The organism is Longimicrobiales bacterium, assembly GCA_029245345.1.
Classification (GTDB): domain Bacteria; phylum Gemmatimonadota; class Gemmatimonadetes; order Longimicrobiales; family Gaopeijiaceae; genus CALFPJ01.
The window spans coordinates 57006-114676 of sequence record JAQWPM010000024.1; the positions used below are offsets into that span (position 1 = coordinate 57006).

At 61.0% G+C, this 57671-nt stretch carries 48 protein-coding genes (2 of these 48 cut by a window edge); 27 read left to right on the forward strand and 21 right to left on the reverse strand.

What is annotated here, in order from left to right; genetic code table 11:
• The 3 genes in view from P8L30_15375 to P8L30_15385 are tightly spaced (each overlapping or abutting the next) and all read right to left on the reverse strand, a layout consistent with a single transcriptional unit that may run on beyond the window.
• On the reverse strand, positions 1-1686 hold the 5' portion of the coding sequence (locus tag P8L30_15375) for a transglutaminaseTgpA domain-containing protein (protein ID MDG2241586.1). It extends 327 nt beyond the left edge of the window; 1686 of the gene's 2013 nt are visible here — the first part of the coding sequence; it begins with the start codon at positions 1684-1686; the stop codon falls past the left edge of the window.
• A complete protein-coding gene (locus tag P8L30_15380) occupies positions 1683-2861 on the reverse strand; it encodes a DUF58 domain-containing protein (protein ID MDG2241587.1) in 1179 nt (392 codons plus the stop codon). Before P8L30_15380 ends, P8L30_15375 begins: the two co-directional genes overlap by 4 nt.
• Positions 2858-3841, reverse strand: coding sequence for an AAA family ATPase (locus P8L30_15385; GenBank protein ID MDG2241588.1), 984 nt, complete (start codon positions 3839-3841; stop codon positions 2858-2860). The genes P8L30_15380 and P8L30_15385 overlap by 4 nt, the downstream gene beginning before the upstream one ends.
• Before the next feature lie 268 nt (positions 3842-4109).
• Here P8L30_15385 and P8L30_15390 point away from each other — a divergent pair, with 268 nt between their 5' ends.
• The 9 genes from P8L30_15390 to P8L30_15430 all read left to right on the forward strand — a co-directional run bounded on the left by P8L30_15390 (position 4110) and on the right by P8L30_15430 (position 14136).
• Complete coding sequence (locus P8L30_15390; GenBank protein MDG2241589.1) at positions 4110-4712, forward strand: cytochrome c3 family protein; 603 nt, start codon at positions 4110-4112, stop codon at positions 4710-4712.
• Positions 4713-4726: 14 nt separating this feature from the next.
• Complete coding sequence (locus tag P8L30_15395; GenBank protein ID MDG2241590.1) at positions 4727-7759, forward strand: molybdopterin-dependent oxidoreductase; 3033 nt, start codon at positions 4727-4729, stop codon at positions 7757-7759.
• Complete coding sequence (nrfD, locus tag P8L30_15400; protein MDG2241591.1) at positions 7759-9135, forward strand: polysulfide reductase NrfD; 1377 nt, start codon at positions 7759-7761, stop codon at positions 9133-9135. Before P8L30_15395 ends, nrfD begins: the two co-directional genes overlap by 1 nt.
• Positions 9135-9650 carry a DUF3341 domain-containing protein gene (locus tag P8L30_15405; GenBank protein MDG2241592.1) on the forward strand — a complete coding sequence of 172 codons (516 nt, stop codon included), beginning with the start codon at positions 9135-9137 and terminating at the stop codon, positions 9648-9650. The genes nrfD and P8L30_15405 overlap by 1 nt, the downstream gene beginning before the upstream one ends.
• The gene (locus tag P8L30_15410) at positions 9643-10293 is read left to right on the forward strand and encodes a cytochrome c (GenBank protein ID MDG2241593.1); all 651 of its coding nucleotides are present in this window, start codon (positions 9643-9645) and stop codon (positions 10291-10293) included. The genes P8L30_15405 and P8L30_15410 overlap by 8 nt, the downstream gene beginning before the upstream one ends.
• Positions 10293-11603, forward strand: coding sequence for a hypothetical protein (locus P8L30_15415; GenBank protein ID MDG2241594.1), 1311 nt, complete (start codon positions 10293-10295; stop codon positions 11601-11603). The genes P8L30_15410 and P8L30_15415 overlap by 1 nt, the downstream gene beginning before the upstream one ends.
• 402 nt (positions 11604-12005) lie before the next feature.
• Positions 12006-12365 (forward strand): hypothetical protein, encoded by a 360-nt coding sequence (locus tag P8L30_15420; GenBank protein MDG2241595.1) that lies wholly within the window; start codon positions 12006-12008, stop codon positions 12363-12365.
• Positions 12362-12547: a hypothetical protein gene (locus P8L30_15425; GenBank protein MDG2241596.1), complete on the forward strand. Its 186-nt coding sequence runs from the start codon at positions 12362-12364 to the stop codon at positions 12545-12547. The genes P8L30_15420 and P8L30_15425 overlap by 4 nt, the downstream gene beginning before the upstream one ends.
• A gap of 5 nt (positions 12548-12552) precedes the next feature.
• Positions 12553-14136, forward strand: a complete 1584-nt coding sequence (locus tag P8L30_15430) for a M81 family metallopeptidase (GenBank protein ID MDG2241597.1) — start codon at positions 12553-12555, stop codon at positions 14134-14136.
• 11 nt (positions 14137-14147) lie between these two features.
• Here the strand turns inward: P8L30_15430 and P8L30_15435 are convergent, their stop codons facing one another.
• The 5 genes from P8L30_15435 to P8L30_15455 all read right to left on the reverse strand — a co-directional run bounded on the left by P8L30_15435 (position 14148) and on the right by P8L30_15455 (position 22160).
• Complete coding sequence (locus P8L30_15435; GenBank protein MDG2241598.1) at positions 14148-15422, reverse strand: sulfatase-like hydrolase/transferase; 1275 nt, start codon at positions 15420-15422, stop codon at positions 14148-14150.
• An 84-nt stretch (positions 15423-15506) separates the two neighbouring features.
• Positions 15507-16979, reverse strand: a complete 1473-nt coding sequence (locus P8L30_15440; GenBank protein ID MDG2241599.1) for a M20/M25/M40 family metallo-hydrolase — start codon at positions 16977-16979, stop codon at positions 15507-15509.
• Positions 16980-17055: 76 nt separating this feature from the next.
• Positions 17056-17598 (reverse strand): hypothetical protein, encoded by a 543-nt coding sequence (locus tag P8L30_15445; protein MDG2241600.1) that lies wholly within the window; start codon positions 17596-17598, stop codon positions 17056-17058.
• Between the two features lie 121 nt (positions 17599-17719).
• Positions 17720-19030, reverse strand: a complete 1311-nt coding sequence (locus P8L30_15450) for a DEAD/DEAH box helicase (protein ID MDG2241601.1) — start codon at positions 19028-19030, stop codon at positions 17720-17722.
• 334 nt (positions 19031-19364) lie between these two features.
• Positions 19365-22160, reverse strand: coding sequence for a prolyl oligopeptidase family serine peptidase (locus tag P8L30_15455; GenBank protein ID MDG2241602.1), 2796 nt, complete (start codon positions 22158-22160; stop codon positions 19365-19367).
• A gap of 99 nt (positions 22161-22259) precedes the next feature.
• Between P8L30_15455 and P8L30_15460 the strand changes: the two genes are divergently transcribed.
• The gene (locus P8L30_15460) at positions 22260-22865 is read left to right on the forward strand and encodes a hypothetical protein (GenBank protein ID MDG2241603.1); all 606 of its coding nucleotides are present in this window, start codon (positions 22260-22262) and stop codon (positions 22863-22865) included.
• Between the two features lie 134 nt (positions 22866-22999).
• Here the strand turns inward: P8L30_15460 and P8L30_15465 are convergent, their stop codons facing one another.
• The 4 genes from P8L30_15465 to P8L30_15480 all read right to left on the reverse strand — a co-directional run bounded on the left by P8L30_15465 (position 23000) and on the right by P8L30_15480 (position 27017).
• Complete coding sequence (locus P8L30_15465; protein MDG2241604.1) at positions 23000-23365, reverse strand: hypothetical protein; 366 nt, start codon at positions 23363-23365, stop codon at positions 23000-23002.
• Complete coding sequence (locus tag P8L30_15470) at positions 23362-23547, reverse strand: hypothetical protein (GenBank protein MDG2241605.1); 186 nt, start codon at positions 23545-23547, stop codon at positions 23362-23364. Before P8L30_15470 ends, P8L30_15465 begins: the two co-directional genes overlap by 4 nt.
• Positions 23548-23712: 165 nt before the next feature.
• Positions 23713-24549 (reverse strand): DUF4249 family protein, encoded by an 837-nt coding sequence (locus P8L30_15475; protein MDG2241606.1) that lies wholly within the window; start codon positions 24547-24549, stop codon positions 23713-23715.
• An 11-nt stretch (positions 24550-24560) separates the two neighbouring features.
• Positions 24561-27017 (reverse strand): TonB-dependent receptor, encoded by a 2457-nt coding sequence (locus P8L30_15480; GenBank protein ID MDG2241607.1) that lies wholly within the window; start codon positions 27015-27017, stop codon positions 24561-24563.
• 188 nt (positions 27018-27205) lie between these two features.
• Between P8L30_15480 and P8L30_15485 the strand changes: the two genes are divergently transcribed.
• Together P8L30_15485 and P8L30_15490 are read left to right on the forward strand one after the other, a co-directional pair.
• Positions 27206-27622, forward strand: a complete 417-nt coding sequence (locus P8L30_15485) for a hypothetical protein (protein MDG2241608.1) — start codon at positions 27206-27208, stop codon at positions 27620-27622.
• On the forward strand, positions 27543-27971 hold the full coding sequence (locus P8L30_15490) for a hypothetical protein (GenBank protein MDG2241609.1): 429 nt from the start codon (positions 27543-27545) through the stop codon (positions 27969-27971). Before P8L30_15485 ends, P8L30_15490 begins: the two co-directional genes overlap by 80 nt.
• Here P8L30_15490 and P8L30_15495 read toward each other — a convergent pair.
• From P8L30_15495 to P8L30_15520, 6 genes are all read right to left on the reverse strand, one after another.
• A complete protein-coding gene (locus P8L30_15495; protein ID MDG2241610.1) occupies positions 27961-29232 on the reverse strand; it encodes a serine hydrolase in 1272 nt (423 codons plus the stop codon). The two genes, P8L30_15490 and P8L30_15495, sit on opposite strands and share 11 nt — an antisense overlap.
• Before the next feature lie 19 nt (positions 29233-29251).
• Complete coding sequence (locus tag P8L30_15500) at positions 29252-30037, reverse strand: inositol monophosphatase family protein (GenBank protein ID MDG2241611.1); 786 nt, start codon at positions 30035-30037, stop codon at positions 29252-29254.
• Positions 30038-30070: 33 nt separating this feature from the next.
• Positions 30071-30430 (reverse strand): hypothetical protein, encoded by a 360-nt coding sequence (locus tag P8L30_15505; protein MDG2241612.1) that lies wholly within the window; start codon positions 30428-30430, stop codon positions 30071-30073.
• Positions 30431-30624: 194 nt separating this feature from the next.
• On the reverse strand, positions 30625-31347 hold the full coding sequence (locus P8L30_15510) for an RNA methyltransferase (GenBank protein MDG2241613.1): 723 nt from the start codon (positions 31345-31347) through the stop codon (positions 30625-30627).
• A 38-nt stretch (positions 31348-31385) separates the two neighbouring features.
• Positions 31386-31559 carry a twin-arginine translocase TatA/TatE family subunit gene (locus P8L30_15515; GenBank protein MDG2241614.1) on the reverse strand — a complete coding sequence of 58 codons (174 nt, stop codon included), beginning with the start codon at positions 31557-31559 and terminating at the stop codon, positions 31386-31388.
• A 5-nt stretch (positions 31560-31564) separates the two neighbouring features.
• On the reverse strand, positions 31565-32728 hold the full coding sequence (locus P8L30_15520; protein MDG2241615.1) for an acyl-CoA dehydrogenase: 1164 nt from the start codon (positions 32726-32728) through the stop codon (positions 31565-31567).
• Positions 32729-33017: 289 nt separating this feature from the next.
• Between P8L30_15520 and gcvH the strand changes: the two genes are divergently transcribed.
• The 13 genes from gcvH to P8L30_15585 all read left to right on the forward strand — a co-directional run bounded on the left by gcvH (position 33018) and on the right by P8L30_15585 (position 50305).
• Positions 33018-33404: a glycine cleavage system protein GcvH gene (gene gcvH, locus P8L30_15525; GenBank protein ID MDG2241616.1), complete on the forward strand. Its 387-nt coding sequence runs from the start codon at positions 33018-33020 to the stop codon at positions 33402-33404.
• A 91-nt stretch (positions 33405-33495) separates the two neighbouring features.
• Complete coding sequence (gcvP, locus tag P8L30_15530) at positions 33496-36375, forward strand: aminomethyl-transferring glycine dehydrogenase (protein ID MDG2241617.1); 2880 nt, start codon at positions 33496-33498, stop codon at positions 36373-36375.
• A 218-nt stretch (positions 36376-36593) separates the two neighbouring features.
• On the forward strand, positions 36594-37370 hold the full coding sequence (locus P8L30_15535) for a biotin/lipoate A/B protein ligase family protein (GenBank protein MDG2241618.1): 777 nt from the start codon (positions 36594-36596) through the stop codon (positions 37368-37370).
• A gap of 23 nt (positions 37371-37393) precedes the next feature.
• The gene (locus P8L30_15540; protein ID MDG2241619.1) at positions 37394-39097 is read left to right on the forward strand and encodes an ABC transporter substrate-binding protein; all 1704 of its coding nucleotides are present in this window, start codon (positions 37394-37396) and stop codon (positions 39095-39097) included.
• 32 nt (positions 39098-39129) lie between these two features.
• Complete coding sequence (locus P8L30_15545; GenBank protein MDG2241620.1) at positions 39130-40119, forward strand: ABC transporter permease; 990 nt, start codon at positions 39130-39132, stop codon at positions 40117-40119.
• Positions 40112-41242, forward strand: a complete 1131-nt coding sequence (locus P8L30_15550) for an ABC transporter permease (GenBank protein MDG2241621.1) — start codon at positions 40112-40114, stop codon at positions 41240-41242. Before P8L30_15545 ends, P8L30_15550 begins: the two co-directional genes overlap by 8 nt.
• Positions 41239-42234 carry an ABC transporter ATP-binding protein gene (locus P8L30_15555; GenBank protein MDG2241622.1) on the forward strand — a complete coding sequence of 332 codons (996 nt, stop codon included), beginning with the start codon at positions 41239-41241 and terminating at the stop codon, positions 42232-42234. Before P8L30_15550 ends, P8L30_15555 begins: the two co-directional genes overlap by 4 nt.
• Positions 42231-43241 carry a dipeptide ABC transporter ATP-binding protein gene (locus P8L30_15560; GenBank protein ID MDG2241623.1) on the forward strand — a complete coding sequence of 337 codons (1011 nt, stop codon included), beginning with the start codon at positions 42231-42233 and terminating at the stop codon, positions 43239-43241. The genes P8L30_15555 and P8L30_15560 overlap by 4 nt, the downstream gene beginning before the upstream one ends.
• Positions 43242-43364: 123 nt before the next feature.
• On the forward strand, positions 43365-44060 hold the full coding sequence (locus P8L30_15565) for a MotA/TolQ/ExbB proton channel family protein (GenBank protein ID MDG2241624.1): 696 nt from the start codon (positions 43365-43367) through the stop codon (positions 44058-44060).
• A 197-nt stretch (positions 44061-44257) separates the two neighbouring features.
• On the forward strand, positions 44258-46576 hold the full coding sequence (locus P8L30_15570) for a transglycosylase SLT domain-containing protein (GenBank protein MDG2241625.1): 2319 nt from the start codon (positions 44258-44260) through the stop codon (positions 46574-46576).
• A 130-nt stretch (positions 46577-46706) separates the two neighbouring features.
• Entirely contained in the window at positions 46707-46892 is a 186-nt protein-coding gene (locus tag P8L30_15575) for a cold shock domain-containing protein (protein MDG2241626.1), read from the forward strand.
• Between the two features lie 168 nt (positions 46893-47060).
• Positions 47061-49838, forward strand: a complete 2778-nt coding sequence (polA, locus tag P8L30_15580) for a DNA polymerase I (GenBank protein ID MDG2241627.1) — start codon at positions 47061-47063, stop codon at positions 49836-49838.
• Positions 49839-49939: 101 nt separating this feature from the next.
• The gene (locus P8L30_15585; GenBank protein MDG2241628.1) at positions 49940-50305 is read left to right on the forward strand and encodes a single-stranded DNA-binding protein; all 366 of its coding nucleotides are present in this window, start codon (positions 49940-49942) and stop codon (positions 50303-50305) included.
• A gap of 61 nt (positions 50306-50366) precedes the next feature.
• On the opposite strand, the gene P8L30_15590 is transcribed toward P8L30_15585, so the two are convergent.
• The 3 genes from P8L30_15590 to P8L30_15600 form a co-directional block, all read right to left on the reverse strand.
• Positions 50367-52415 (reverse strand): hypothetical protein, encoded by a 2049-nt coding sequence (locus tag P8L30_15590; GenBank protein ID MDG2241629.1) that lies wholly within the window; start codon positions 52413-52415, stop codon positions 50367-50369.
• A gap of 147 nt (positions 52416-52562) precedes the next feature.
• The gene (locus tag P8L30_15595) at positions 52563-53423 is read right to left on the reverse strand and encodes an RNA polymerase sigma factor RpoD/SigA (protein ID MDG2241630.1); all 861 of its coding nucleotides are present in this window, start codon (positions 53421-53423) and stop codon (positions 52563-52565) included.
• 187 nt (positions 53424-53610) lie between these two features.
• Positions 53611-53907 carry a hypothetical protein gene (locus P8L30_15600; GenBank protein ID MDG2241631.1) on the reverse strand — a complete coding sequence of 99 codons (297 nt, stop codon included), beginning with the start codon at positions 53905-53907 and terminating at the stop codon, positions 53611-53613.
• 551 nt (positions 53908-54458) lie between these two features.
• Between P8L30_15600 and P8L30_15605 the strand changes: the two genes are divergently transcribed.
• On the forward strand, positions 54459-56726 hold the full coding sequence (locus P8L30_15605) for an NADP-dependent malic enzyme (GenBank protein ID MDG2241632.1): 2268 nt from the start codon (positions 54459-54461) through the stop codon (positions 56724-56726).
• 121 nt (positions 56727-56847) lie between these two features.
• Positions 56848-57671, forward strand: partial view of a phosphoenolpyruvate carboxykinase (ATP) gene (gene pckA / locus P8L30_15610; GenBank protein MDG2241633.1) — the 5' portion only. 796 nt of this gene lie beyond the right edge of the window; 824 of the gene's 1620 nt are visible here — the first part of the coding sequence; its start codon is at positions 56848-56850; its stop codon lies beyond the right edge, outside the window.

The window sequence follows — 57671 nt, forward strand, 5'->3', positions numbered from 1 at the left end:
TAGCGGATTGGTCCTCGTGTCCTCACCTGTGCTGGCAGATGCGGGGTCTTCACGTTCGCCGAACAGATTCGCCCACTGAGCGAGAAGCTCCGACTGGTCTTCAACGCTGTAGTCCAGGACCCACTTGCTCCAGCGGTGCTGAAGGCCGTCGAAGAAGATGCGGCCTGGCCAGAACATGTTCAGGCCTTCGCTCGAGCCGGCGCCAGCGGGGGTAGGGTCAAACGTCACCCACCCGAAGTCCGGAAACCAAACCTCGACCCATGAGTGAGCAGAATTCTGCGTCACGACGAGGTAGTCTCCGAACTGACTCCAGTTGCCTCCCAGGAAGCCATTCACGTTCCGCGCCTGAATACCGAGCGTGCGGAGCATGATCGTCATGGCTGAGCTGAAGTACTCGCAGTGTCCTGCCTGCCGGTCGAAGAGGAAGTGTTCGAGCGTCGCCTCGCGGGCCGTGGCCGGAAGATCTCGTGTGTACGTGAATGTCTGCAGCCAGCGCTGAACGGCCATGGCCTTGTCATAGCGGTTGTCGATACCCGCGGTCAGCGAATCGGCCAGTGCCGCGATGCGGGGATCGATCGAGTTGGGCGTCTGCAGGAAGAAGCGACTGCTCGGCGCGTAGCCGCTCCGTTCGATGCGCAGGGAATCCGCAGGTGGGCTGCTCGTGAGCGAGAGTGCGGTGTAGACGGGTGGGCCGGAGCCCCAGTACACCCAGTCGCCGGAGTTGTCCTCCAAGGCCTGGACACCGTTGTCCGAGTCGATGTGGAGAGCGGGGGGGAGCGCGAACAGCACACGCACGTCGAGTGGTGCGCCGAAAATTCTCTGCTCGATCGTTTCGTTCGGCCACCGTCTTCGGTACCAGGTACGTGGGGCAGAGGATGGCGGTATTCGCCCTGATCGTGTCCAACGGACTCCGTCGAATCGATCGTACGAACGGCCACGCCATCTCAGGTCGGATAGCTGTTCGGGTTCGCCGTTCGGGAACTCCACGCGGAGGACAATTTCCGGATTGGCGAGAATCGTGGACCCGAACTGACCCAAGGATATCTCGTCGCTGAACCCCGCAATCGAGGTGGCGAGTGTCTCGCCGCGCCCAGCCCAGCCTTGTGATACGCGGGGGACCGAGACGAACACGACCAGCGACACGAGCAAGATGACGCCGGCCAGAACCCCAGTTGTGATGATGAGGTCTCGATCCAGGGGGACCTCTCGGACGTTGTGCTCCTCCGCTTTCCTGCGAAGGTGCCCGACCATGAGTGCGAGCGTCGAGAGGCCCACGTAGGTGATGAATGCCACCAAGAAAAGGATCCCGGGTCGATATGCCGTGGACGCGAGGATCAGCGCGAAGGACAATGCGTACAGTCGGATGTCGTTGGGTGCGTCGAGCGAGCGCAACGCCTCTGCCGTCATGAGGAGGAGCAGAAGGTCAACGACCGGGATGACGACGTCGTCCTGAATGACGAAGACATGGATGAGGGCGCGAACGACGAGGAGCGTGGCCAATGGGAGCCAGATTTTCTCCATTCGGTCCGAGAGACCTGTGTCCGGGTGCCAAAACAGTGCGGTCCCCAAGGCGATGAGCGCGAGAAATGCGGACAGGGGCTCGAAACCAGCGCCGCCGGCGAACGCTACCAGGCCGGTCAGGCTCATGAGCACTGCGAGGCGGCGGTGGAGGAGGCGGAGGCTCATGCGGCTTCGTCCTCGATCTCCGGTTCATCGAGCTGGGCCTCTCGACCCACGGCGATGACGTCACCGAACCCGGGTGCGCCATCCACTGAAACCAGGATGCAGGTTGTCGGATCTACGGGAGGAGACGGTAGGTGCTCGTCCACGCCGAAGTCGACTCGAGCTAGCGCGTCGAGTACACGTTCGAGTTGGCCGTGCCCCTCGCCGGGGTCGATCACTGCATCTGGAGTGACCAGTGCGAAGGGCCGGGCTTCCGCTACTGCGCTCGCAGCGAGCGATGCGGCGACTTCTACCGCGACTTCCGCGGCATCCCCCGGTTCCGCTCTTGTGTCCAGACAAATCCAACGCGTCTCAGCACCGTCACGCTCGTATTCACGGATCACGGGTTCAGCCGACCGTGCGAACGCCTTCCAGTTCATGTCCTTGGGGTCGTCGCCGGGCCTGTAGGGCCGCAGCGTGCGGTACTCACCCCGATGGCCTAAAGCGCCCTTCGCAGAGGCCCCCATGCGCGGCACTTTTCCACCGTCCGGGGACGGAGCCCGAACGTTCCGGTCCGACCTGGGCCATACCACGACTTCTCCGGGCAGGTCGATGTCCCGTTGCTTGAGGAACATCCCAAACGGAAAACACGTCGACAGCGTAATGGCCCGGAGAGGGTAAATGCCCCTGCGGACGAAGCTGTTGGTAGAACGCGCTTCAGCAGATCCCTTAGCGGCAACGTGGGCGAGGAAGGCACTTTCGGGCAGTCCCGCCTCATGGATTTCGACGGCGAGACTCGGCAGTCGAGTTTTGATGTTGTGGACGTGGTACTTGAGCCGCATTGGCTGACCCACCGTCACTGCGTGCGGAGTGACACGTTGAAAGCGTAGGCCGGAGATTGCCTTCTCGGACAGCCACCCGCTTACGACGATAAAGCCAAGCATGGAACCGAGCAGCAAGTAAAGAAGGTTGTTGCCGGTGTTCATGGCGGCGAAGCCGACTGCGAAGGTCCCGACCGTGAAGACGAAGCCTCCTGACGTAAAGCTGATTCGCCTCCAAGAGCGGATCCGACGCCAGACGCCGCGAGGCCACACCAAGGGCGTGACCAGCCGCGTCACGATGGAGCGCGCGCCTACGGCCTCACGCCCGGAAGCGGAGCCGGACGTGTTCGAGCGGCCGCGGAGGGCCGCTCGGCTCAAACTGGAGCCTCGATCTCGTCGAGAATCGACTCAAGGATGCGTGCGGCCTGTTCGTGCGAATTGAGGGTGGATACCGTGGAGCCCGTCGGTATGATTCGATGTGCGAGCACCGGGATCACGAGGTCACGGACGTCGTCTGGGATCAGGTAGGTACGGCCCTGAGTGAGTGCGAAGGCTCGCGCGGCCCTGAACAGGGCGATGTTGCCGCGGGGGCTGACACCCATCCGGAGCTGCGGTGAGGTTCTCGTCCGCTCGACGATGCTCATCAGGTAATCGAGGATGGCCTCGTCGACCTCCACATCTTCGACTCGCGCTTGGAGTTGCAAGACCTGCGAAGGTGACAGCACCGTCCGGAGTCGCTCGAAGACCGGCGTGGTGGCAGCCGATTCCGTCAGGATCCGTTTTTCGGCCTCGATGTCCGGATACCCGATCGTGATGCGCATCAGGAAGCGGTCGAGCTGACTTTCTGGAAGCGGATAGGTGCCGTGATGTTCGAGCGGGTTCTGTGTCGCGATCACTAAGAAGGGGCGAGGCAGCTCGTACGTGTGGTCGTCGATGGTGACGCTGCCCTCCTGCATCGCTTCCAGCAGACCGCTTTGCGTACGCGGGGGCGCACGATTGATCTCGTCGGCGAGCACCACGCTTGTGAAGATGGGGCCCCGGCGAGTGTTGAATTCTGCCGTCTTCGGGTTGAAGACCGAGACGCCGAGGACATCAGATGGCAGTAGGTCCGACGTGAACTGTATACGGCGGAAGCCCACGCCCAGCGTCTTGGCGAGCGCGTGAGCCAGCGTGGTTTTTCCCACACCGGGCACGTCCTCGAAGAGAATGTGTCCCCGGGCTAAAAGGGCAGCCAGCGCGAGCTGAATGACTTCCTTCTTTCCGTGGAACACGGTCTCGACCTCCCGAACCAAGTGGTCCAGAAGCTCTAGCGAAGGCTTCGATTCGCGGGTGGGCGCGGCCGTGGTTGTTTCAGGCATGGGAGAGTTCAGAGAGAGCTCCGGTTCCCTACCGTTTTCATGGATTGGAGTCCAGGTCGGCCGAAGTGCAAAAGTATAACACCGGCGCGGATAAAAAGGATTCTGTGGGGGGGCTGGTCGCCTTGACCCCACCATGGGCGTACAGGTAGTTTCAGGCCGAAATTTCAGGGCTTGTTCCAAGCTGTCACAGAGTGTCAGATCTAGGAAAAAGCTCCTTCCTGCGCCTCCTCACTGGCGCACTGCTTCGTGCAGGAGCAAGGCTTCGTACATGAGAAAGCATTGGCTCATCGGCGGGTTCGCGGGCGTTCTAGCGCTCTCCGGCCTCGCGTTCGTCCAAGGTGGCGGCGCAGGAGTCGATAGTCCGACCACACTCTCGGACTTCCAACCCATCGCGTTTCCGCATAACCAGCATGCCGGCAGTGAGCCGGGGCAGAACAACATGGACTGCCAGTTCTGCCATTTCTCGGCAGAGCGCTCGGTTGATGCGGGAATTCCTTCGGTCTCCAGCTGCTGGGGCTGCCATCAGGCCATCCCCGGGACTAACAACCCACAGGAAGTCGCGAAGATCAAAGACTACCTGGACGCAGGCGAGCCCATTCCGTGGGTTCGGATCTACAAGATCTCGGACCACGCACACTTCCCGCACATGAGACACGTGAATGCCGGTCTCCAGTGCCAGGAGTGCCACGGCGAAGTCCAGACGATGGAAGTGCTCGAGCCTCAGCGCACAGGCCTCCCTGCAGTCTTCTTGGGGCAGGACCGGGTTTGGGGCGGCGACAACATGGGATGGTGCATCGATTGCCACAGACAGCCGGATGAAGAAACCGGTGTCCAGCAGGCATCGACGGACTGTGCCGTCTGCCACTACTGAGGCTGAAAACAACTATGACTGACGGCATCAAACGGCGGGATTTTCTCAAGGTGCTCGGTGTTTCGAGCGCTGGTGTTGCAGCTTCTGGTTGCTCCACGAGCGAAGTCGAGAAACTCCTTCCTTACGTAGTAGCTCCTGAAGAGATCACGCCGGGCGTCTCGACGTGGTACACCACCGTGTGTGGCAGCTGCTCCGCGCAGTGCGGCATGTGGGTGCGTACACGAGAGGGCAAGGCGGTAAAGGTCGAGGGCAACCCGAACCACCCGGTATCCGCCGGTGGTCTCTGCTCCCGCGGCCACGCTTCGCTCCAGCATCTTTATAACCCGGACCGCCTTGCTGGCCCGATGATCCGCGAAGGTGAAAACCTTCGTCAGGGCACGTGGGCCGAAGCCGAACAGCTCTTGGCGGCGAAGCTCCGCGCTGCGGGCAACGCCATGTACATCGGGGGCAACACCGGCCCCAGCATGAACCGCCTGATTGACGAGTTTGTGTCCGCCGTAGGTGGTACACGTGTCGAGTACGACGCGGTTTCCGACGCGGCGCTTCAGGAAGCTGCCCGCATGGCCTACGGCTCCAGCGCGCTTCCGCGCTACGACATCGAGAACGCTCGCCTGCTCGTGTCGTTCGGCAACGACTTCATTGAGTCCGGCTCGTCCCCGGTGGCCCATAACAAGGGCCTCTCAAAGATGAGTGCGGTGGACGATCATCAGTCCAAAGGACGCTTCGTCTATCTCGGAGCGCGACTGTCCACGACCGGCCTCAACGCCGACGAGTGGATCCCGATCGTTCCGGGCACGGAGGCAGCCGTCGCGCTTGGCATGGCTTCGGTCATTGTTGGGGATGCTTCTGATGCGGGTCCGTACGCGGACGTGCTTCGCTCCTACACGCCGACCACGGCTGCTTCAGTCGCTGGAGTCAGTGAGGACGCGATTCGTGAGTTGGCCGAGCGCTTCGTGGCTGATGGCCCAACGCTCGCCATGGGCCCAGGTGCTGGTGCCAACCATCGCGGCGCTACAGCAGCGCACATCGCGGTGATGATCCTGAACCACGTCGCGGGCAACGTGGGCCGCACGGTCCATTACGATGCTGGAGTGACGGCTGCGGCGAGTTCCTACGCGGACATGGAGTCTGCGGTGAGCACGATGGCTGCCGGCCAAGTCGGAGTGGCCATCGTACATGGAGCCAACCCGGCATACACGATGCCTTCCGCGTCTGGCTTCGCAGAGGCCTTTGCACAGGTCGGCTTCAAGGTCTCCTTCGCCTCGGCGATGGACGAAACGGCCGCGATGGCCGACCTGATCATGCCGGATCGCCACTTCATGGAGGCTTGGGGGGACTCGATGCCTCGCAATGGAGTCATGGCGATTCAGCAGCCGGTCATGCAGCCTGTGCCGCACTTCGACTCCAAGCAGACTGGGGATGTGCTGCTCGCAGTCGCGAACCAGCTGGGCAACGGCCTGGGCTCTGCGACGTTCTTCGAATACCTCCGGTCTGGTCACATGGAGATGCACGACGCCTCCATGGGCGACTTCGAGACCCTGTGGGCTGACGCGCTCCGCACGGGTGCGGTCGAGCACGATATGGCGATGGGCATGGCGACGGGTAGCGACATGGCCCTGCAAGCGCCGGACGCCGCGTTGAGCTTCGATCCCCCGCCGATGGACAGCGGTGGTGACTTGATGTTGATGGTGCATCCGTCGCCGCGGTTCGGTGCGGGTGAGTTCTCGAACAGCCCGTGGATGCAGGAACTCCCTGATCCGGTCTCCAAGATCACGTGGCACTCCTGGCTCGAAATGAACCCACACACCGCGGAACAGCGCGGCATTCGTGAGGGTGACATCGTCTCGGTCGCTTCGGGCAACGGTTCGGTGGACGTGCCGGTATGGCTCTACCCGGGCATCCGGGAGGACGCCGTCGCACTCGCGATGGGTGGCGGTCATACCGATATGGGCCGCTGGGCCACCGGAAACGGCGTCAACGTGATGGACCTCCTGCCCTCCGAGTCGGAGCAGGTGTCCGGAGCTCAGGTGACACTCGTCACCTCGGTGACCGTGACTCCGACGGGCGAACGTCGCCGGATCGCAACGATTGAAGGGTCGAGCGATCAGCATGATCGCCCGATCGCGCCGGCGGTTGCACTCGCCGACCTCGGGCACGCCGAAGAGGGCGACCATGAGGATGACGGGCACGGACCGCTCATGGAGCTGCAAGGTGTTGGTGGATTTGTGCCGGTCGACGCAAACGGCGGTACGCCTGAGGCGTTCCCGCTGGCCGGTACGGATCACGGTGAATACGCGGATGCTCACGAGAAGCCGCGTTGGTCCATGGCCATCGATCTCGACAAGTGCACAGGCTGCTCCGCTTGCGTGACGGCCTGTCATGCTGAGAACAACGTGCCGTGGGTCGGTGAGGATCAGGTCCTCATGGGTCGCGATATGAACTGGGTGCGCATCGAGCGCTATTACGAGCATGTCGATGCGACGCAGGCGGGCGAACTCGACGTTCGTTTCCTGCCCATGATCTGTCAGCACTGCGGTAACGCGCCGTGTGAGCCGGTTTGTCCGGTGTTCGCGACCTACCACACGCCGGAAGGTGTGAACGCGCAGGTCTACAACCGCTGCGTGGGTACGCGCTACTGCGCCAACAACTGTCCGTACAAGGTCCGCGTCTACAACTGGTATCGGTACACGGACGAGAACGTCCCTGAGCCGATGAACTGGCAGTGGAACCCAGATGTGACCGTTCGTACGAACGGGATCATGGAAAAGTGCAGCATGTGCATTCAGCGGATCCGGGAAACCGAGAACCGCGCTGCTCTGGAGGACGGCAGGCCGATCAACGACGGCGAGATCGTCACGGCGTGTCAGCAGAGCTGCCCGGCTGAAGCCATCGTCTTCGGCAATATCCGCGACCCGAACTCCCGCGTCTCGCAGGTTGTCTCTAGCGAGCGCACGTATCGCGTCCTCGACGAACTCATCAACACACAGCCGGCTGTGAACTACCTGAAGAAGGTGACGTTCCACGAGATCACGGGAGGGCACGAATAATGTCTACCGTGGCTAAAGACCGGACCGCTCGCGGCGCGCTGACTCACCCCGACATCACTCGGCTGGACGACGTCAATCGCGATGTCTTGAAGCCTCTCACCGGACCGCCCGGTAAGGCTTGGTGGATGATGCTCGCGCTCTGCGGTGCAGGCATCGGGATGTTCTTCGGTGCTTGGGGTTGGCAGATGTACCGTGGCATCGGCGTCAGTGGCCTCAACGCACCGGTCGGTTGGGGCGTATACATCACGACCTTCGTGTTCTGGGTCGGTATCGCTCACTCCGGCACGCTGATTTCGGCCATTCTGTTTCTCTTCCGAGCGCCGTGGCGACAATCGATCTACCGAGCGGCCGAGGCGATGACCGTCTTTGCCGTGATGACGGCGGGACTCTTCCCGCTGATCCACGTGGGTCGCCTGTGGCATGCGTACTGGCTCATTCCGTATCCGAACTCCCGCTTCCTGTGGCCGAACTTCAAGTCACCATTGGTGTGGGATGTTTTTGCAGTCACGACGTACTTCACTGTGTCCGCGGTCTTCTTCTACCTCGGTACGATTCCCGATGTCGCCGCTGCGCGTGATCGGGCGGGCGGCCTGCGGAAGAAGCTTTACCAGGTGATTTCGCTCGGCTGGCAGGGCACGGACCGTCAATGGCACCACTTCGGGAAGGCGTACATCTTCCTGGCCGCGCTCGCGACTCCGCTTGTGCTCTCGGTGCACTCCGTCGTTTCCTGGGACTTCGCGATGTCGATCGTGCCCGGTTGGCATGCGACGATCTTCGCGCCCTACTTCGTGGCTGGTGCGATCTTCTCCGGCGTCGGGATGGTGATCACACTCACCGTGCCCATGCGGAAGTTCTTCGGTCTCGAAGCCTATCTCACCACGAAGCACTACGACGCGATGGCCAAGCTCTGCTTGCTCACGTCGATGATCGTGCTCTACGCCTACATGTCCGAGTTCTTCATGGCCTGGTACTCGGGTGAGGAAATCGAACGCACAGCGTTCTGGAACCGTCTCTTCGGAGACTACTGGTGGGCGACCTGGATCATGCTGGTCTGCAACGGCATGGTTCCGATCATGCTGTGGTTCAAGCGGGTCCGGCATTCGATTCCCGCGCTCTTCGTCATCTCCATCTTCATCAACATCGGGATGTGGTTCGAGCGTTTCGTGATCGTCGTGACTTCGCTGCACCACGAGTATGAGCCGTTTGCCTGGGGTATGTACCGTCCCTCGGTGATCGAAATGATGATTATGGTCGGAAGCTTCGCTTGGTTCGGCTTCTGGTTCCTGTTGTTCACGAGGCTCCTGCCGCCCATTGCGATTCAGGAGCTCAAAGAGGTCCTTCCGCCGCCCATGCGTAAGCAGAAGGAGGCTCACTGATGAGTACCGGACTCCTAGCCTCATACGAGTACTTGGACTCCACGGTCGATGCGATCGAGGGGCTTAAAAAGGCTGGCTTCAAGGTGAAGGCGTATGCGCCTTATCCTGAGCACCACATCGAAGATGCCCTGGGTTACGGCCAGAGCCCCGTTCGAGTGTGGACGTTGGTAGGTGGCCTTACGGGTGCCGCGACCGGACTAGCATTCACGACATGGACCTCGGTGGATTGGCCGTTGATCGTGGGCGGCAAGCCGATCGTCTCCATACCGGCTTTTGTCCCGATCATCTTCGAGATGACGGTGCTCTTCGGAGCACTCTCGACCGTGATCGGCCTCTTTATTCTTAGCCGCTTGCCGGATGTAAAGCCGGCGGTGGTCTACGACCCCGAGTTCACCGCGGGACGGTACGGCGTGTACGTCGAAGCCGGTTCTGACAGAGTGGACGAAGCAAGGAAGATCATGAACGCTCAGGAGCCGATCGAGCTCCGTGAGGGCGAGGGGGAAGACGATGCTTAGATCTTCTGCCTGGCGGCCGATGGTCGCAGCGCTCGCACTGATGATGCTCGCTGGCTGTAAGCCGTTGGATGATGGCTTGGTCATGATCTTCGGACGGTCGATGCGCGATTCGCGCTCTTTCGATCCGTACGAACATCCGATGGCTCCGGCTGAGGGTTCGATCTCGTTCGCTTCGGGGAATTATCCGGCGCGTCCGGGCGAGGTGAACATCGGACAGCCGGAAGGTGTGGCTGTGCCGAAGATCACTCAGCTGGACTTGGGTGTTCCAGGTGTGGGACAGCCGATCGTTGCGGGTCTGGTGAACCCCATGGATCCGAATGACGCGACGTCGCAGGCGCGGGGCGAAGAGCTCTACATGCGCTACTGCGTCGTCTGTCACGGCCCAGACGGCGTCGGTGCCAACGCGTACATCGCGGACAAGCACCCGGTGTTGCCGGCCTACAACGTTTCCGGCGCGCAGGTGGCGTCGTACAGCGACCAGTACATCTACGCGATGATCCGTGTCGGACGCGGGCTCATGCCCGAGTACGGCTCGCGGATCTCCGAGTGGGACAGGTGGAGTGTCGTGAACTACGTGAGGCAGCTCCAGAGAGAAGAAGGAAATGCCCCGGTGGGTAATACTCCGCCTGGAGGGGACGAGTAATGGCACACATTCACATCCCTTCGGAGGTACCGGTTCGGTACCTGCCGCGTTCGAAGAACGCCTCCATGATGGCTGGGGTGCTCTTCCTTGTCGGTCTGGTGTCCTTTGTGATTCGCCTCAGTCAGGATCCTGACCAGGCGTGGATCAGCTACGTCAGTAACTGGTTGTTCTTCACGAGCATCGCGATCGGCGGAGTACTCTTCGGGGTGGCGACTTGGATCGTGAAGTCCAAGTGGAACTGGTCGATGCGGCGCGTAAGTCAGTCGTTCGTGGCTTTCCTGCCGTTTTCGTTCCTGCTCGCACTACCGATGCTCCTCATGCTTCGGGAGAACTACTTCCCGTGGATCGACATGATGGGGGTAGACCCGGTCGTGTCGCAGAAGGAAGCGTACCTGAACATCCCCTTCCTGGTGACGCGAAACTTGTTCGGTATGCTGGCTCTCTTCGGCATGGCGACATACTTCGTCTACCTGGCGATTCGCCCAGACATGGGCCGGACTGAAGGCGCGGACGAGGACGATCCGGGTCGTGCGAGCTGGCGTGTACGCCTAACGCAGGGCTGGATGGGGCAAGAGGAAGAAGAGGTCAGCAGTTACAAGCGCATGACGACGATCGCTCCAGCGTTTGTTCTGATCTACGCGATCGTGATGAGCATCTTCTCATACGACTGGGCCATGTCGCTCGAGCCGCACTGGTTCAGCACGATGTTTGGTCCGTGGTTCTTCATGGGCGCATTCTGGGGCGGCATCGCTTGTACCGCACTTTGGAGCCTGTACCTACGTAACCAGCACACCGACTTCAAGAACCACATTGGCCTGCAGCAGCGCCATGACATCGGGAAGCTGGCCTTCGCGTTCACGGTCTTCTGGGCCTACCTGTTCTTCTCGCAGTACATCGTGATTTGGTACGGTAAGCTGCCGTGGGAGCAGGCTTGGATCATCACACGGTCCGATCCAGCAAGCTGGGGTCCGTACTGGCTGATGATCGTGTCGCTTTGCTTCTTCATTCCGTTCGTGGGTCTGATTGGGCGTAAGCCGAAGATGAAGCCGAAGCTTCTTGCCACGTTCACGGGGATCATTGTCGTTGGTCTCTGGACGGAGCGGTACGGCATGGTGGCTCCGTCGCTGTGGCATGAGGGTGATCCGATCTTCACGATCTGGCATCCGCTGATCGGGTGCATGTTCTTGGGTCTGTATCTTGGTTCCGTGCGGTGGTTCTTGAGCACGTTCCCGGCGATACAGATTTGGCAGCCGATGCAGGATCCGGAGACGGTCGAGGCTGAGTTGCCGCTGGAGGCCGCTGGGTACTAGCAGGGTATTGGTGCTTCGCTGATTGTTTTAGAGGCCCTTTCCGCTTTGGCGGTGAGGGCCTCTTGGTTTTATAGAGGGACGCGCGTGACATGACGCCGTGCCCCTCGCACGGTTGTGTTTGGGCGCGCGACTCTCTATGCCGTTGGCCTCATCATTTAGGTTCTAGGACGTCGCCGTTCCGTCTAGGCGGATCCGACGCGATCGCCTGGAGATGACGCCGCTTAACGCCGCGCTCCGGCTCGGGCCTCTGGCGGCGCTGGCGCGCTTCCCCGGGCCGGCACTACCGTGGACAACCAACGGCCTGGCCCCTCGGGACACTACGGTGAGAGCTGTCACTCTCACCGTCGCGTCGGGAACGCCTTGGCTCGTTATTGAACCCGAGACAAATACGTGGAGAGCCCCTTGGATCTACCGGCCACGGAAGACAGCAGAGCTGAAGAGATTGTCCGGCTTCAGGGCGAGATCGACGCCGCGCATTCCGCTCTCTCTTCGATGGGTATCAGTCGTTTCGGACTGGGGGCCTATGTAGCAGGTGCACTGACCCTCGGGAGCCTCATCGGCGTTCCGGAATCTGAGGGCGAGTTCTGGCTATTCGGGCTCCTGGTGTTTGGAAGCGCGCTGTTACTTTTGATCCTCATGCTTACGTATCGTCAATCTCGCAGTGATCGACGGGCTCTTGCTGCTCAGTTGGAAGAACTACTCCGGGTGGGTCGATCGTTAGGTGGTGCCGAGGAGGAAGAGACGCCCGTGACATTGAAATGAACGACGTGACTCGGGAACACTCGACGCGACGCCGACTCCGGAGCGGCGTGCTTGAGGTGGTGGTGATTGAGTTCGGCATCCTGCTCTTGTTCTCAGTGGTCGTCGCTGAGCTCAGCCGCATGCTCACCTCCGCGTCGGAAGCGGCCCTGGCTCGGTTCCACCCTAGATCTCTAAGCCGATGAGACACATGAAAACGATATTGACGGCGCTAGCCGTGTTGCTCTTCTCCGGCTGCGGCGATCGGACCCAGAGTCCGCGCGACAGTGGTGAGGTGGATGGCCCTCTTCGTATTGCCATCGCTGGCATCGCGATCGAATCGTCGACCTTTTCTCCGGCCCAGACCACGATCGATGGATTCCGGGTGACTCGGGGAGACGAGATCTTCGGGGCGTACCCCTTCCTCTCTGAAGATTCGCCCGCTCGGGATCGGGTGGTCTGGCTGCCGACGCTACGCGGACGAGCCATTGCCGGCGGCATTGTGACCCGGGAAGCCTATGAGGCCATGACAGAAGAGACGCTTAAGCGCCTCGAAGCCGCGATGCCTCTGGACGGACTCTTCTTCGACATCCACGGAGCCATGAGCGTCGTAGGCCTGGACGATCCGGAGGGGGACCTTATCGCCCGTATTCGGGAGGTGATCGGAACGGACGTGCTCGTTTCCACCTCCATGGATCTACACGGCAATGTCTCGGAGCGGCTGGCTCAGGAGAGTGACCTGATCACCAGTTATCGGATGGCGCCCCACGAAGACGCCATAGAGTCCAAGCAGCGAGCGACCGACAATCTCATTGATCGACTGAAACGCGGGTTGGGCAAGCCGGCCTTCAAGGCCTGGATTCCCGTACCCATTCTTCTGCCAGGCGAGAAGACGAGTACGCGGATCGAGCCGGCCCAAAGCCTATACGCCGAAGTCGGACCCATGACGCAGCGTGACGGCGTGACCGATGCGGCGATCTGGATCGGGTACGCCTGGGCGGACGAGCCGCGTAACCATGCGGTGGTCATGGCCTACGGGGATAACCAAGCCGCGGTAGCACAGGCCGCTGAAGAACTGGCGGAACACTTCTGGCGGGTTCGGCATGACTTCGACTTCGTGGCCCCAACCACCACCTTGGACACGGCGCTTGCTGCGGCCCTGGCCAGCGCGGCCAAGCCCTTCATCATCAGCGACATGGGGGACAATCCGACGGCGGGTGGAGCGGGTGATGTTACGTGGACGCTGGCTCAGTTGCTTGAACGATTGGAGTTCGAGAACCCGGATGGCCCGTCGCTGATCTATGCCTCGATTCCCGGCCCAGCACTCGTTGAGGAAGCCATTGGAGTTGGAATCGGGGGCCAGGTCGACGCAGTAGCAGGAGCGATGGTGGATGACCGCTATTCGCCGCCTGTGCGTCTACGGGGCGTTGTCGAAGCCATCGAGCACGGGGACGGGGCCGCGGAGACGGAGGTGGTTGTGCGGGTGGGGAGCATACGAGTCATCGTCACGAAGAACCGGAAGCCATACCACTACGAATCGGACTTCACGAACCTCGGTCTTGATCCGAGGGCTGCCGACATCGTCGTGGTGAAGATCGGATATCTCGTGCCGGAGTTATACGATATGCGCGGTGATTGGCTGATGGCCCTCACGCCCGGCGGGGTGGACCAGGACCTCCAGCGGCTTCCGTATCAACGGATCCAGCGACCCATGTTTCCATTGGACCCTGACATGGACGATCCCGACTTGAGCGCCAGGATGATCCCCATGGCCGGAGCTTCAGGCGGACGCTAGGGAGCGCCGCTTCATCCACCTCGAATGCTGTCGGCCTGCGCCTTGAGGCTCACCCTCACAGCCGTCTGATCGGATTTGAGGGTGCCCCGTAGCAAGTCGTTCGTTTCATATGGATCCGATAGCAGGTCGTACATCTCTTCGTCGCCATCGGCGTTCTCGATCAGCTTGTACCGTTGTTCGCGCAGCGTCCACACGTCCCGCGATCCGTCGTCGATCTCGCTGTACTGGACGTCGCGGTGTGTGCCGGCGGTCGTCAGGAGCGGTAGAAAGCTGCGGCTGTCGTGCACCTCGGTGACGTTCACCCCTGCCAGAGCCGCGATCGTTGCGTACAGGTCAGTGCCGTTGATGAGACTGTCGTCGAGACCTGTTCGCCCGACCCGATTGCCGGACACGAACATCGGCGTGTTGATGCCGCCCTGGTATAGGGAACCCTTCGATGTCGCGTTGCCATACGGGGCTTGAGCCACGCGAGGGGGCGTGCCGTTGTCGCCCAAGAAGATGATGGTCGTGTTGGACCGCTCATCGGGTGACATGCTGCCAAGAAGGCGGCCGATCTGAAAGTCCATTGCTTCGATGGCGGCCATGTAGTGCCGCGACGCGTCCATGCCGTTCGAGTACTCGGGTAGCGCGCCTTGGCTGTGCATGCCGGATGGCGCCTCATGGAAGGGGGCGTGCGGCGCGTTGTAGGCAAGCCACATGAACCACGAATCGTCCTGCTGCTCGATCCACTCGATGGCTCGATCCGTGAGGACTTCGGTGACGTACCCGGTATTGGTGGACGTCACGCCGTCCTCAGTGAACTGCCAGTTGTAGTAGTCGGCTACGCCGGCGCCTAGGATTCCGGCGAAGTGGTCTATGCCGAGTGACTCAGGGTTGAAGCCGGATGTGCCGGACAGGTGCCACTTCCCGATCACCGCGGTCGCGATCGCGTGATTCGTCTGGTTGCTGATGTAGTCCTGAAGGACCTCCTCGGAAGCCGGCAGAGTGCGCCCAGACCACGTCACCCCAGTCCGGAAACCGTATTTGCCGGTGATGATCGAGGCGCGAGTCGGTGCGCAGGAGGGATTCACCCACAGATTCGTGAACGTCAGTCCACGGTTCGCGATGTCGTCGAGGTTCGGCGTAGTCGCTTTGGCGAACCCTTCAGGAAACCCGTTCGTCGCGTCCTTGCCCATGTCATCTGCGATCACGAACAGGATGTTCTCCCCGACGGCCATCGGCGGAATCACGTCCACCGGGCCGGGCATATCTTCCGTGTGGCATCCCATGGCGATCGCGATAGCCATGGGTATCAGCGAATGTCTGGAAAGCATGGAATGTCCTAAGGCGAGGTGTGCTTACTCGTTAGGAGTCCATGTCGGGCGGGTTCGTTAGTCCCCTATGGGCCGCACCCTCGGAATTCGTTCGTCTAGCTGGGCGGCCTGCCAGGCGAAGTGGGCGAGGAAGATCGCCTGCTGCTTGAGTTCGTCCTCTGACATGCGTTCTGGCCAGTCCGCGTTTGTATGGCGGGTGCGCTCGTCGTAGCCGTCGAAGTCTTTGATAGCATTGAATGCGGCCAGGCCCATTTGATCGAATGGGACGTGGTCTGTGCTCCCGATGCCCTCGACGACATTCCTCGTGATGCCGAGGTCGCTCAGTGGCTCTAGCCACGCGTCAAAGATCCTCTTGGCGGCCGTGTTCTCCTGCATGTACCAGCCCAGCGACCGGCCTGACCCTGGGTCGTCGTTGAGGTAGACGGACAGATTATCCTGGGACGCCTCGTCGGCGAGGTGTTCTTCGATATAAGCGCGGGCTCCGAGCAGGCCCTGTTCTTCACCGGACCAGAGGGCGAAGCGGATGGTGCGCCGCGGCTGAGCGTCGAGTGCGGCGAGAAGGCGGGCGGCCTCGATCACCGCGAGGGCTCCGTCACCATTGTCCGTTGCGCCGGAAGCGGTGTGCCAAGAGTCCAGATGTGCGCCGACCAGAACCACTTGGTCTCGGAGTGCGGGATCGGTGCCGGGGATGTCGGCGATCACGTTGAAGGTCCGGGATTCGGTGTCGAACGCGGTGCGCAGTTCGACTCGGAGTTCGACGGGAAGCCCTCGCTGACTCAGTCGCACGATCATGTTGTACTGCTCAGCGGAGAGCACCATGGCGGGCGGGGCGTCCTCTGGTGTGTTCCGATTGCCAAGCACACCCACGGTGCCGTCACGATAGTGGCTGGGCCGGATAATGACTCCAGCCCCCAACTCACTGAGGAGCGCATTCATCTCCCGAGTCGGCGTGGTCGAACGGACCTGGATCCGGGGCGGATTACCGGTGCGGACCCCGTCGGCTTCCATGCCTGGCTGAGGGCGGTCTAGGTCTCTGAACTCCTCCTGCGGTTGGTGCGTGAGGACGACAGCTCCGCGCAGGGCGGAGGCCATTGCTCGGATCTGGTCCGCCGTCTTGTCACCGACGTAGACGACGTTGCCTTCGACGACTCCAGCGGTAGAGGCGGTCCAGGCGTCTGCGAAGGCGTTCAGCGGCATGTACCTGGGGGCTGTCATCTCAACGGACAGTTTCTTGAGCGTCCAGCCTCGCCCGAACTCGAACGGCTCGAGCCTGGCGTCGGTCAGTCCCCACTCGGCGAATCGATCGCGGGCCCAATTCGCAGCCTGGTCGTATGCGGGTGAGCCCGTCAGCCGTGCCCCGATTTCATCTGTCAGGGTGTGATATAGATAGAGAGCCTGTGAGCGATCTGACCCCTCTTCAATAATGCGAGCCGTCATCTCTCGATCGACCGCGACCTGAGCATGAGCGAGTGGCGGGGCGGCCAGTATGGAGAACACTGCGCCGATCATGAGGTGGCGGATACGCATCATCGACCTAACCAGGGAATGGGAGAGTTGAACAAAGTCGTGAATTCCTGCAGGGTGCGGTGCATCGTCCATGGGTCACTTAGCGGCCCGGGATCATGAGGTGTGCCCCGCCCGTGCCGGCCTGCATCAGGTAGATGCCCCCGAAGTCGCGGGTGACAGGGAATCCCGTGGATTCGGCGGTCGCACCGGGCACCGCAACGGTCACGTGAATTCCGGCGCTGGCGTGGTCCGGACCTTGCGCCGCGTACCAGACTGAGCCGTACTCGACGGACGCTCGTGTGCCATCGGCCTCAGCCGCAGTAATGAGCGCGCGTTCCTCGGCACCATCCGCAGTTTGGGCACGGAAGCGGCGGTTTTGTGCAACGCGTTCGAGGTTCGTGATGTGTGTGCACTGGACCGCGAAGGGCCTGCGGTCACGCTCATCTGAACGATCGTAACAGACCAGGTGGTTCGAGCCCTCTCTGAGGGTCTCGTAGCTATGGTCCGCGTTCCACTTGATGACGGTCGCGGCGTCCTGTGCCCGGCTGGGAGCGGGGGTCAGAGCGATTTCGATCTCGCTCTGTGCGTGCACGCCCGACGAAAGAGTGAGAATCCCGACCATCGCGATGATGAGGGTCTTCATGAGTGCCTCCCGGCTACCAGTTCAGGGGTGCTCCCCGTCAGCGAGCCGACGACTCGCTACATGAGGAAGATCCACAATATGTGGCAGCCCTGTCCGGTCAAGCCGGGCGCTGACCTCGGACCTACTTGTCGCGTCGCTTTCCGTACCGCCGTCTACGGGGCCTAGAACTCTTCTCTTCTTCCGTCTTCTTGGCTTCGGGCTTCTTCTTGCCGTTCTTGGCGGCAGCTCTCTCGCGGTCCTCCCGACGCTTCTTCTGGATCGCGGCGATGCGCTGCCCGCGAGGCACTTCGAGCGGTGCCTCAGCGGTCGCTTGGTAGGCGAAGCCTTCAAGCTGTGAGCGTGGAATCGTTGTTCCCACGGCGCGCTCGATGCGCTTCATATCGCCCTCTTCTTCTGGGGACACCAAGCTGAACGCGTCTCCGACCCTTTCCGCGCGAGCAGTGCGTCCCACTCGGTGGATGTAGTCCTCGGGAACCTTGGGTATGTCGAAGTTCACGACATGTCCTAGCGATTCCACATCGATCCCGCGCGCGGCGATGTCCGTCGCAACGAGTACTCGGAAGTCCCCGGCCTTGAAGCCGGCGAGGGCTCGCGTTCGCTGGGCTTGAGAACGATTTCCGTGAATCCGCTCGGCAGTGATACCGTTGCGGCTCAGGAGTTTGGTGACACGGTCGGCCCGGTGCTTCGTGCGAGTGAAGACCAGGGCGTCGTCCATATCACCTCGCTTGAGGAGCTCGACGAGCAAGCTTCCCTTGAGCGAGGCGGGCACGGGGTACAGCGTCTGAGCTATGCCTTTCGCAGGCGCGGCTTTGCGCTGGAGCGCGATCTTGACTGGGTTCTTCAGGATCTCCCTGGTCAGCTTTTCGATCTGCGGCGGCATGGTCGCGCTGAAGAAGAAGGTCTGCTTCACGGTCGGGATGTGCTTCAGGACACGCCGGATGTCCGGCAGGAAGCCCATATCGAGCATGCGATCTGCTTCATCGAGGACCAAGTACTCCAAGCCGGCCAGCTTGGCGTAGGGATACTGGAAGTGATCGAGGAGCCTGCCGGGCGTGGCGACGATGATGTCGGCGCCTTGTCGGAAGGCTCTCTCTTGGGGCCCCATGCCGACTCCGCCGTATACGGGCTCGGCTTTCAGCTTGGTGTGCCGCGCCAGGTCCTTAACGTCATCGACGATCTGGAGGGCCAATTCCCGCGTCGGAGCCAGGACGAGCGCGCCCGTCGTGCCTCTCGGTCGGTCCATCAGCTTGTGGAGAATGGGGAGCACGAAGGCGGCGGTCTTACCGCTGCCGGTCGCTGCGCAGGCGAGAAGGTCACGTCCCTCAAGCGCGGGTGGGATCGCCTCTGCCTGAATGGGGGTGGGGTGTGTGAAGCCGAGATCGTCGACACCGCGAAGAAGCCTAGGGTCGAGCGCTAGGGCAGAAAATGCCAAAATGATTTGTCCGGTTTTTTAAAGCACAGCAGGCCGGCCGGTACATCCGGCGCGATAAGCTGGCGTATTATTCAGCAATTGGAGTCGGCTCACTCGAAGAGGAGCCGTGGGGGGGTGAGAACCCCGCAGCCGGGAACGTAGCGGAAGTGGAGGTGAGCTGAAGGGGCAGGACGGCTAGCACGTAGGGCTTTCGGGGGACCACGGCACAATCATCAAAAGACATGAGACTACACGGCCGGTTGGTCTTGGGCGGTATGTTCGCGGGGACGGGCTTATGGACCAAGCTTCGCGCCGCCCTCGGAGGTAACCGCGGGGCGAAGAAGGAGGACTAGCTCTAGCGACCGCCTTCGTTCCGGCCCTTCTGCTCTAACCAGGACGCCTGCGAGCTAATCCACTCAGCTGGCTCGTCTCCCTTCAGATGGTGTCCGAAGAAGTCCAGAATCCGCTGCTGGTAGTCCGCCTGATTTTCCTCTCCTCGTAGGCCGTGTCCCTCTCCGTAGTAGACCAGCATGGTCAGCTCCTTCTCGGCCCGGCGAGCGATGTTGTAGAGTTCTGTGCTCTGGCCCCAGTGCACGTTCTGGTCGTTGTCACCGACCTCGAGAAGCATCGGTGTGCTCAGTGACTCGATGTTGAAGACTGCTGAATTCCTGATGAAGGCTTCCTGATCCACGTAGTAGGGCACCTCCATACGCTCTTGTCCGGTCTCGAAATGGCCGGATTCGGGAATGCTCGCGGACCAGAAGATCGACCCGTACATCGTGATCAGGTTGCTGATACCGGCGCCGGAAATCGATGCTGCGAAGATGTCGGTGTACGTCGGGACGAATTGAGCCTGGTAGCCGCCCCACGAGTGTCCGATCAACCCTACACGGTCCGCGTCGATCATGCCCGTCTCGACTGCTGCGGCCACAGCGCGCTCCAGCGTCTTGGCTGAAGAAACGCCTGGGTCGCGCGCGTCGAAGAGGATGTCCGGCTGAAGTACGAAGTAACCCTCTGCGCTCCACACTGACGGGTTGTAGTAGTTGCGATGCGTAGGCGCCGAATACTGCTTCGCTGACTGTGACCGGAACTCGTAGATGTACGTGATCATCGGGTACGTCTTCGACGGGTCGTAATCGGCTGGGTAGAAGAGTGCCCCCTGGAGTTGGGTTCCGTTGTGATTCGTGTACTGAATCAGCTCGGTGTGGCCCCACGCGTAGTCGTCTTGGAATGGATTCGTATTGGTGACTTGGCGCGTGTCGTCGAATGCGTCACCCACGAAGTAGTCAGGCGAGTCGTCAAAGTCTTGAGCGACATATGCGAAGACGTCTGCTTCGGACGCCTTGGTGAACCGGCCGACGTTGTCGTCTTCGTACACGAGCTGGTCGACGCCACCACTCTGGACCCGACCAATTCCGTGGTGGAGCGTCCACTTGCCCCGGAGTGACACGTAGAGATCGTCCGTGTCGTAGGCGTCGGCCTCCGAGTCGAGGCGCACCACACGGTGTGCGATCTCGTCGCCGCTTCCGTCTGTCAGCCTGCGTGGAGCACCGTCTATCGGGAGCTCCCAGACGTCGAATTCGTCGTAGATGAGTAGGGACTCGTCATCCGTCGTCCATCCGGCGACCCCGAAAGACGGTACTTCGGGGACGGGATGGTCGCTGGCTGTATTGGCGAAAGACACGCCGGCAGCTGCGGACAGTTCCAGGGTCCGATCCGTGTCTCGGTCGAAGGCGAAGAACTGACCGCCCTTGTAGAAATGCACGTATCGTCCCGTGCTACTCACGCCGTACGGGAAGCCCACACCCTCAGCCGCGACGGTGCGCTCGCCCGACGCAGGGTCGATCACGATCAGGTCTGAACTCGGCCGGCCGAACATGGCCTCGAATTCGTATGCGTCGCCGTTCGTGCCGAGCAGCACCGCTCCCCCGGCCATGACGCGCGGATTGTCCACGGTGTCGTCGGTTAGGCCCAGGACCCGGTCGTCGTCCAAGTGCCACACGAAGATCTCGTTTTGCCGTTCGTCGTTTCGTTCGTCGCGCTTCTGCGTAGGCAGCGTAAGCACGTCGGTCGACCGCCAGATCTCCATCTGCGCCGGATCGAGGTCGAGGCCCTCTGGGTTGTCGCCGTCATCATCATCGGCTTCTTCGCCGTCGCTGTCCTCCTCGTGATCTCCCTCTTCATCCTCATCGGATTCCGCAGCCTCCCACTCCTTCACGCCGAAGAAGATCGAAGACCCGTCGTCGGCCCAGGTCAGCGACCGATAGTCTACGATCCGCTGATCGGTGCCGATCGCGGATTCCGTGGTCGGATCCAAGGTCTGTGCGTTCGCGGACCCAGCGAGTCCGCGCCATGCGAGTAGCACGTGGCTCGATTCTTCGCGCTCGTCGTCCTCGAACGCACGCAGGACCGCCAAGTCCGAAGATTCGTCCCGCCAGGTGAGTTGGGCGTACTCCTTACCGCTGGAGTCGAGGCTGCGGACGCGCCCGGAGGCCGCATCATACAGTTGTACTCCGTTTCCGACGCCATCTTCACCATGGACTGCGAAGGCGAAGAGGGCTCCCTCGTCCTGCCAAGCCCAGGACGCGACGTTTCCGAAGCTCACGCGCTGTTGGTTGGCGATCTCCTCGAGGATGACGTTGCTTGTGCCGTCATCGGGGTAGCGGGCTATGGCGATGTGAGAACCGCCCCCACCCCACGCGAATCGCTGAACCTCGGAGATCACCCGTTGCTCGCCAGTGACGAGACTCAGAAGTCCGAGGTCGTCACGCACCGCCTCATCACTCTCCTCAAGGGCTTCACGATCCTCCTGTGATTTGCCGATCGCATAGGCCACCCAGCGTCCGTCTTTGGAGAAGCTCGTCCGGGTCCCGTACGCGACTACGATGACGGAGTCCGTTCCTGTGTTGTGGAGGCGAAGTTCAGTTTCACCGTTCGTCCGCGAGATGGGCGCCGCGAGCCATTCACCGTTCGGGGAAAGCGAGCCGAAGCCTAGGGATTCCCACTTCTGATAGTCGTCGGGCTGGACTGGGTTTTGGGCCTGCGCGGGAGCTACGGCGCCAAGGGTCACCAGGAGAGCCAGCAGTGTGTGGAAAGCGGGTGTCTTCATCATCGTCGTCAGAACGTGGATCGTGTGGTACTGCAATCTCATGATCGCGTCAGATGTGGGGTGGCGCTACTGGTACAACCGCTTGCCGCCGAGCCCACTGCGGCTAATCTCTTCGGTCGATTCCCTCGCCCGAGAAACGCCGTGAAGAAGACCCTCCTTGCAGCACTCGCTGTTGTCGCCTTTGTCGCGTGCGCGGATGCGCCTGAGCCCGAGGGCGCTGACGCGGCTGCAGATGACCCCCAGCTGATGTTCTGGGCGTCGCTCGAGTCCATTTGTGGACAGGCTTTTGAGGGACAAGTCGTCGAGAGTGTCCCAGCCGACGAGACAATGGATTCTGAGCGTATGGTGATGCACGTTCGTTCGTGCGGGCCCGGGGAGATTCGAATCCCGTTTTACGTCGGTGAAGATCGGTCGCGCACTTGGGTTCTTACGACGACGCGTGCCGGCATACGTCTCAAGCATGACCATCGGCATGAGGACGGCTCGGAGGATGAGGTGACCCAGTACGGTGGTGACACCAATGGGATTGGGTCCGCGACGTCCCAGGACTTCCATGCCGACGCGTTCACAGCGGAGCTCGTATCCACGGCGGCGAACAACATTTGGACGGTTGAAGTCGAGGCCGGCGGGACGTTCGCCTATGCGCTGCGCCGGACCGGATCGGATCGGGCGTTTCGTGTGGAATTCGACCTAACGAAGCCGATTGAGACGCCACTGGCACCGTGGGGTGCAGAGGCGAAAAATTGATTCGGCCCGACGGGTGATAGGCCTCGATCCGAAGAAGGCACTCGTCTCCGAATAGCGACTCCCGAAGACTCCCCTCTTCGCAGGCCTGCCATCGGATATGCGGCGGCCCTGCGAAGGGAGGGTGGTGGGTCGAACTAGCGCGTGCCGCCGGACTCCCGATTGTCGACCAGTCGTATCTCTGGAGTGCCACCCGGCCCGGCGCTGAAGGAATGCACGATCATCAGGCGATCCTCGGCTAGGAGCTCGAACGTATCCGTCACTTTTCCGCCGCCGTCGATCTCGCGCTCCATCTTCGGTTTCGTGTCGTCCCAGCCGAGCTTCGCCTCGTATTCAACGGGTCCATCTTCGACTGCTATGTCGTCACCCGTCATTGGGAGTTGGAGGCCACGGCCGCGCCGGTCTGGAGTGTAGGTGAATACCGAATCGGTAATCATGAGGGTCAATCGTGCGGGGCGTTCCGCGCCCATCCGCCGGGTCGCCTGCATGCCTTCGGGGCTCATTGAGCTTCCGCCTCCGCGACCGCGACCGCGACCGCCTCCGGCTCCACCGCCACCTCTGCCGCCGCCACCACCTCGACCACCTCGTCCAGCCGCTCTGCCGAAATCACCGCCACCACCACCCGCGATGGTGCCTGGTTCCTGCTGGCCGCGGCGCCCCTGATTTGCCCTGGGGGCTGGATCACTCGAGTCGACGTCGAGCACCTATGTCCCGCTGTACTGAGCGTAGAGGGCCTGGGTCTCGGGACCTTGGATCCCAGGGCCACCGGATGCGCAGGCGACTGAGAGTCCCCCGGCGAGAAGGGATCCCATCAGTCGGAGACTTCTAGCAAGTCCATTCATGGCGGTGCCTATTGGGAGCTGTCGTACACGCGAAAGAAGGTGCTGTCTGCGCTGAATGCTGAGAAGATTCCAAGCGCTCCGCGGATGTTCGTCGGAGGTTCATTTAGGTCGCGGGAATCTTGGTTTCGGCCCTGATAGAGATCGGCGTATTCGTCGTTGACCCGATACAGCTTCAGACGATGCGTCCCGCTGTGGGTCAACGTAATCACCCGAACGTTCGAGCTGTCTGCGGCAGTGGGTTGCTGGATGAGACGAGGAGCGAACCGTGAGAAGATCGGGTTCGTTGGGAGGTTGACCGGATTCTCCTCGATGTTGTCGATGACGACGAAGTGCAACTGGCTTCCCGGGTTGTCCCAGCGTGCGATTAGCCCGCCCCCTAATCCGCCTTGGCCAGGTCGGCCTTGCCCTGGTGTTCCGAAGGTCGGAGCATCGATGGAGTCCGAAGACAGGTGAAGGCCGACGGGTGGATGAGGGACCGATGTTTCTGCCGTCGCGGTTCGGTCACCCACCGTGGCCTCCAACTGAAACACCTCACCGATTCCTATGTCGAGGCCAGTGCCGGGATAGTGGTAGTGGCCTGGCTGCCCTTCGGTCTCGATCAGCTCGAAGCGTACCGAGCTTCGAATCAGCGTGACCGTCGCGCCGGAGATAGGCTCAGCTGAAGCCGTCGAGTCCGCGTCTACTGCCAAGACTCCTGAGACCGTGACGCCCGCCACCGGCTCGCCGGAAAAGAGGAAGGCTTGGACCACGAAGATGTCCGTGTCCCCAGGCACGAAGATCGTGTCTCCAGTACATGCCCCCGTGAAGGCGAGCATGGCCATCAGATATCTGAGTCTCTTCGTCATTGTGCGCATCTTTAGCGTATTCCAATGCGGAGGCCGATGCTCGGCGTGAACCCAAGCGTCGTCACGTCTGTCACCAACATCGGCAGTTCTGAGAGGTCGAACTGCCGATACCAAATGTTGTTGCGGCCGTAGGCGTTGAAGAGCGAGAAATTGAGCTCGTAGAACATCGTTGCGGTCTCAAAACGACGCGTCGCTGACACGTCCAGACGATGGTATTCAGGCAATCGTTCACCATTTTTCTCGCCCACGTGGATGTAGCTCAGCGAGCGCCCGTCCAGGAGTTTGATGGGGTACTGAGCCTCAGGTACGGTATACGGTTTACCCGATCCGTAGACCCAAGTACTCGCTAGGGTCCACGGTCCCGCCTGGTACGACGCCACGGTCTTAACCTCGTGTCTTTGATCGTGGCTCGCGGGGAAGGGGATGCCCTGGTTGAAGTTCGCCAGTTCGTAGTTCACCTCCGCCAGCGTGTAGCTGACCCAGCCCGTGAGCCGTCCCGTTTTCTTCTGGAGAAGGAACTCGATACCCTGGGCCTCACCGGTGCCTTGGAAGAAAAGATCCGTCAGGGATTGCCCCGGCTGCTGACGTGCGCGGGTCGAGAATTGAGACACCCCTTCGAGGTCTTTCTGGTACGCCTCGACATCGAAGAGATAGTCGTCAGACTCCCAGCTGATTCCGAGGATTCTGTGCTCCGCGAACGATGGGTCGATCTGATTGCCAGCCATCACCCAGAAGTCGCGACTGCCTTCGAGCACATCCTCGTTTTCTACGCGCTTCACGAATTGGTTGTAACGGCCCCAAGCACCCTTCAGGCGGACTCCGTCCATGACGGTGAGTTGCGCCGAAGCGCGTGGCTCCCAGTAGACCTGATCGGTGCGGTCGTAGTCCGAGGCCCGCATGCCGACTGTGACGTCGATTCGGTCCGAAGGCAGCCATCGGTGCTGGGCGTAGGCAGAAGTGAGCGTGCCGGCGCCGCCTAGGTCGAGCGCCCCACGGATGGAATCGCCCTGGACCTGTTGGAAGCTGTACGCGACGTCCGTCGCCGTACTCTGAAATCCGAAAGTCACGTCCGACGCCTGTGCGGGTCTCCAGCTGTTGTCGAGACGGACTGTGAAGTCCTTCACGTCGTTGTCTTCTCGGAAGCCCCGTGTGAATTGAGTAGCCGCAACATCTAGGGCGGCCTCGCTGAAATACTCTGAGTAGGCGACCAGGGCATCACTGGTGAAGCGAGAACTCCAAGCACGTGACCAGCGTCCGCTCACACCTTGGTTTCCCCAGTTCGATTGATCAACGCGGTCTGGGGTTTGGCGAGTCTGGCCATTCGGAGCCGTAATCTGCTGTCCGACGGCTGACTCATTGAGATCGTCTTTTCCGGCGTAGAGTGAGATCGCAAGCACGTCGGATTGAGTCGGCGTGTAGGTGAGCTTCGAGTTGAGGTCGTAGAAGTAGAAGCTGGGTTGGATCGAGGTCTGTTGGATGTTGCCGAATCCGCCTCGGCCGCCCCGCCCACCCTGACCGGGTCCGGGAGTCGGAGCCTCCTCTTCCGCACCCTGAAGTGTGTTGAAGATCCCGTTGTACAGACCCGTCTGGACGAGGTCCGTGTATGATCGGCGGGCCGAGATGAGCCAGGACCCTTTGCCACCCAAGGGGATCTCAGCCACGGCTCGTGCGCTAAGTAGATTCATGCCGCCGGACATGTTGAAGCTCTCATTGTCGCCGGATTTCCCGACCATCTCGACCACGCTCGATGTACGGCCGCCGTACTGGGCGGGAAAGCCCCCTTTGAAGAGCCGTACGTCTTTGATCGCGTCTGCGTTGAAAGCGCTGAACACGCCGAAGAAATGGTCGACGTGATAGACCGTCATGCCGTCCAATAGTACGAGGTTCTCATCTGGCGTTCCCCCGCGAATGAACAGCCCCGAAGTGGCGTCGTTCGTGCCCCCAACGCCCGGCAACAGTTGCAGGGCCCGAAACACATCTGTCTCGCCCAGCGATGGCAGGGCACTCAACTTCCGCGGGGAGATCGTGATGGTGCTGACCTCCCGTGCGGCCTGGACGATGTCGGTATTCGTCTCCACCGTGACGCCCTCGAGTTCGATGGCATCCGGAGCCATGAGTACACTCAGCAGACTCGCACTCCCGCCGCCGATCTCGAGCTCGAAAGTCGAGTAGCCGAGGTACTCGACCCTCAGGATGTGCGGTCCCTCAGTGACGTTCACCAAAGTGAAGCGCCCGAACTCGTCGGTGAGTGATCGATACGACTCGCCGACTAGGGAGACCACCGCGTTCGGTAGGGCCTCGTTGTTGAGGGAGTCGCGTACCGTGCCCGTCAGGTCCACGGGCGACTGAGCGCTCAAAGGCGCCATGTGTCCGAATACAACAAACAAGGCAGACAGGACTCCGAGCCACCACTTGAGGCTGGGTGTCCGCCCCTGTGGAGGCGTTGCACTAGAACAGCGCTGCTCCATCGATTTCTCCGATTGTCATCACTAGCAGTGAGCGCACCCCACCCAGTGCCTCGCCGACCCTATCCTCCGGGTCGCCGACACCGTTGCCGCTGACTGGAGATGTATGACGCCGTTGTTGCGTGGATCCACACACGTCTCATGTTTTTGCTAGATGCGTTTGGCCGGAGTTCGTTAAAGGGTGCCCGACCGTGTCCCCGGGATCTGCCTTCCTTCAGCAGGTATCGACGCCCACGTGGATGATGGGGAGTATGATGTGGAGCGCGCTCGCGCTGACGTTGATGTTCCCCCTGGGCGCCGCCGCTCAGAGCCCTGAGGACCGTGCCGGTGCAGAACGTGCCGTGCTCGACTATTGGGAAGACTTCTACGAAGGCTCGACCGAAAAGCTCTGTCGTGGAGTACGTCCGGACGTGCTTAAGTTCGGCTTCTCTATGCGGGACGGAGAGTACCACCGGAGCCCGATGTCCTTCGGCGAGATGCTCCAGTGCGCGACGAGCGTGAAGAAGTCCGGCCGATTCCCAGGTGCGGATGCGCCGAAGCGTGCGGAACTACTCGACGTTCTCGATCAGACCGCTTGGCTCGCTCCTCACCATCTTCGGGATTGCTGAACTCTTCTTGGCTGCCGTGGGTCTCTACGGTGTCATGTCGTTTTCGGTGAACCAACGACGCCAAGAGATGGGTGTGCGCATGGCTCTGATCCGTGGTGCCAAGCAGCTCAGCATCGGGATGGTGCTCGGTATTGGGCTAGGATGCTTACTCGCGGGTCCCCTGAGCGTTGTCACGTTCGGCGTAGAGACCACTGATGTGACTGCGTACGCCATGATCGTTCTGACGCTGGGTGCGGCAGGCATGCTCGCCACGATCATTCCAGCGATCTCGGCTACCCGCACAAATCCTGTGGAGGCGATGCGGCCCGATCTTTTTGCAGCTTCGGCCGAACCCTCACCTAACGCGTGAGCGCCTCCACCACGGCACGCTGCAGCGTGCCCACATCTGGGTACTCCCCGCCAGCATCCACTCCGCCGTTCTGGCGATTGGTAAGCAGTACGATCGCCAAGTCCTGACTTGGCACACCCATGACGAACGTTCCGGTGAAGCCGGTGTGCCCAAAGCTTCCTTCCAGAGCATAGGGCGGGTTCTGCCATCCGAGTGCCTGGTCGTTCCCAGTGGTGGCGAGGAACCGATCGATGACGTCATCGGAGATGAATGCCCCGTCGCCGTGTCGACCGTCATCCAACAACAGTTCGAGAAGCACGCTCAGGTCGGACGCCGTGGAGAAGAGGCCCGCATGGCCAGCCACACCACCAAAGGCATGGTGCGCATTCCCGTCGTTCACCTCACCTGTGAGTGAATACTCCCTCCAGTCGTCCCAGGCGGTCGGGTCTCCCTCGATCTGATATCCGAAGTCGGCTTCATAGACCATACGCCGCTCGAACGGATTCCCGTGTGAGGTGGTTGCATAGGGCCCGCGGGTCGGGAGATAGCCCGTAGTTCTCAATCCGAGAGGCGTGTATACCTCGTCCGCCACGAAGTCGTTGAGCGGCTTGCCCGATACATGCTCGACGATCCTGCCCAGAAGTATGAAGCCGAAGTCCGAGTAGTGGCGTTCAGCCCCCGGGGTCCAAGCGAGCGGTAGCTCGCGAATGTAGGCGTACGCTTCATCTGCGTTGTCAGCGTGGTAGTACGTCGGCTTCCACTGCTCTAAGCCTGATCGGTGGGTGAGTAGGTGGGTGATCGTGATGGCTTCCTTACCGCCCCCAGCGAAGTCGGTGAGGTACCGACTCACGGGTGCCTCGAGGTCTATGTCCCCCCGATCTGTGAGCACCATCATCGCCATCGTCGTCGCCATCACCTTTGTAACGGATGCCAGATCGAATACGGTCGCGACCGTCATTGGCACCGGCGTAGGCAGCCCGGAAAGGCCGGCACCAGGCGCCGCGGCATCAAATGATGGCGGGTACTGACCCACTCCGAAGTCGAAGCGTTCCGCGAATCCGTAAGATTGCTCCCACTCGACCTCTCCTCCACGGGTGACCCGTAACACGGCACCGGTCACCCGTCCCGCATCAACCCAGTCCGCGACCGCGGAGTCCGCCGAAAACAGACCTGAGGCCGCGCCGACTGAGGAAGGTGACGTCCCTTCCCGTGGAACTTCGGAGGTGCACCCAAAGCCCAGGGCTACGAGGAACAATGGGGAGAGCCGAGAGAATGTTGTCATACGAGAATCATAGTTCCGGTCAGTGCCCCAACGCCTCTAGCACAACGTCGTGCAGCAGCCCGTTCGAGCTGATCCCCGAGCCACCATGAACGGTCTCTTCGCGCTCAAAGGTCGTGAACCTCCCTCCCGCTTCCCGCGCGATCGTCAAAAATGGACCGGCGTCCCATGAGGCCATCTGTGGATCTACCTGAGCCTCAATGCGTCCAGTGGCCACGAGCGCGTGCCCGTAGCAATCGCCCCAGGTGCGCGAAAAAGCACACTGTCGCTGCAAGCGACGCCACCCCTCGCCTTCGGGGAGCGACAGAATCCGCTCTACGTCGGTCGTACAAATCACAGCGTCTTCTAACCGGCTGACGGAAGAGACCGCACAAGGCGTGCTGTTCAAGAAGCAGCCGTGACCTTCACCGGCTGCCACGGTTTCGCGTAGTGGGGGGAAGTGGGCGACGCCCACCGCACTCTCTCCGTCGATCTCGATCCCGATGAGGACTCCGTAGAGCGGCACGCCACGCATGAACGAACGCGTCGCATCGATCGGATCGAGGATCCACCGCACCCGAGCACCTGCATTGGACTCGCCGTACTCCTCGCCCAGAATCGAGTGCTCGGGGTAGCGTGCCTCCACCTTCGCCCGAATCAGTTCCTCGGCTTGTTTGTCGGCGATGGTCACAGGGGAACCATCCCCTTTCGCGTCGTGCCCCACGATGCCGCCGAAATACTTGAGCGTTAGGTCACCGGCTTCGTGGGCCAATTCAGTCGCGAACGCCAACAGATCGCCGATCTCTTGGCGGGACCGTTCGTCACTCATGGGATGTCGTTTTGGAAGGTGTCTAGGGGCCGGTCAGGTGCCGGATCGTCGCGAGTCAGGACGTTGGGCCTTCGCGGAGCACATGTCCATGTCTGCCGCCACCCGTTCAGTCAGACGGCCTACGTAGAGTCGTGCGCCGTCCAGTCCCAAGACCAGCAACGACTCTGAGTCCAGGTCCTTGGTAAGCAACACCATCTTTGGGGTGCGGGTCACCTCGAAAGCCGAGCCACGATAGGAGATGTCCGACCGCTTTGCCACGCCTCGACCCTGGTCGTACAACGCGATGCAGAAGCCCGACGCCTCGAGCACGCTCGCGGTCTCCCGGTGGATCGCTGCGAACAGGTCCTCAGAAGAGAGGGTGCCCGAAAGCGTACGGCTCGTATCGAGGAGCACTCAATAGTGTTCGTCGACGCTTGATTGACCCGTTCGGACTTCGGGTGAGGGCATGAGCGATGGGACTCCTGGGACGGCCGGGGGAGACGATCGCCGTGGTTGGTGCTTCGATGCCCCAGTAATTAGGACGGGTCCACCGAGCCTCACAACAAGAAACACCTACCCGGTGCTCCTAATCCTTGAACCTTAAGGCGTCAGCTGTCGCCCGAGCGATCGATGAAATGACCGATTTCATACCCGATCCCACGTAATAACTTGGCTTCACGAAGGTCGGGTTCCGCGCGCATGATGATGGTGCGGAGTGTGCGCATTACAGCAGCAGGTTCACGGGCCTTGAAGAATTCGATCCGCCCGAGACCAGCCTCGATCACCTCGAAGGTCGTTTCCAGTTCTTCTTGCGTAGGGGGACGGGTCGCGCGGCGGCCCACCGGGAGTTCGTCTTCGCCCCCGTCTGCGGCCATGAACATCTCGTAGCCGAGCACGAGGAAGGCCTGGGCGAGGTTCAGGCTCGAATAGTCGGGGTCTGTGGGGATGATCGTGACCGCGTGACAGAGGTCGAGACCCTCGTTGGTGAGTCCGCGATCCTCGCGTCCCATGAGGATGGCGACCTTCCCCTCTTTGAGGCGTTCGCTCACTCGTTCGGCGGCCTCGCGTGGGCGCACGTAAGCCCGCCCGGCGGTTCGAGCCCTCGCGGTGGTCCCCACGATGAACGACACATCAGAGACAGCGTCGGCGAGCGTGTCATGGATGGTCGCCGCCTCGACGATGTGTTCGCTACGGTGAGCGATGCCCCCGATCCGCCATCCGTCGAACTCGTCGGGATTCACGAGACGAAGCGAGGGGATACCGAAGTTCATCATCACCCGGATGACTCCGGCGATGTTCACGAGGTCCTTGGGGTGATCCAGGACAACCACGACGTTGGCAAGCGGCGAATCAGACAGGGCAGTCTCCCCTACTCGTCCCCGTCTTCGGGATCGCTCAGCTCCCCCTTGAAATTCCGAATACCCGCGCCGAGTCCGCGAGCCAAGAGCGGCAGCTTCTTCGCCCCGAAAAGTACCATCACGATGCCGAGCACCAGCAGAATCTCCCAGAACCCAAATGTGATGAGTCCCAGGGAGGGGATCATATAACTCATCTCATGAGCACCTTGGCAATGGTCTGTTTTTGCATGTTGGACGTGCCTTCGTAGATCGTGCCGACCTTCGCATCACGATAGAGCTTTTCCACCGGATATTCCTTGGTGAAGCCGTACCCACCGTGAAGGTCGATGCACATGGATGCCACACGTTGGGCCATCTCAGAAGCGTAGAGCTTCGCCATGGCAGCCTGGGTGAGGAAGGGCTGACCGGCGTCTTTGAGGCGCGCAGCGTTGTAGACCAGCAGTCGAGCCGCTTCGATCTCGGTCACCATTTCTGCGAGTTGGAACTGGACGCCCTGGAATGACCCGATCGCTCTCCCGAACTGCTCGCGTTCCTTTACGTAGCGGACGGTGTGGTTCAACGCACCCTGGGCCAGCCCGAGCATCTGAGCTCCGATCCCGATTCGGCCCTCGTTGAGTGTCTCGATCGCGGTCTTATATCCGCAACCCACTTCGCCGAGCACGTTCTCAGGAGAGATTCGGACGTTGTCGAAGAGCAATTCAGTTGTGGAGGACGCACGGATGCCGAGCTTGTCTTCCTTCTTACCCACCGTGAAGCCGTCGAAGGCCTTCTCGACAACGAATGCTGTGATGCCCTTGTAGCCCGCATCTGTATCGACGGTCGCGAACACGATGAAGATCTCGGCTTCGTTTCCGTTTGTGATCCACAGCTTCTGACCGTTGAGCACCCAGTCATTGCCGTCCTGAGTGGCACGGCACGTGAGGGCGAAGGCGTCAGAGCCGCTTCCAGCTTCAGAGAGCGCGTACGCACCAATACTGCCGGTGGCCAGCATCGGCATGTACTTGGCTTTCAGTTCCTCGGAACCCCAGCGGGTGAACGCGTTCACGACCAAGGTGTTCTGCACGTCCACCAACACGCCGATGGACGGGTCGACGCGTGAGAGTTCCTCCACCACCAAAATGGATGTGAAAAAATCCGCACCGGTGCCGCCGTACATCTCAGGGATCTCGATGCCCATGAGACCGAGCTCAAAGAGCTGTTGGATAATGCCCGCGTCTATCTGCTGGGCTTCGTCCATCTCCCTCACCTTCGGGGCGATCTCGGCCGTCGCGAAATCACGCACGGCCTCCTGGAACATCTGCTCCTGCTCACTCAGAGTTGTGAGGGCAGGCTGGGTGTCAGTAATGAGCGACATGCGTCTACATCTTCTGTACGGTGGTACTGAGCTGTTGGTCGCTACTCCGGAATCGGACGGGATAGCACAACAATCTAATCCTACGAGGCCCTGCGCGCCCGTGCTTGGGCCCAGTGCCTCAATCCGTCGGGGAGTTTGAGCTTCGTGCGGATCGGCATCTATGGCGGAGGGTGGGAATGAGGAGCCCCGATAAGCTTCGTACGAAGCCAAATTACTAGCCTTGACCTCGCGGCGATCCGCCGTCATCCTGATGGCTACGACAGTACCTTGGAACACCCTGGAGACACGTATGTCCGACATCCCCAGCGACCTGACTTACACGGAAGAGCATGAGTACCTCAAGCCGACCGACGAGGCCGGCGTGTACATCGTGGGGGTCACGGACTATGCCCAGGGCGAGCTCGGAGACGTCGTCTTCGTCGAGCTCCCCGACGGCGGAGCATCTTTCAATCGTATGGACGTCTTCGGTACCATCGAGGCCGTGAAGGCCGTGAGCGATCTATACTGCCCTGTGCAGGGTGAGATCGTCGGGGTCAACGCTGCCCTCGACGATGATCCGTCGCTGGTGAACTCCGATCCCTATGGTGAGGGTTGGATGGTCAAGCTCAGGGTGGCCAACGAGGGCGACCTCGACGAGCTCCTCAACTCGGACGCATACGCGGACCACATCGGCTAGCGCCGAAGCTCTGCGCGAAATCAAGAAATTCATGGGTCGCGGTCTGCCTCCAGGGCGATCGCGACCCTTACTACATGGGATTGTGGCAGGCATGAACCGCATCGACTCGCCCGCAGATTTCGAGGCTCGGCACCTCGGCCCTCGCTCCTCTGAAATCGATTCAATGCTCGGCGTCGTCGGATACGACGGACTCGCGGGGCTTATCGACGACACCGTGCCTCACGCCATTCGCATGGAGGGTGAGCTCGACCTTCCGGGAGCCTTGACCGAGGCGCAGCTCATGTTGCGCGTTCGCGAAGTGGCTTCCCAGAACAAGGTCTTCCGGTCGTACCTGGGGCTGGGGTACAGCGACACGATCGTCCCCGGCGTCATTCTGCGGAACATCATGGAAAACCCCGGCTGGTATACGCAGTACACGCCCTACCAGGCCGAGATTGCCCAGGGTCGTTTGGAGGCCCTGTTGAACTACCAGACGATGGTGATCGACCTCACGGGCCTCCCCATCGCGAATGCGTCGCTGCTCGACGAGGGGACCGCCGCGGCGGAAGCGATGCACTTGGCACATGGTGAATCCAAGGGCGACGCGAACATCTTCTTCGTGTCCGAGTTGTGCCACCCGCAGACCATTGAGGTCGTGAAGACTCGCGCGTGGCCGCTGGGGATTGAGGTGGTGGTGGATGACCACGACAGCTACGAGCTGAGTGACAATGTGTTTGGAGTGCTGCTCCAGTATCCGGCTACGGACGGAAGCGTATTGGACTATCGCTCGTTCGCGTCGAGGGCCTCGACCTTGGGTGCAGTCGTTGTTGTTGCGACAGATCTGATGTCGCTGGCCCTGCTGACGCCGCCGGGCGAGTGGGGCGCGGATGTCGTGGTCGGCAACTCTCAGCGCTTCGGCGTGCCGATGGGCTTTGGCGGCCCGCACGCGGCGTTCATGGCCGCGACCGAGTCGTTCAAGCGAAAACTCCCGGGTCGCATCATTGGTGTGTCGGTCGACGTCGATGGCAACCGGGCACTGCGCATGGCGCTCCAGACACGGGAGCAACACATCCGCCGTGAGAAGGCGACGTCGAACATCTGCACGGCGCAGGTCCTGCTCGCAATCATGGCCGGGGCCTATGCGGTCTATCATGGACCGGACGGAGTGCGCGCCATCGCAACGCGGATCCGTGAATTAGCCGGAGTGCTCGCTGCGGGACTCGAGCTCCAGGGGCATGAGCTGCTCTCCGAGACTTTCTTCGACACGGTGCACGTCCGGCCCGAGGGTGATGCCGGTGAGATCCTCGCGCTCGGGATCGAGCGAGGCATCAACCTGCGAGACTTCGGCGACGGTACGATCGGGATTGCGCTGGATGAGGTCGCGACCGCGGACGACATCGACGAGCTGTTCGAGATCTTCAATTCCGGCCAGGCCACCGAAGTCACCGCGCGTGGTCTGTCGGAGCAGGGTGGGGCGCCAGAGCTGCCTGACTGGGCGAGCCGTGCCAGTGCATATCTCGAGCACCCTGTGTTCAACAGTTATCACTCCGAAACCGAGATGCTGCGCTACCTGCACAAGCTCGAATCGAGAGATCTCTCGCTGAATGCCAGCATGATCCCACTGGGATCGTGCACCATGAAGCTGAACGCGACCAGCCAGATGGAGGCGGTCACGTGGCCAGAGATGGGCAGGATGCACCCGTTCGCCCCCATCGATCAGGCGGGTGGTTATCAGGTGATCTTCTCGGAGCTCGAAGCCTGGCTCGCTGAGATCAGTGGCTTCACCGCGACATCGTTGCAGCCCAATTCGGGAGCCCAGGGGGAGTACGCTGGACTCTTGGTCATCAAGGCTTACCACGAAGATCGGAACGATCATCACCGTGATATTTGCCTCATTCCTGCCTCAGCTCATGGTACGAATCCGGCGAGTGCGGTCATGGCAGGAATGAAGGTCGTGGTCGTTAAAAGCACGGACGACGGCACGATCGACGTGGCCGACTTGGAAGCCAAGGCGGGAGAGCACGCGGACAACCTCGCGGCGATCATGGTGACGTATCCCTCGACGCACGGTGTGTTTGAAGAGGAGATCGTCGACGTGACGCGGATCGTCCATGAGAACGGGGGCATGGTCTACCTGGATGGCGCCAATCTGAACGCTCAGGTCGGCCTGGCTCGTCCAGGTGACTACGGTGCCGACGTCTGCCACATCAATCTTCACAAGACGTTCGCTATTCCTCACGGTGGTGGTGGGCCCGGTATGGGTCCGATTTGTGTCAACGACAAGCTCGCTCCGTACCTCCCTGGGCATCCGCTTCACACTGTGGGCGGAGCCAAGGCGATCGGTCCGGTGTCTGCGGCGGCGTGGGGAAGCGCGAGCATTCTGACGATTTCGTGGGCCTATATCGCCATGCTCGGGCCCGACGGAGTCCGTACGGCCTCTGAGGTCGCGATCCTGAACGCCAACTACATGGTTAAGCGGTTGGAGGAGTACTACCCGATCCTCTATCGCGGCGACAACGGCTTGGTAGCGCATGAGTTCATCATCGATCTACGTCCACTGAAGAAGGAAACGGGGATCACGGAAGAGGATGTGGCGAAGCGCCTCATTGACTACGGCTTCCATGCCCCCACGGTCTCGTTCCCGGTTGCAGGCACACTGATGGTCGAGCCGACCGAGAGTGAGCCGCTCTCCGAGCTGAATCGTTTCGTGGACGCGCTCGTTGCGATTCGTGCTGAGGTCCACCAGGTGGAGATGGGCCTCTCGGATCGTGAGGACAACGCACTCAAGCATGCGCCCCATACTGCAGCCATGGTCACGGCGGACGAGTGGGGTCACGCGTATACCAGGAGCCACGCGGCGTATCCGGCGGCATGGACGCGGGATTTCAAGTTCTGGCCCCACGTGCGGCGTGTGAACAACGCGCACGGTGACCGGAACCTCATTTGTGCGTGCCCGCCTATCGAGGCCTACTCGGACGCCGGTACGGAGTAGGCAGTTCGCTTTGAGCGCTTCCATCGGGTCGGTCTTCGAGGCTCACATTGATGGAAGTGCGGCGGTAACACGCTCGCTTTGGCTGCTGGGAAACCTCATAGTACCGTGCGGTCAGTAGCGGGCCGTGGCCGAAGACTCAAGAATCCAGTTGGGGAGCACATCATGGCGAAGGTGATCTTCATGGGTCTCATGTCCCCTGGCACCGTTTTGGAATTTTAATGTCGACTGCTGGGATCAAGTGGCGGGTCATACGAGACGACCCTCTGTCCGGGGCGCGCAACATGTCCCTGGACCATGCCCTCGCTCTAACGCCTCGCCCGAGGGAGGGTGTGCTTCGACTCTATACGTGGGCTTCGCCTACGGTCTCGTTCGGTCGCAATGAACCTGCGAAGGAGCACTACGACCGTGCGGCGGGTGCCAACAAAGGGATCGAGTTCGTCAGACGCCCCACGGGCGGACGAGCCGTTCTGCATGACATGGAGGCCACGTACTCGGTCGTGTTGCCTGATCGGATGTACGGTGGACCTCGCGGCATCTATAAGAAAGTGAACGAGGGGTTGGCCTCCGGGCTGGCTGAGTTGGGTGCGGAGGTTTCTGTCGCGGTGGGTGGGGTCGCTCTTTCCCCAGATGCGGGTCCGTGTTTTCGGGTGCCGGCGCCAGGTGAAGTCATGGCCCAAGGCCGCAAGCTTGTCGGCAGCGCGCAGGTACGCCTCGGCAGTTCAGTGCTTCAGCACGGGTCCATCATGCTCGCGGGTGATCAATCACTCCTGGCCAGTCTTGGCGGCGGGGTAGACGACACGGCCCCTCCGGCCACGTTGGTGTCGCTGATTGGTGAGATCGACGGGGATGACCTGGCAGAAGCGCTGACTCGAGGACTGAAGCTGGCTCTCGGCGGCGATTGGAGTGATGGCGCGTACCGGTCGGGCGAGATCGCAGAGGCGGACTGGTTGGAGAAGGAGCGATACACGACCGACGAATGGACTTGGTCCAAATAGTGGTCTGTAAAGGGAGCACACAGATGAAGCGGTCTTTGGCGTGCGCGGCAGCGCTCATGTTCGGCGCATGCGGCGGTGATGGTGGGGGCGTGGCTTCTAGCGATCCCTTCTGCCAGCAGGTGCTCCCGGTGGTCAGCGCCTTTATGGCGGAGGCACGGGCGGACAATCCGGTACCCTCCGACGAGCGATACGGAGGCACCGCCGTCGCAGGTGGTGCGGGTGAGTTGGCTGGAGGGATGAACGTGGCAGGAGGGATGGACTACTCCGCCGTCCAGCATCATCAATTCGTGAACTTGATGACGTTGCTTGACTACGATGCGGACGGGACTCCACGCCCGTACTTGGCCGAGTCATGGGAGATCAGCGAAGACAACACCGAGATCACCTGGCACATCCGTCAGGATGTCATGTGGCATGATGGCGAACAGACGGACGCCCATGATGTGGCGTTCACCTTCGCGGTGGTTACAGATCCCGCCACGGCGTTCCCAAATTCCTCGTATTGGGATCACTACGAGCAGGGATCAGATGCGATCGAGATCGTCGACGACTTCACGATCAAGATGCGCCTCAGGCCGCACGCCGATTTTCTCGACCCGTGGCGCAGTGTCGCGATCATGCCCGAGCACCTTCTTGGCGATGTGCCGCACGACGAAATCGGGGCACACCCCTACGGATCTCAGTGCCCAGTTGGAAATGGTCCGTTCGTCTTCGACTCCCATGACATCGACGACCGGTGGATTTTTACCGCCAACCCGGTGTTTCCAGAGGCGCTCGGCGGCCGCCCGTTCTTGGATCGTTACATCTACAGAATGATCCCCGAACAGACGACGCTCCTCACCGAGTTGCTCACTGACAACCTCGAGATTTACATCAAGGTTCGGCCTGACCAGGCGGAGCAGATCATCGATGCGCCAAGCGCCGACCTGCTCAATTTCACGTTCCGCAATTACGTGATGGTCGTTTGGAATGCGCGCAGGCCGCAGTTCGCAGATTCCCGGGTTCGCCGGGCCATCACGATGGCGACGAATCGCCCAGAAATTGTTCAAGCGATTCAGCAGGGATATGGTATCGTGGCGAATTCCAGCGTCCCGCCGTTCCACTGGGCGTACGACGATGGTCCAGACTTCGGGACGGCGTACGACAGAGCAGGGGCGTCCGCCCTCTTGGACGAAGCTGGCTGGCAGGATCGTGACGGAGACGGTGTGCGTGAGAACGCAGACGGATTGCCGCTCGAGTTCTCCATCAAGTACAACACTGGAAATCGACAGAGGCAGAACATCGCCGAGATCATGCAGACTCAGCTGAGCCAGGTTGGCATCACGGCAACGCCTGAGGTGGTCGACTTCCCCACGCTCCTGGGTCAAATCAACTCACCCGAGCGTGAATTCGACGGTGTGGTGATGGGTTGGGTGGTCGAGTACAAGCTGGATGACATGAACCTCTTCCATTCCGAGCGAATCGATCAGCCGTTCGCGTGGTCAGGGACCAACAATGCTGAGATCGACAGACTCCTCGATGAGCTCAGCTTCGTGGTGGATCGTGACGAAGCCATCCAGCTCTGGTCCGAATACCAGCGGGCCCTGGACCGGGAGCACCCCTACACATTCTTCTACTATCCAGACCAGCTGGATGGCGTGAGTAAGCGCCTGAAAGGCGTGACGGCAGATGCTCGAGGGGAGTGGGTCAGCGTTCGCGGGTGGTATTTGGATCCGGCGAGTCGTTGAGGCGGTTCTTTTCCTCCAGGTCCTGACCTGACGTGACGAAGTACCTGCTTCGCCGTGTGCTCAGTTCAGTGCCGCTCATCTTTGGTATCTCGACCATCATATTTTTTGTGGTCAATGCCGCACCGGGCGATCCCATCGACACCTTCTTGAGCCCCGGCATGACTGCCGAGTCAGCCGAGCAAATGCGTGTCAATTTTGGCCTCGATCGCCCCGTTCACGTCCGCTACGGCAAGTGGCTCAGCGCGACGCTTCGGGGTGACTTCGGCCATAGCGTTAGGTACGGCCGACCTGCCATCGATGTGATCCGCGAGTTGCTTCCCAATACCCTATTGCTGAGTGCCTCAGCGCTAGTGCTGTCCCTCTTTTTCGGGGTCGTGCTCGGAGCCATACAGGCGGTGCGACAGTACTCGGTGCTGGATTCGACCCTGAGCGTCGGGCTTCTGTTCTTCTATTCCATGCCGTCGTTCTGGCTGGCTCTTATGCTCATGCTGACGCTGAGCTACATGGCCGGGCCCGCGTTTTGGGACTGGCCGATCTCGTTTCCCGTATCGGCTATGAACGGCGACGAGTACCAGCTTTTGAGCTTCTGGGGGAGGGTTGGCGACCGTATCTGGCATCTCGTTCTTCCCACTCTTTCGCTCTCGCTCGTACTCACGGCGGGCATTGCCCGTTATATGCGCTCCAGTATGCTCGAAGTGATCCGCCAGGATTTTGTGCGGACCGCCAGAGCGAAGGGCCTCCCCGAGCGTACCGTCATTTTCAAGCACGCGTTACGGAATTCGCTGATTCCGATCATCACGATCCTGGGCCTCTACATCCCGGTCTTGTTCAGTGGGACCGTGCTTATCGAGAGCGTCTTCGCATGGCCGGGCATGGGTAGGGCGATGGTTCTGGCCATCGGCCAGCGTGACTACGCGATGATCATGGGTGGGAGCTTCTTTTTTGCGACGTTCGTGGTTCTGGGGAATCTCATGGCAGATGCTCTGTACGCTGTGGTCGACCCCAGGATTCGGTATGACTGAGCCCGCACGGTCCGTACGCAACAGGATCCTCTCCTTGGCGTTTCCTGGGTTGCCCCAGATTCTCGATGGCCGATGGGGCGTCGGCTCGATGGCGTTGCTGATTTGGTGCGGTCATCTGTGGATTGCTGCGGCCTCATTCGAGTTGATCCCCGGGGCGATGCGCGGCGCATGGGACGACAAGTTCGCCGTGCTCACTCTAGTCGGGGGGCTCGTGGGGATGTGGCTCTGGTCGTGGTTCGACGTGAGTCGCACTAGAGTGGCCCGGGTCGTCGGGGTCAGTCAGTGGGATCTCGCGCTCCGCGCCTTCTCGCGGAACCGGACTGCCGTAGTGGGACTCATCATGCTGGTCCTGCTCTACCTGGTGGCGATCCTCACGCCCCTCATCACGCCACTGGATCCGTTGGCGCAGGCCGAGAACTTGGTCGACGGACGCTTCCTTGGGATGTCGGAGGCGCACCTGTTGGGGACCGACGAATACGGCCGCGATGTCTTCACAAGATTGTTGTACGGCGCCCGCATTTCGCTCACCATCGGACTCTTGGCGATGGGGATTGCGGTCACGATCGGCACACTCGTGGGTTCGGTCGCGGGCTACCTCGGAGGTTATGTCGACGCCGTCGTCATGCGCTTCGTCGACATGGTGATCTCTTTTCCAAGGCTCATCCTCCTCCTCACGATCGTGGCAGTGTTCCGGCCCTCGTTCTCCTTGATCGTTGTCGTGCTGGGACTGACGCTTTGGCCTGCGACGGCTCGAATCGTCCGCGGTGAGGTTCTCTCGCTCCGCGAACGTGAGTTCGTCCAGGCGGCTCAGGCGTTGGGTTACTCGAAGCGGCGCATCATTCTGAAGCACCTCATTCCAAATGCCCTCGCGCCGGTCATCGTGGCCGCGACCTTAGGCGTGGGAAACACGATCGTGCTAGAGGCGGGGCTGTCGTTTCTCGGGGTCGGCCTTCCAAGTTCTACCCCGTCGTGGGGCAACATGGTCGCAGACGGCCAAGAGGTCATGTTGAACGCGTGGTGGATCGCGACTTTCCCAGGACTCGCCATCGTATTCACCGTTCTTTCGTTCAACCTGGTAGGTGACGGACTTCGTGATGCGCTCGACCCGAGACTTCGCTCATGAGTAATGTGCTGCTTTCCGTTCGCGACCTGCGCACCTGGTTCCATACGGACCAGGGCATCGCCAAGGCCGTGGATGGAGTCTCTTTCGACGTCATGGAGGGAGAGACGCTCGGCATCGTCGGTGAGTCCGGTTGCGGGAAGACCGTGACGTCACTTTCCGTGCTCGGGTTGCTGCCTCAGCCGCCGGCGGAGGTCATGGAATCCAGCTCCATTCTCTTCGAGGGAGAGGAGCTTGTCGGGGCGACGGAAGCCAGACTGCGAGCGCTTCGGGGCAACGAGATCTCCATGATCTTCCAAGAGCCGATGAGTTCGTTGAACCCAGTCTTTTCGGTGGGCAATCAAATTGCGGAGTCCCTTCGTCTCCATCGAGGTATGGGCCGCAAGGCAGCTCGCGTCGAGGCTGGCCGACTCCTTACCGAAGTTGGGATCTCGGAAGCTGAGCGCCGCTTGGACCAGTATCCACACCAACTGTCTGGAGGCATGCGGCAGCGAGTCATGATCGCGATGGCTCTGTCATGCGAGCCGAAGCTCCTGATTGCCGATGAGCCCACCACCGCCTTGGACGTGACCATCCAGGCGCAAATCCTAGAGCTTCTGGCTCCACTTCGGGGGCGGTACGGTATGGCGGTCATGCTCATCACCCATGACTTGGGTGTCGTAGCGGAAGTCTGTGATCGGGTCGTGGTGATGTATGCCGGGCAAGTCGTTGAGACCGGTACCGTTGAGCAGATTTTTTCCTCGCCCAAGCACCCGTACACGAAAGGATTGATGGATTCCCTTCCCTCCATCGATCGGGCGGGGGCTCGGCTGAATCCGATTCCCGGCACGGTCCCGAGCCCCACTGACTGGCCGGCGGGATGCCGCTTCCGTCAGCGATGTTCACAATCGGAGGACGGGTGCGCCTCCCATCAGGCTTTGGTTGAGATTGGCGACGCAGGCCGGACGTCACGTTGTTGGAAAAGCGACCTGAGAGTCCGCGGATCTGCTCCATGAACAACCGTCCCATCGACCGAAGCTCTGAGCCGCTCCTCAAGGTGCGTGACCTTGAGATGCACTTCCCCGGCAGCAGGGGTTTGTTCGGGCGCTCAGGGGGGGATGTGAAGGCCGTAGACGGCGTCTCCTTCGATCTCTGGTCCGGTGAAACCCTAGGGCTGGTAGGGGAGTCGGGCTGTGGGAAGTCGACGACGGGGCGAGCCTTGCTCCGTCTTATAGAACCGACCTCCGGTTCTGTCCATTTCGATGGTCAGGACGTGCGCGGGATGGACCGGAGCGGACTCCGTGCGATGCGGAGACGGGCTCAATTCGTTTTCCAGGATCCATTCGGTTCTCTGAACCCTCGGATGTCTGTGGGTGCGATGCTGGAAGAGGCACTCTACGTGCATGGGTTGGGGCAGCCGAACCGGAGGGCGCGAGCAGTGGAGATCTTGGAGCGGGTTGGGCTTCGTTCTGAGCACATTGATCGCTACCCACATGAGTTCAGTGGCGGCCAGCGACAGAGATTGGGGATCGCACGCGCTTTGTCTGTCGAGCCGGACTTTTTGATTCTCGATGAGCCAGTCTCGGCGCTGGATGTTTCCGTACAGGCTCAGGTAGTGAACCTGCTTCAAGATCTGCAGGCCGATCTCGGCCTCACCTATCTGTTCATTGCTCACGACCTGGCTCTCGTGGAACACTTCAGCGATCGGGTCGCTGTGATGTACCTCGGGCGTATCGTAGAAATGGCGGATTCTGAGTCGTTGTACCGAAATCCGCAGCACCCGTATACTCAGGCACTGCTTTCCGCGGTGCCGCGGCCCGACCCGTCCGGGCGGGAAGACCGCACTCGGATCGTGCTAGAAGGGGACGTCCCGAGCCCGATAGATCCTCCCTCTGGATGTCCGTTTCACACGCGCTGTTTCCACCCCGGTAAGGATGCTTTGTGCACAACGGATATACCTTTGCTGGAGGCAAGGCGAACCCAGCACTTTACCGCGTGTCACAAGGTTGATCATGGCGCCTGATAAGGGGTTGACACCTTTTTGGGTGAGGGCCATAATCCGACCCTCTACGAAATCCGCGCCCCGTCGCACCCGTGTGCGAGGGGGTTCTGTAACACAAACGAAGAACAACGGCTGGAGGTCGCTTTGGCGATTCAACTCTACGGCGCACTGCTTCAAATTCCGGGCCTCGAGGTTACGGATCAGACTCTCTCAGAAACAGTGGTGGGGCTCTGGGGTGATACGGGATTCATGCGCTGGCCGCTGGCTCTCTGTCTGCTGATCGGGCTCGTCGTGATCATGATCAAATTCGTCAGCCTTACGGGTAAGGCCATTAAGACGAAGAAGATTCTGCAGGACGTCGACGAGCTCCTGACGCAGCAGAGGATCGGTGAAGCTCTCGAGTTGACGCGGGACACCGACGCGCCGGCCGCGAACATTCTATACGCTGGCCTCGAGCGCCACGAAGAGGGAACGGACCGTGTGATGAAGGCCATTGAGAACCAAGGCCTCATCGAGATGAGCAAGCTTGAGAAGGGTCTCGTGATCCTCGCGACGCTGACGAACATCGCGCCGCTCCTCGGCTTCCTCGGTACCGTTATCGGTATGATCATCGCCTTCGAATCTATTGAGGCGGCAGGTGAGGTTGAGGCAACGCTGGTTGCTGGTGGTATTAAGGTCGCGCTGCTTACGACCGCCATCGGTCTGATGATCGCCATCCCGGTATCGATCGGACACAACTATTTCGTGTCCCGTATCGATGGTCTGGTGATCGACATGGAAGAGTCGGCTCAGAAGATGGTCGACACGCTCCATGCCATCGAGCACGGACGCACTGGCTGATCCTTGCCACGCAAGCAGGCTAAAGAGGCCGCCCCTTTAGGGGGCGGCCTCTTTTTTGTTTGGTGGACGGGACGTCGCCCTAGCCTCGCCCTGTCCGTAGCTTCTACCCCCCTCCAAACGGGGCGCCCGGGCCCGGTCGTGGAACTCCCGCGTGACTCCAGCGATATGCCATGCGCGCGTGTCTTTACCTCGGACCCATGACCCGACGCCTCTCCCATACTGCCCTCATCGTTGTCGCCCTCGCTGGCGCTACGATCCCGGCCCGCTATTCCGCGGGTCCGGTGGCGCTCGTTTCCGATTCAGCCGTCGCAGAATTCGAGGCCGGCCGGTTCTGGCACGCGTCACGGCTACTCCGGGAAGAAGGCGCTGCGGAAGGATCTCCCGCGGATGTCCTGCTGCTCGCCCGAGCTGAAGCCGGATGGAACAACTGGCGTGGCGTTGTAGAGCTACTGCGTGAAGCGTCGTGGATCGGGACGGAAGGCGCCGGCGCCGGCTTCTACTTGCTCGGCCGGGGGGAGGAAGGACTGGGTGAGTCGATCGCGGCGGCCGCGGCTTACCAGGCGTTCTTACACACTGCACCCAGCGCGTCCAAGCGATATCAAACGGCTCTGATTCGAGGTGCCCGAGCGCTCTGGGAATCGGGCTCGCGAGATGAGTCTCTGGCTCTGATGGACCGCCCCGAGGCTGCCTTGAGGCTTGTCAGCTGGCTCTCGGTGGATCTTGCACTGGGACTCGATGGCGATGTTGAGGCGCTCGAGGAGTTATTGCGCCGCATAAGTGAACCAGCGGCGAATGACCTCTTGTGGCGAGCCTTGCCGGATGCACTCGTTGAGGCCGGAGACACGGCGCGAGCACTAGGGATGTATCGCGAGATGCACACCGCCTTTTCTGGCTCGCGTAGGGCTGCCATAGCAGCTGACTTAGGTCGACTGACCCTGACGGGGGGAGACACGGTGGAAGCCCGCGTATTCCTTGTCGAAGCGTTTGCGGACGGTTCACGCGCCGCGCAGGCTCGGGCGGCCGCGCCGCTCATGGACCTCAACGACTCGGATCAAGAGGTCACGCTTCAACTGGCTAGGAGCCTCGACCGTGCCGGAGACGGGCGTAGGGCCTTGATCGGATACGATCGAGTCGTCCGGATGGCCGCCGGAAATGAAGAAGATGCCCCGACGTCGATGCTGATCGAGCGGGCTCGACTCATGGGCACGGTGCGGAGTCGACAGGACGAGGCCATCGAGGAATTCCGTGCCATTCGTGAGGGCACCAGCGACCCGACGCTCGGACCGCGCAACCTCGACGTCTGGGCGCAACTAAGGCGCCGGCAAGGTCTCACGAGCCAAGTGAGTACTCTGCGTCGTTGGCTCATTGAGGAGTATCCGGGTAGCCCTCAGGCTGCCGAGATTGTGTTTACGCGCGCGGACCAGGCACACACAGGAGGTCGCCTCGATACCGCCCTCGAGCAGTATGCGTTCGTTGCGGCGAACGCCCGTGCGCATGCCCGCGCCGGCCAATCCAGAATGCGGGCAGGTCAGATTTACATTGGTCGCAACGATCTTGCTGCGGCTGTGGACGGTTATGAGTCCTATCTGGTCGATTTCCCGAACGGTCGCCGCTGGCAGGAGGCCTCGTACTGGGCCGGTCGCACCCGCCTGGAACTGGGCGACACGACCTCTGCTCGTGCTCACATCGATCGGATTTCGAGAGGTGATCCGGTCTCTTATTACGGTGTGATGGGGGCGGACCTCTTCGGGGAGCAGTTCGGTGTCGACGTCCCTGATGGCCAGGCTACGGACGTTCCTGAGTGGCTCACGGAGGGCCTTGGATCCATCGATCTGTATACGGAGTCTGGCCTCGAGCGGGCTGTGTCGAACGAGATCTCGGAGCTTCGGGCGCAGGCACGCCCAAACATGGGCGACATGCTCAGCTTAGCGGAGGCGCTCATTGAGCGTGGCCGCACGATCGATGGGATCAATCTGGGGTGGGCGCTACGCGACGATGGGCATGAGTGGGACAGTCGTTTGATACGAGTGGCCTTCCCATTCCCATATCGCGCGCTGGTGCAGCGTGAGGCTGCCGAGTGGGGCATCGATCCGATCACGATGGCCTCGATTATTCGGCAGGAATCGGCGTTCAAGGCGGATATCGTGAGTCACGCCGGGGCGGTCGGCCTCATGCAGGTCATGCCTCCAACGGGTGCGGAGTTGGCACGGACCCATGGCCCCCGGGGTTTTCGCGAGATCAACCTCACGGCTCCCGAAGTGAACCTGCACCTCGGTGCGGCGTTCTTTGTGGACATGAGTGCTCGCTACGATAACGATCTTCCGCTCGTGCTCTCCGCGTACAATGCCGGGCCCACTCGGGCGACGCGTTGGAGCCGGTACCCGGAGGCCGCAGATCCGCTTCGTTTTACGGAGCGAATTCCTTTTGTGGAGACGCGGGGCTACGTGAAGAATGTGCGTCGAAACGTTGGGGTGTATCGCGCGCTCTATGGGCCGATCATCCTGGGGCATGAGTAGCCGGGAGAGGTTGCCGCGAGGGCGAGTTGGCGCCACGTCCCCCTCAAGCTCTTCAGAAATCCTAGCCGCCGTTCTGGATCGCCTGCGCAGTCCGTGGGTCCACTCCTAAGGTGAATTCGCCAAAGGGACCGTGAAGTGGTTCAACGACTCGAAGGGATACGGCTTCATTCATCCGCAGGAAGATGATGATATTTTCGTTCACTTCTCTGCCATTGAGAGTGAAGGTTTTCGAACGCTCGCCGAAGGTGAGGATGTCGAATTCGAGGTCCGAGAATCGGAAAACGGATCTCAGGCGGACAAAGTCATCAGAGCCTGACGCCCCTCACCGGGTCCCCAAGCGCTCTCGGCTTCACGGCCGTGGGGCGCTTTTTGTTGCACAGTGACCGCCTTCGCGTCGTAGTCCAAGGCGTTCTATCTTCACCCTCTGTGGGGCGATTCGACCCACTTCAGCGGCACATTCACAGTCCACCCGATCGACGTCACCTTGCAGATCCCCCCTAAGACCAAGCCGCGCATTTTCTTGATCGACGCGTACGCGCTCATCTATCGTTCGTACTTCGCGTTCATCAACCGCCCCCTTTCCAACGCCGCCGGAGAGAACACTTCGGCGCCCTTTGGCTTCACTCGGTTCCTCATGGACATCCGGGAGGACTTTTCCCCGGACTACCTTGCGGTCGTGTTCGACGCCGGGGATTCGTTCCGGGACGAGATCTATCCGGAGTACAAGGCAACTCGCGAAAAGATGCCGGATGATCTGCGGGCGAGCCTGGGGCGGGTGCGTGACATCGTGGAGGGCTTCAACGACCCCATCATCGAGCTCGACGGATATGAAGCCGACGATGTGATCGGGACGCTCGCCACGAAGGCTGCTGCGGCCGGCCTAGAGGCCGTAATCGTCTCGGGTGACAAGGACTTTTACCAATTGGTCGGGCCGAGCGTCCACCTCATGAATCCGGGGCGGGGCGGTGCGACGGGCGTCGCCGCGGACTGGGTCACCGAGGAAAATGCGGACGAGAAGTTCGGGATCCCGCCGCACCAGATCGCGGACTACTTGGCCTTGGTCGGGGATTCTTCGGACAACGTTCCCGGCGCCGCGGGAATCGGCCCTAAGACCGCAGTCATCTTGCTAGAACAGCATCCGGACATCGAAGCGCTGATTGAGCATGCCGCGGAGCTCAAGCCTCCTCGGGCGTCCAAGTCGCTCACGGAAAACGCTGATATGGTTCGGCTTTCCAAGCAGCTCGTCACGATTATGACGGACCTGGATGTGGAGCTCGACCTCGACGCTTTGAAAGTGGGCGAGCCAGACAGCGAGGCACTGCGTGACATTTTTGTGCAGCTCGAGTTTAGACGACTCGCCGACCAGTTTGCGACAGTCGCCGAGATCAGTGGGGTAGCGACTGCTGAGCTGGACAAGGCCGATGTCGATTATGAGGTCGTAAATACGGTTGATGGAGTCGCCGCGATTGTTGCGGCGGTCGCGAGGGAGGGACGGGTCGCCGTCTCCTGCCACTCGTCCGCAGAAGATCCCCTAAAGGGCTCCCTCGTCGCACTTGGCCTGTCGATTGAGGGTGGATCTGCGTGGTATCTGCCCTTTGCGCATCATCAGCCTTTCGAATTGACCTTCGAAGGAGAGGGCCCAGGGGTCGTGACCAATCTCCCCGCGCTCGATTCCGCTGAAATGGTCGCCTTGAGGGCTGTGCTCGAGGACGCTTCTGTTCAGAAGGTCGGGCACGATCTGAAGCACATCGCCCGGGCGCTGCACCAGGCCGGTGTTCGTTTGGACGGATTCAACTTCGACACGATGGTGGCGAGTTACGTGCTCGACCCAGGCCGGCGGGACCATGGCCTTGGGGTGCGCGCCATGGAGATCTATACGCACAAGGCGGTTGGGCTCGCGGATGTCGTGGGGAGCGGGCGGAACAAGATCGAGTTTGCGGAGGCTCCGGTGGAGCGGACGCGTGACTATGTCTGCGAACAGGCGGATCTCGCGGGCCAGTTGGCTGAGCACTTCCAGGAACAACTCAACGAGCACTCGTTGGGTGACCTCATGGCACAACTTGAAATGCCGCTCGTGCCCATGCTCCTGCGTATGGAATTGGCTGGGATTGCGATTGATGAGGACTTCTTCCGGGCGATGCGTTCCAAGCTCAAACGTGAGCTGGATTTGATCCAGGAGGACGTGTTCAAGCTCTCTGGCGGCGACTTCAACATGAATTCGACGCAGCAGCTGCGGACGGTGCTCTTCGAGAAGCTGGACTTACCCATCATCAAGAAGACCAAGACTGGACCCTCTACGGATGCCTCGGTCCTAGAGGAGCTCGCAGCTCAGGGCCACGAGGTCCCGAGGCTGATGATGGAGTACCGTGAGCTCGAGAAGCTGCGAGGCACTTATGTGGAAGCGCTTCCTGCTCTTGTGAACAAGAATACTGTCCGCATCCACACGTCGTTCAACCAGGCCGTCGCGGCCACGGGTCGTCTTTCGTCAAGTGATCCCAACCTCCAAAACATCCCGATACGGACGGATCTGGGTCGGGAGATCCGGAAGGGCTTCGTGGCGAAGCCGGGGCACCTCTTTTTGGCCGTGGACTACTCCCAGATCGAGCTGCGCGTCATGGCGCACTTCTCGGGCGACGAGGCCTTTGTTACGGCGTTTACTCAGGGCATCGACGTCCACAAACAAACAGCCTCGGTGATCTTCGAAGTACCCATCGATGACGTTTCCGGTCACATGCGGGGGCAGGCGAAGACGGTCAACTTCGCCACGTTGTACGGGCAGGGTCCGTTCTCTTTGGCTCGTCAGCTTGGCATCTCCCGTGAGGAGGCGAAGCAGTTCATTGCCACCTACTTCGAGCGTTTTGCCGGAGTGCGGGACTATCTCGACGCCCAGGTCGAGATGGCGAAGACCCAGGGATACGTCGAGACGCTCATGGGTCGCCGCCGCTACGTGCCCGAGCTCCGCTCGGGGAACTGGAACATGAGGCAATTCGGTGAACGGGTAGCTCAGAATACCCCCATTCAGGGCACCGCTGCTGATCTCATGAAGAAGGCGATGATCGATGTGCAGGCTGCACTCGACGAAGCTGAGACGTCTGCGACCATCCTACTCCAGGTGCACGATGAACTGCTGCTCGAGGTGCCTGAGGCCGAGGTCGATGCTGTGCGTGACTTAGTGGTCACACGCATGGAGGGGGCTATGGAGCTGAACGTGCCCCTCGTGGCTGATTCGGGCGTCGGTGCGAATTGGTACGAGTGCAAGTAGTCCCCTCCCGCCATCCTAACGCCCCGGTGTCCAGCACATCCTTGGTGTACGTAGCTCGGAGATCGCTCCGGGCGGGTTGGACCACCAAGGGAGGGAGTCGAATGAGTCGATCCGTAAACAAGATCACGCTGATGGGGAACGTCGGGCGTGACCCGGACATTCAGCAGACCAAGAGCGGGACGAAGGTCGCGCATTTTTCGCTCGCCACGAACCGCCGGGCTCCGGCCGATTCGGATGAGACCGAGCGCACTGATTGGCACCGCCTAACGTTGTGGAATCGCCAGGCTCAGTACGCGGAAGACTTCATCCGAATTGGTGACCGCATCTACATCGAAGGGCGCCTGGAGTACGACACCTATGAGCGTGACGGTGTCACGATCCCGACTGCTGAGATCCATGTCAGCAGCGTCGTAATGCTCAGCTCGAAGTTGGGTGGGCAGGACGAAGACGTGGAGGAAGCCGCGTAAGACGGAGGCCCGGCGAACCTGGTTCGCCGGGCCTTGTCGCCCGGCGCTACGTCTGCGGGGCTTAGAGCCAGTCGCGGAACTGTGGCGCGACAGAGAAGATGAGTTCCCAGCCGCCTCCCGCTCCAACGCCGCGCGCCATATCGAGCCGGATCACGTCCCAGCCCAATGCGACCCCGATTCCGACGGAGCCCCGAAGTCCACCCTGGTCGCTACCGGGCCATCGATCTGGGAGCAGATCGACTAGGACGCGTTCGCCGAAGTAGGTGCCGCCCGCTGCGGCAAAAGCTCGGAAGCTCAGGAGCGGCCATCGCAGGGGGAGGTTCACTTCGGATGAGGCGAGCCAGAATCGGGTTCCGGCAAAGTCCCGGTAGCTGTGGCCGGGAAGGGTGCCTCGGCCGCCGAGGAGGAAGAGTCCTTGTTGCGGAGTGCCTTCAGATGTGACGCCTGCCACAAGGCTGAGGTCGATGCGACGACCTTCCTGCATCGACTCGACACGCCACTTCGCCGCACCCAGTAGGGTGCCGAACGTGTGTTCGCCCAACCGGCCGAGCTTCGCGTTCGCGGTCAGTTGCCCCGCTCCAGGGATCTCGATGGCGCGCATGACGTTCAGCGCGACGAGTACGCCGTCGTCGATTCGTTTCACACGCCTCGCGTCGACACCGGGTACTTCGGACACGACGTCCTCTGCCGACTCGTGGCGTTCCATGAGCAGCGTGACTGCAGGAGCGGAGGCATCCCCGCTCGAGAAGCTCAGGCTCATGCCCTGGGCGAAGTAGGGGTCCGTGTAGTCTTGGATCCCGAAGGACGAACCGAGAGAGCTTACCAGGCGTGACGCGCCCTGAGTTTGTCCCATGTCGCGAACATCGTTCCAATAGGCCCGCACCTTGGGGGTGATCCTGCCGGGTCCGCCTGATGCCGAAATCGAGGCCGCTCCCTCTCCGCGTCCATGGGCATAACCCAGGGAGGTACGCAGCAGCACGTCACCACCGGGCCGGAGGGTAAGGCCGCCCCCGAAGTAGGCACCCTCCGCTCTGTTGTGGCGGAGCGCGTCGGAGGCCGCACCAAGATGTAGTCGCAAAGGCGAGAGCCCACTCAGATACCTCTGCCCAATGACCTGGCTCGCCTGCGCCCGGATGTCCTCGATCGTTGTAGACGACGAAAGACCTTCAGCTTCCAGGTCATCGAAAAGTCCCCTCGTAAACGAGAAAGCACGACGTTCTTCCTCACTCGCGGCACTGACGCCTCGGGTCAGCCAGACCTGGCGTGGAATTTCCGCGTTGAATTCGTACTGCCCGATTTCGAAACGTCCGCGAATGATGCTGCCGGCCAGAAAGTCCAGTACAGGGAGTTCTCGACGTAGCTCGGCCTCCTGTCGGTAGGGGAGCCAGTACCGGCCGTCCCACAGTGAGTTGTCTAGCGAGATTCGGATGTAGTCGAGGTAGGGGTCCACGTACGAAGACGGCGTGAACGTGAAGTTCATCCTCACGATCGCACCGGTGTCCCGATCGATGTAGATCGACCCAATGAACCCAGGCGCTTCATAATTCTTAGGCCGGACGCTTACCTCATAGACCCGTATCTCTTCCGGTCCACTTCCGTAGCTGATGCTGAGGGAGTCGGCGAGGAGGTAGTCGTAATGGCTCCGCCCCGCAGGTCCGATAGGGTGGTGGACCTCTTCTACTTCATCGCCGTCGCCGAGGCGAATGAAGTCTCCGAAATCATCTTGGACTACGGTGAGGTGATCCAGGTGATAACGAATGTTGGTCGGAAGGACTTTCTCGTCCCTCAGCCCGACGATGCGTTGCCGGGTCTCGTTCGGGGCTCGCCAGAACAGATCCAGAGCGACTTGGTCAGCCTTTACGAGCGTTCGTTCCTCGGAATCGGGCCGATCGATGAAGAAGTAGACGTATCCCTTGGCTTCTCCCCGGTAGGATTGGAATGCCGAGTCCACGGCTACCGAAGACCGGACAGCCTGGGCCTGATCCACAAGCTCCAGCACGCGGCCGCCGTTCCACGATTCCGGTGCTTGAGCACGCGCGTCGTGTGCGAAGCTCGCAAAGCAGGCACCGGCTATCACAGCCAAGAGGAGATGTCCGAGTGAGAGCTTCACGGACCGGATGGTTCGAGTGAGCGTGCGGACCGAAGTGGGACGGACCGTGAACGTGGTACGCTCCCTATTCCCCGGCGGTTCCGCAAACAGAAGGGCCCCGTCCTAGTGGACGGGGCCCTCGTTCTGCGGTGACTCTCCGGGGCTGCGTCAGTTGGCAGCCCAGAATCCTGACAGAGACTCGCCGTGCGGGCTCTCACGGAGCTTCACGAAAGCCCGGTTCCTGATCTGTCGAATGCGCTCGCGCGTCACGCCCAGTAAGGAACCGATCTCCTCGAGTGTCCTCTCTTCACCGTCGTCCAGACCGTAGTAGAGATAGAGAATCTTCCGCTCGCGTTCCGTCAGGTATTGCTCGAACATCGTCTCAAGGAAATCGCGACGTGCAATCGCCTCGACATCCATCTCAATGTCTGATGCTTCGGCACCCGAGAAACGCTCTCCGAAGCTCGCACTGTCACGATCGGAGCGATCGATGGGTGCGTCCAGGCTCAACTCAGACGCCGCTACGCGACGAAGAGCCCGGATTGTCTCCACGGGCTCCTCCATCTCGTTCGAGATTTCCTGATCGGTCGGCGCACGGCCGAGCGACTGCGTGAGCTGTGTGTTGGTCCGCGCGAGCCTTGCCAGATTCGAATTCTGGTTCAGCGGAATGCGGACGGAACGAGTCTGCTCTGCAAGCGCCTGTAGAACGGTTTGTCTGATCCACCAAACGGCGTATGAAATGAACTTCACGCCTTTGTCGGGATCGAATTTCTTAACCGCCTTGAGAAGCCCCTCATTGCCGATGCATACCAGTTCGGCGAGCCCAAGGCCGCGACCTTGGTACTTTTTCACATACGAAATGACGAAGCGCAGGTTCGCGGTTACGAGCCGTTCGGCTGCTTCTTTGTCACCCGTACGAGCGCGTCGAGCGAGTTCTCGCTCTTCGCCGGGGTCTTGAATGAGGGGGTACTTCTCTACGTCTTGTAGGTACTGATCGAATGAATCCAGGCCACGGGAAGAAGAAAACATTCGTTTTTTCTTTTCCTCATCTGGGGTGTCGAACAGACCTGGCGCAGCGCAATCGACCGCAGACAACCCGCTTCAAAGCTGGGATATCACGCGGTCGACAAAGCTGCCAGGAAACATTTTAGGATGAGAGACAAGGTATAAAAGCCTGTTTGTAGGGTCAAAGGTTTTTTTTCGGCCCCTGATTCGACTACCCCAAAAGGAACTCGGCGCGGAGGCTTTCCGTGCTCGGGCCGCCCGACGCAAAGAAGAGACAAGCACCCGGATCAGCACCTTTTCCGAGGTCGACTCTGCGGAAGAAGCCCCTGTCCACGATCTCGTCGACCCGAATCCGTTCCAGGTCGACAAGGCTGGGTCCGCCCCACTTCCGGAACACGAACACGGGCGCGTCGCCGGTCACAATGAGCCAGCCCATGATGAAACGGGGCGCGTCAGGGAGTCGATGGGCGGCGACCGGACTTCCGCGTAGACCTCCCCCGAGAGCCATCACGTCACCCGCGAGTGCGGTCCTGACCCACGGGTGGAATCCGTCCGTGTCCGTCCAGCGCCAGGGGCTCAGGGTCGTGAAGACTCGGATTCTCGAGGCTCCCCCGATCGTTCCGAAGACTCCGAGGAGCAGGGGGTTCGAGCAGTCACCCTCCTCGAACAGAACCTCCCTGAGAATGAAGCTTTGGCGAATCGTGATGTGAAGCGCGTTGGCGAGCCCGTACAGCCAGCGCAGAGGACTCCCCTTGGGAAGCTCCTCGACCTAGAAGGTGGATCTGTTGTCCACTGTGGTTGTGGAGATCCGGCCGACCTCGCACACCTGAGGTGCCGTCGCCTGCGCGTGGGCCCCGATCGGTGTGAGCGCCCCTACGGCCGAGGCTAGCGCCGGTCCCAGTAAAAGGATTGCAGCGACTGGATTTCTGGCGCTTTCGCCGGGCTCGGTTCTCGCGGGGATGAGGCGCTCCCGAGATCGATCGGATTGCATGGCATCAGAGGCTCTTCTACGCTTCATCTTGAGCAAATCCCCTAAAAAGTTCCCGGAGTAACGCCTACATGCCGAACCGGCGCAAAGAGGCCCTCGACTACCACACCCAGGGCCGTCCAGGGAAGATAGAAGTGGTCCCCACGAAGTCCGTGGCGACCCAGCGCGACCTTTCGCTCGCCTACTCTCCCGGCGTGGCGGAACCGTGTCTCGCGATCGCCGAGAACCCCGATGATGTCTTCAAATACACCGCCCGCGGGAACTTGGTCGCCGTCGTTTCCAACGGCACTGCGGTATTGGGCCTCGGGGATATTGGTCCGCTGGCCTCGAAACCAGTCATGGAGGGGAAGGGCGTCCTATTCAAGCGATTCGCTGGAATCGACGTGTTCGACATTGAGGTCGATTCTAGGGACCCGCAGGAAATCATCCGCTTCTGCCAGATGCTCGAGCCCACCGTTGGCGGGATCAATCTCGAGGACATTTCCGCACCTGATTGTTTTGTGATCGAGCGGACGCTCAAAGAGACGATGGACATCCCCGTCTTCCACGATGATCAGCATGGTACGGCGATTATTGCGGCCGCTGCGCTCGTGAACGGCCTCGAGATCGTCGACAAGAAGATCGGGGAAGTTACGGTCGTGTTCAGCGGCGCCGGGGCCTCGGCCCTCTCTACAGCCGAGCATTTCCAGCGCTTGGGCGTTTCCAAGAACAACATCCTGATTTGTGACTCGAAGGGAGTGATCTACGAGGGCCGCGAAGCTGGGATAAACGAGTACAAGGCACCGTTCGCGGTTCCGACAGCAGCGAGGACCCTCGGGGACGCGCTGGTAGGGGCTGACGTCTTCATCGGCCTGTCCGTGAAGGGTGCGATGAGCCAGGACATGGTGAAGTCCATGGCCAGAGACCCCTTGATTTTTGCCCTCGCGAACCCCGACCCGGAGATCCTCCCGGAGGACGTGTATGCCGTACGGGACGACGCGATTACGGCCACGGGACGATCAGACTATCCCAATCAGGTGAACAACGTCCTCGGCTTCCCTTTCATTTTCCGGGGAGCACTCGATGTGCGCGCCCGAGGGGTCAATGCGGAGATGATGTTGGCAGCGACACATGCCTTGGCCGATCTGGCGCGTGCAGAGGTGCCGGACACAGTACGGGGCGCGTATGACGGATCGGAGATCAGCTTCGGGAGGGAGTATCTGATTCCGAAGCCGTTCGATGATCGCGTGTTGTTCCACGTCGCACCCGCGGTAGCAGAGGCTGCGTTGAAGACCGGCCTCGCTCGTACCGAACTCGACATGGACGAGTATCGCGATCGGCTCAGAGCATCGCTCGGGCCGGGTCGGGAGGTCATGCGGTGGATGACCAATCGTGCGCGTCGAAAGGCGGCACGTATCGTCTTCCCGGAAGGACACAACGACAATGTGATCCGTGCGGCTACGCAGATGCTCCAGGACGGGATCTGCACTCCGGTGTTGCTCGGGCGCCCGAGCAGAATCTCCGAGAAGGCCGAGTCGATGGGTGTCGACCTGGAAGGCGTCGAGGTCATCTATGCCGCAGAGGACGAGACCAAGCGGCACGAATTCGCGGAGACCCTGTTCCAGCGACGCGCGAGGAGCGGGCTGACGCTCGCCGAGGCGCAGTGGAATCTCTACAAGCCCATCTACTTCGCGGCTTCGATGGTCGAAGCGGGGGAGGCCGATGCGATGGTTGCGGGGATCGAAGCCAACTACGGTGAGGTTCTCCGCCCAACGCTTCACGTGGTCGGTCCTGCCGAAGGAGTGAAGCATGTTTCCGGACTCTACATGCTGGCATTCCCGAACCGTGAGCTGCTGTTCTTTGGTGACACGACCGTCAACATCGAGCCAGACGCCGAGACGTTGAGGGATATCGCTCTTCAGACCGCGAATTTCGTTCGCGAACTGGGGATCCAGCCCCGCGTGGCGATGGTGGGTTTCTCGAACTTCGGGTCAGCGCAGCACGAAGAGTCGAGCCGCATGGCGGAAGCGGTTCGGTTGGTCCGTGAAGCAGATCCGGATGTGGAGATCGACGGTGAAATGCAGGCAGACACTGCTGTCGATGCCATCAAGCTTCGGGACATCTATCCGTTCACGAATCTTAAGGGCCCGGCCAACGTCCTGATCTTTTCGCGGCTGTCGGCGGCGAATGCGGCTTACAAGCTGTTGGATCAGCTCGGTGGAGCCGATGCGATCGGGCCAGTGCTGCTCGGAATGGCCAAGCCCGTCCACATCCTGCAGCGTGGTTGTTCGCTCCAAGACGTGCTGAATCTGGCGACCGTGGCGTCGGTAGACTGGCAGGCGAGAAACAAGCAGATTTGAAACCCTGCCCGGACGCTGATCGGAGTGCGCCCGGGTTGTTCTTTTGGTGATTAATTTGCCGGCGCCGGGTGTATGTGTGGGTAGGGCACGGAGCCGGATTTAGCAGGAGATAATCGGAGCAATGACAACGCGGACCATGGAGCAGTCTGAAACCGCATCCGGCGAGGGCGTTTACGGTTTTCAGAATCACGGCCTGAACCCAACCAAAGACGTACACTACAACCTGTCCCCGGCGCAGCTCTACGAAGCTTCGTTCGCGAAGGGCGACGGCCAGCTGGTTCACATGGGCGCCATCGCCGCTGTAACCGCGCCGCACACGGGGCGGTCGCCTAACGACCGCTTTGTCGTCCGCGACGAGAACAGCGAAGGGGTGGTCGACTGGGGCAAGGTGAACGTGCCTGTGTCACCTGAGCACTTTGCCGCGCTGCGCACGGACGTGGTTGCCTACCTGAACGACCATGAGATCTATGTGCAGGATGCTCGGGCCGGGGAGGACGCAACGCATGGAATCAACGTCCGCGTCATCAGTGAGAGCGCATGGCACTCACTTTTCGCGTACAACATGTTCCTTCGCCTCTCGGCTGAGGAACGCGTCGATTTCGTGCCTGGCTTCACGGTGCTGCATGCTCCGCACCTGAAAGCGGACCCTGCCCGGCACGGTGTGAACTCTGAAACTGCGATCATGGTGAACTTCACGGCTCGCGAAGTCGTGGTGTGTGGCACTCGGTACGCCGGTGAGATCAAGAAGTCGATCTTCTCGGTCCTCAACCACATGCTGCCGGAAGCTGGCGTGCTCCCCATGCACTGCTCGGCGAACATCGGACCCGAGGGAGACACTGCACTCTTCTTCGGCCTTTCTGGCACCGGTAAGACGACGCTCTCCGCGGATGCATCGCGTGGCCTTATCGGTGACGACGAGCACGGCTGGAGCGAAGAGGGCACGTT

Coding starts and splice junctions, on each gene's coding strand:
- P8L30_15385 (MDG2241588.1), bottom strand. CDS start 3,841: ATGCCTGAAACAACCACGGCCGCGCCCACCCGCGAATCGAAGCCTTCG.
- P8L30_15390 (MDG2241589.1), top strand. CDS start 4,110: ATGAGAAAGCATTGGCTCATCGGCGGGTTCGCGGGCGTTCTAGCGCTC.
- P8L30_15395 (MDG2241590.1), top strand. CDS start 4,727: ATGACTGACGGCATCAAACGGCGGGATTTTCTCAAGGTGCTCGGTGTT.
- nrfD (MDG2241591.1), top strand. CDS start 7,759: ATGTCTACCGTGGCTAAAGACCGGACCGCTCGCGGCGCGCTGACTCAC.
- P8L30_15405 (MDG2241592.1), top strand. CDS start 9,135: ATGAGTACCGGACTCCTAGCCTCATACGAGTACTTGGACTCCACGGTC.
- P8L30_15410 (MDG2241593.1), top strand. CDS start 9,643: ATGCTTAGATCTTCTGCCTGGCGGCCGATGGTCGCAGCGCTCGCACTG.
- P8L30_15415 (MDG2241594.1), top strand. CDS start 10,293: ATGGCACACATTCACATCCCTTCGGAGGTACCGGTTCGGTACCTGCCG.
- P8L30_15425 (MDG2241596.1), top strand. CDS start 12,362: ATGAACGACGTGACTCGGGAACACTCGACGCGACGCCGACTCCGGAGC.
- P8L30_15430 (MDG2241597.1), top strand. CDS start 12,553: ATGAAAACGATATTGACGGCGCTAGCCGTGTTGCTCTTCTCCGGCTGC.
- P8L30_15435 (MDG2241598.1), bottom strand. CDS start 15,422: ATGGCTATCGCGATCGCCATGGGATGCCACACGGAAGATATGCCCGGC.
- P8L30_15440 (MDG2241599.1), bottom strand. CDS start 16,979: ATGATGCGTATCCGCCACCTCATGATCGGCGCAGTGTTCTCCATACTG.
- P8L30_15445 (MDG2241600.1), bottom strand. CDS start 17,598: ATGAAGACCCTCATCATCGCGATGGTCGGGATTCTCACTCTTTCGTCG.
- P8L30_15455 (MDG2241602.1), bottom strand. CDS start 22,160: ATGAGATTGCAGTACCACACGATCCACGTTCTGACGACGATGATGAAG.
- P8L30_15465 (MDG2241604.1), bottom strand. CDS start 23,365: ATGAGCCCCGAAGGCATGCAGGCGACCCGGCGGATGGGCGCGGAACGC.
- P8L30_15475 (MDG2241606.1), bottom strand. CDS start 24,549: ATGACGAAGAGACTCAGATATCTGATGGCCATGCTCGCCTTCACGGGG.
- P8L30_15480 (MDG2241607.1), bottom strand. CDS start 27,017: ATGGAGCAGCGCTGTTCTAGTGCAACGCCTCCACAGGGGCGGACACCC.
- P8L30_15490 (MDG2241609.1), top strand. CDS start 27,543: ATGCGCCGAAGCGTGCGGAACTACTCGACGTTCTCGATCAGACCGCTT.
- P8L30_15495 (MDG2241610.1), bottom strand. CDS start 29,232: ATGACAACATTCTCTCGGCTCTCCCCATTGTTCCTCGTAGCCCTGGGC.
- P8L30_15500 (MDG2241611.1), bottom strand. CDS start 30,037: ATGAGTGACGAACGGTCCCGCCAAGAGATCGGCGATCTGTTGGCGTTC.
- P8L30_15515 (MDG2241614.1), bottom strand. CDS start 31,559: ATGATCCCCTCCCTGGGACTCATCACATTTGGGTTCTGGGAGATTCTG.
- P8L30_15520 (MDG2241615.1), bottom strand. CDS start 32,728: ATGTCGCTCATTACTGACACCCAGCCTGCCCTCACAACTCTGAGTGAG.
- gcvH (MDG2241616.1), top strand. CDS start 33,018: ATGTCCGACATCCCCAGCGACCTGACTTACACGGAAGAGCATGAGTAC.
- gcvP (MDG2241617.1), top strand. CDS start 33,496: ATGAACCGCATCGACTCGCCCGCAGATTTCGAGGCTCGGCACCTCGGC.
- P8L30_15535 (MDG2241618.1), top strand. CDS start 36,594: ATGTCGACTGCTGGGATCAAGTGGCGGGTCATACGAGACGACCCTCTG.
- P8L30_15540 (MDG2241619.1), top strand. CDS start 37,394: ATGAAGCGGTCTTTGGCGTGCGCGGCAGCGCTCATGTTCGGCGCATGC.
- P8L30_15550 (MDG2241621.1), top strand. CDS start 40,112: ATGACTGAGCCCGCACGGTCCGTACGCAACAGGATCCTCTCCTTGGCG.
- P8L30_15555 (MDG2241622.1), top strand. CDS start 41,239: ATGAGTAATGTGCTGCTTTCCGTTCGCGACCTGCGCACCTGGTTCCAT.
- P8L30_15560 (MDG2241623.1), top strand. CDS start 42,231: ATGAACAACCGTCCCATCGACCGAAGCTCTGAGCCGCTCCTCAAGGTG.
- P8L30_15570 (MDG2241625.1), top strand. CDS start 44,258: ATGACCCGACGCCTCTCCCATACTGCCCTCATCGTTGTCGCCCTCGCT.
- P8L30_15585 (MDG2241628.1), top strand. CDS start 49,940: ATGAGTCGATCCGTAAACAAGATCACGCTGATGGGGAACGTCGGGCGT.
- P8L30_15595 (MDG2241630.1), bottom strand. CDS start 53,423: ATGTTTTCTTCTTCCCGTGGCCTGGATTCATTCGATCAGTACCTACAA.
- P8L30_15600 (MDG2241631.1), bottom strand. CDS start 53,907: ATGGCTCTCGGGGGAGGTCTACGCGGAAGTCCGGTCGCCGCCCATCGA.
- P8L30_15605 (MDG2241632.1), top strand. CDS start 54,459: ATGCCGAACCGGCGCAAAGAGGCCCTCGACTACCACACCCAGGGCCGT.